This is a genomic window from Mesorhizobium sp. M2E.F.Ca.ET.219.01.1.1 (assembly GCF_004016445.2).
Classification (GTDB): domain Bacteria; phylum Pseudomonadota; class Alphaproteobacteria; order Rhizobiales; family Rhizobiaceae; genus Mesorhizobium.
This window is the reverse complement of sequence record NZ_SADT02000007.1, coordinates 339,099-394,463: the sequence shown is the minus strand read 5'-3', so window position 1 is coordinate 394,463 and position 55,365 is coordinate 339,099. Positions and strand designations below refer to the sequence as shown.

Annotated in this window: 57 protein-coding genes and 1 tRNA gene (1 of these 58 cut by a window edge); 42 read left to right on the top strand and 16 right to left on the bottom strand. The window is 63.9% G+C overall.

Annotation, left to right across the window (positions count from 1 at the left end):
- The 13 genes from infA to EN862_RS30320 form a co-directional block, all read left to right on the top strand.
- On the top strand, positions 1–120 hold the 3' portion of the coding sequence (gene infA, locus EN862_RS30380) for a translation initiation factor IF-1 (RefSeq protein WP_006200926.1). Its footprint begins 99 nt before the window's first position; the window shows 120 of its 219 coding nt (coding positions 100–219); the start codon falls outside the window, past its left edge; it ends in the stop codon at positions 118–120.
- Positions 121–139: 19 nt separating this feature from the next.
- A complete protein-coding gene (locus tag EN862_RS30375) occupies positions 140–766 on the top strand; it encodes a Maf-like protein (protein ID WP_127867426.1) in 627 nt (208 codons plus the stop codon).
- Positions 763–978 carry a DNA gyrase inhibitor YacG gene (yacG, locus tag EN862_RS30370; RefSeq protein ID WP_127867427.1) on the top strand — a complete coding sequence of 72 codons (216 nt, stop codon included), beginning with the start codon at positions 763–765 and terminating at the stop codon, positions 976–978. Before EN862_RS30375 ends, yacG begins: the two co-directional genes overlap by 4 nt.
- A 231-nt stretch (positions 979–1,209) precedes the next feature.
- Positions 1,210–1,285: transfer RNA gene (locus EN862_RS30365), tRNA-Phe, on the top strand.
- A 196-nt stretch (positions 1,286–1,481) separates the two neighbouring features.
- Complete coding sequence (locus EN862_RS30360) at positions 1,482–1,751, top strand: acylphosphatase (protein WP_127867428.1); 270 nt, start codon at positions 1,482–1,484, stop codon at positions 1,749–1,751.
- A gap of 160 nt (positions 1,752–1,911) precedes the next feature.
- Positions 1,912–2,562, top strand: coding sequence for a Rieske 2Fe-2S domain-containing protein (locus tag EN862_RS30355; RefSeq protein ID WP_127867429.1), 651 nt, complete (start codon positions 1,912–1,914; stop codon positions 2,560–2,562).
- Complete coding sequence (locus EN862_RS30350; RefSeq protein WP_127867430.1) at positions 2,559–3,404, top strand: aromatic ring-hydroxylating dioxygenase subunit alpha; 846 nt, start codon at positions 2,559–2,561, stop codon at positions 3,402–3,404. The genes EN862_RS30355 and EN862_RS30350 overlap by 4 nt, the downstream gene beginning before the upstream one ends.
- Positions 3,401–4,060, top strand: a complete 660-nt coding sequence (locus tag EN862_RS30345; RefSeq protein WP_127867431.1) for a glutathione S-transferase family protein — start codon at positions 3,401–3,403, stop codon at positions 4,058–4,060. Before EN862_RS30350 ends, EN862_RS30345 begins: the two co-directional genes overlap by 4 nt.
- 1 nt (position 4,061) lies before the next feature.
- Positions 4,062–5,438, top strand: a complete 1,377-nt coding sequence (locus EN862_RS30340; protein ID WP_127867432.1) for an amidohydrolase — start codon at positions 4,062–4,064, stop codon at positions 5,436–5,438.
- Between the two features lie 33 nt (positions 5,439–5,471).
- On the top strand, positions 5,472–6,566 hold the full coding sequence (locus tag EN862_RS30335) for a BMP family ABC transporter substrate-binding protein (RefSeq protein ID WP_193771615.1): 1,095 nt from the start codon (positions 5,472–5,474) through the stop codon (positions 6,564–6,566).
- A 2-nt stretch (positions 6,567–6,568) separates the two neighbouring features.
- Positions 6,569–8,092, top strand: a complete 1,524-nt coding sequence (locus tag EN862_RS30330) for an ABC transporter ATP-binding protein (RefSeq protein ID WP_127867434.1) — start codon at positions 6,569–6,571, stop codon at positions 8,090–8,092.
- Complete coding sequence (locus tag EN862_RS30325) at positions 8,089–9,189, top strand: ABC transporter permease (RefSeq protein ID WP_127867435.1); 1,101 nt, start codon at positions 8,089–8,091, stop codon at positions 9,187–9,189. The genes EN862_RS30330 and EN862_RS30325 overlap by 4 nt, the downstream gene beginning before the upstream one ends.
- The gene (locus tag EN862_RS30320; protein WP_127867436.1) at positions 9,186–10,097 is read left to right on the top strand and encodes an ABC transporter permease; all 912 of its coding nucleotides are present in this window, start codon (positions 9,186–9,188) and stop codon (positions 10,095–10,097) included. Before EN862_RS30325 ends, EN862_RS30320 begins: the two co-directional genes overlap by 4 nt.
- Before the next feature lie 94 nt (positions 10,098–10,191).
- On the opposite strand, the gene EN862_RS30315 is transcribed toward EN862_RS30320, so the two are convergent.
- Positions 10,192–11,028, bottom strand: coding sequence for a universal stress protein (locus EN862_RS30315; protein WP_127867437.1), 837 nt, complete (start codon positions 11,026–11,028; stop codon positions 10,192–10,194).
- 165 nt (positions 11,029–11,193) lie between these two features.
- On the opposite strand from EN862_RS30315, the gene EN862_RS30310 reads away from it, so the two are divergent.
- Together EN862_RS30310 and EN862_RS30305 are read left to right on the top strand one after the other, a co-directional pair.
- Positions 11,194–11,592: a cytochrome c gene (locus EN862_RS30310; protein WP_127867438.1), complete on the top strand. Its 399-nt coding sequence runs from the start codon at positions 11,194–11,196 to the stop codon at positions 11,590–11,592.
- Positions 11,593–11,659: 67 nt separating this feature from the next.
- A complete protein-coding gene (locus EN862_RS30305; protein WP_127867439.1) occupies positions 11,660–13,219 on the top strand; it encodes a bifunctional aminoglycoside phosphotransferase/ATP-binding protein in 1,560 nt (519 codons plus the stop codon).
- Between the two features lie 115 nt (positions 13,220–13,334).
- Here the strand turns inward: EN862_RS30305 and EN862_RS30300 are convergent, their stop codons facing one another.
- Positions 13,335–16,016 (bottom strand): bifunctional acetate--CoA ligase family protein/GNAT family N-acetyltransferase, encoded by a 2,682-nt coding sequence (locus tag EN862_RS30300; RefSeq protein WP_127867440.1) that lies wholly within the window; start codon positions 16,014–16,016, stop codon positions 13,335–13,337.
- Between the two features lie 141 nt (positions 16,017–16,157).
- On the opposite strand from EN862_RS30300, the gene EN862_RS30295 reads away from it, so the two are divergent.
- The 4 genes from EN862_RS30295 to EN862_RS30280 all read left to right on the top strand — a co-directional run bounded on the left by EN862_RS30295 (position 16,158) and on the right by EN862_RS30280 (position 19,338).
- Positions 16,158–16,544 (top strand): DUF302 domain-containing protein, encoded by a 387-nt coding sequence (locus EN862_RS30295; protein ID WP_127867441.1) that lies wholly within the window; start codon positions 16,158–16,160, stop codon positions 16,542–16,544.
- A gap of 8 nt (positions 16,545–16,552) precedes the next feature.
- Positions 16,553–18,424 (top strand): heavy metal translocating P-type ATPase, encoded by a 1,872-nt coding sequence (locus EN862_RS30290; protein WP_127867442.1) that lies wholly within the window; start codon positions 16,553–16,555, stop codon positions 18,422–18,424.
- Positions 18,421–18,870: a thioredoxin TrxC gene (gene trxC / locus EN862_RS30285; RefSeq protein WP_127867443.1), complete on the top strand. Its 450-nt coding sequence runs from the start codon at positions 18,421–18,423 to the stop codon at positions 18,868–18,870. Before EN862_RS30290 ends, trxC begins: the two co-directional genes overlap by 4 nt.
- Positions 18,871–18,951: 81 nt before the next feature.
- The gene (locus EN862_RS30280; RefSeq protein ID WP_127867444.1) at positions 18,952–19,338 is read left to right on the top strand and encodes a hypothetical protein; all 387 of its coding nucleotides are present in this window, start codon (positions 18,952–18,954) and stop codon (positions 19,336–19,338) included.
- Between the two features lie 150 nt (positions 19,339–19,488).
- On the opposite strand, the gene EN862_RS30275 is transcribed toward EN862_RS30280, so the two are convergent.
- On the bottom strand, positions 19,489–20,472 hold the full coding sequence (locus tag EN862_RS30275) for a zinc-dependent alcohol dehydrogenase family protein (RefSeq protein WP_127867445.1): 984 nt from the start codon (positions 20,470–20,472) through the stop codon (positions 19,489–19,491).
- A gap of 441 nt (positions 20,473–20,913) precedes the next feature.
- Here EN862_RS30275 and EN862_RS30270 point away from each other — a divergent pair, with 441 nt between their 5' ends.
- Positions 20,914–21,558: a helix-turn-helix domain-containing protein gene (locus EN862_RS30270; protein WP_127250438.1), complete on the top strand. Its 645-nt coding sequence runs from the start codon at positions 20,914–20,916 to the stop codon at positions 21,556–21,558.
- Between the two features lie 45 nt (positions 21,559–21,603).
- Entirely contained in the window at positions 21,604–22,119 is a 516-nt protein-coding gene (locus tag EN862_RS30265; RefSeq protein WP_127867446.1) for a GNAT family N-acetyltransferase, read from the top strand.
- A gap of 166 nt (positions 22,120–22,285) precedes the next feature.
- Here the strand turns inward: EN862_RS30265 and EN862_RS30260 are convergent, their stop codons facing one another.
- Together EN862_RS30260 and EN862_RS30255 are read right to left on the bottom strand one after the other, a co-directional pair.
- Positions 22,286–23,464: an acetate/propionate family kinase gene (locus EN862_RS30260; RefSeq protein WP_127867447.1), complete on the bottom strand. Its 1,179-nt coding sequence runs from the start codon at positions 23,462–23,464 to the stop codon at positions 22,286–22,288.
- Between the two features lie 62 nt (positions 23,465–23,526).
- Positions 23,527–25,908, bottom strand: a complete 2,382-nt coding sequence (locus EN862_RS30255) for a phosphoketolase family protein (RefSeq protein ID WP_127867448.1) — start codon at positions 25,906–25,908, stop codon at positions 23,527–23,529.
- Positions 25,909–26,390: 482 nt separating this feature from the next.
- Here EN862_RS30255 and EN862_RS30250 point away from each other — a divergent pair, with 482 nt between their 5' ends.
- Both EN862_RS30250 and EN862_RS30245 read left to right on the top strand, forming a co-directional pair.
- Positions 26,391–26,837, top strand: coding sequence for a pseudoazurin (locus EN862_RS30250; protein ID WP_127867449.1), 447 nt, complete (start codon positions 26,391–26,393; stop codon positions 26,835–26,837).
- Between the two features lie 215 nt (positions 26,838–27,052).
- Positions 27,053–27,484, top strand: a complete 432-nt coding sequence (locus tag EN862_RS30245; RefSeq protein ID WP_127867450.1) for an ion channel — start codon at positions 27,053–27,055, stop codon at positions 27,482–27,484.
- Positions 27,485–27,503: 19 nt separating this feature from the next.
- Here the strand turns inward: EN862_RS30245 and hemN are convergent, their stop codons facing one another.
- Entirely contained in the window at positions 27,504–28,883 is a 1,380-nt protein-coding gene (hemN, locus tag EN862_RS30240; protein ID WP_127867451.1) for an oxygen-independent coproporphyrinogen III oxidase, read from the bottom strand.
- A gap of 107 nt (positions 28,884–28,990) precedes the next feature.
- Here hemN and EN862_RS30235 point away from each other — a divergent pair, with 107 nt between their 5' ends.
- From EN862_RS30235 to EN862_RS30190, 10 genes are all read left to right on the top strand, one after another.
- Complete coding sequence (locus EN862_RS30235; RefSeq protein ID WP_127867632.1) at positions 28,991–29,704, top strand: Crp/Fnr family transcriptional regulator; 714 nt, start codon at positions 28,991–28,993, stop codon at positions 29,702–29,704.
- Between the two features lie 235 nt (positions 29,705–29,939).
- Positions 29,940–31,550, top strand: coding sequence for a cytochrome-c oxidase, cbb3-type subunit I (gene ccoN / locus EN862_RS30230; RefSeq protein WP_127867452.1), 1,611 nt, complete (start codon positions 29,940–29,942; stop codon positions 31,548–31,550).
- Positions 31,551–31,560: 10 nt separating this feature from the next.
- Complete coding sequence (gene ccoO, locus EN862_RS30225; protein ID WP_127867453.1) at positions 31,561–32,292, top strand: cytochrome-c oxidase, cbb3-type subunit II; 732 nt, start codon at positions 31,561–31,563, stop codon at positions 32,290–32,292.
- A 12-nt stretch (positions 32,293–32,304) separates the two neighbouring features.
- Entirely contained in the window at positions 32,305–32,454 is a 150-nt protein-coding gene (locus EN862_RS30220; protein WP_042647191.1) for a CcoQ/FixQ family Cbb3-type cytochrome c oxidase assembly chaperone, read from the top strand.
- A 2-nt stretch (positions 32,455–32,456) separates the two neighbouring features.
- A complete protein-coding gene (ccoP, locus tag EN862_RS30215) occupies positions 32,457–33,320 on the top strand; it encodes a cytochrome-c oxidase, cbb3-type subunit III (protein ID WP_127867454.1) in 864 nt (287 codons plus the stop codon).
- 171 nt (positions 33,321–33,491) lie between these two features.
- On the top strand, positions 33,492–35,051 hold the full coding sequence (gene ccoG / locus EN862_RS30210; RefSeq protein WP_127867455.1) for a cytochrome c oxidase accessory protein CcoG: 1,560 nt from the start codon (positions 33,492–33,494) through the stop codon (positions 35,049–35,051).
- Positions 35,048–35,563 (top strand): FixH family protein, encoded by a 516-nt coding sequence (locus tag EN862_RS30205; protein WP_127867456.1) that lies wholly within the window; start codon positions 35,048–35,050, stop codon positions 35,561–35,563. The genes ccoG and EN862_RS30205 overlap by 4 nt, the downstream gene beginning before the upstream one ends.
- Positions 35,560–37,845, top strand: a complete 2,286-nt coding sequence (locus tag EN862_RS30200; protein ID WP_127867457.1) for a cation-translocating P-type ATPase — start codon at positions 35,560–35,562, stop codon at positions 37,843–37,845. The genes EN862_RS30205 and EN862_RS30200 overlap by 4 nt, the downstream gene beginning before the upstream one ends.
- A complete protein-coding gene (gene ccoS / locus EN862_RS30195) occupies positions 37,842–38,012 on the top strand; it encodes a cbb3-type cytochrome oxidase assembly protein CcoS (RefSeq protein WP_127867458.1) in 171 nt (56 codons plus the stop codon). Before EN862_RS30200 ends, ccoS begins: the two co-directional genes overlap by 4 nt.
- Before the next feature lie 64 nt (positions 38,013–38,076).
- The gene (locus tag EN862_RS30190) at positions 38,077–38,775 is read left to right on the top strand and encodes a CBS domain-containing protein (RefSeq protein ID WP_127867459.1); all 699 of its coding nucleotides are present in this window, start codon (positions 38,077–38,079) and stop codon (positions 38,773–38,775) included.
- Positions 38,776–38,802: 27 nt separating this feature from the next.
- On the opposite strand, the gene EN862_RS30185 is transcribed toward EN862_RS30190, so the two are convergent.
- From EN862_RS30185 to EN862_RS30175, 3 genes are all read right to left on the bottom strand, one after another.
- Positions 38,803–39,348, bottom strand: a complete 546-nt coding sequence (locus EN862_RS30185; RefSeq protein WP_127867633.1) for a hypothetical protein — start codon at positions 39,346–39,348, stop codon at positions 38,803–38,805.
- A gap of 166 nt (positions 39,349–39,514) precedes the next feature.
- On the bottom strand, positions 39,515–39,775 hold the full coding sequence (locus EN862_RS30180; RefSeq protein ID WP_127867460.1) for a DUF6455 family protein: 261 nt from the start codon (positions 39,773–39,775) through the stop codon (positions 39,515–39,517).
- 87 nt (positions 39,776–39,862) lie between these two features.
- On the bottom strand, positions 39,863–40,558 hold the full coding sequence (locus tag EN862_RS30175; RefSeq protein ID WP_127867634.1) for a VIT family protein: 696 nt from the start codon (positions 40,556–40,558) through the stop codon (positions 39,863–39,865).
- 254 nt (positions 40,559–40,812) lie between these two features.
- On the opposite strand from EN862_RS30175, the gene EN862_RS30170 reads away from it, so the two are divergent.
- From EN862_RS30170 to EN862_RS30160, 3 genes are read left to right on the top strand one after another with little or no spacing between them, the layout of a single operon-like run.
- The gene (locus tag EN862_RS30170) at positions 40,813–41,601 is read left to right on the top strand and encodes an FMN-binding protein (protein ID WP_127867461.1); all 789 of its coding nucleotides are present in this window, start codon (positions 40,813–40,815) and stop codon (positions 41,599–41,601) included.
- A 22-nt stretch (positions 41,602–41,623) separates the two neighbouring features.
- Positions 41,624–42,349 carry an FAD:protein FMN transferase gene (locus EN862_RS30165; RefSeq protein WP_245519740.1) on the top strand — a complete coding sequence of 242 codons (726 nt, stop codon included), beginning with the start codon at positions 41,624–41,626 and terminating at the stop codon, positions 42,347–42,349.
- The gene (locus tag EN862_RS30160; RefSeq protein ID WP_127867463.1) at positions 42,343–43,854 is read left to right on the top strand and encodes an RnfABCDGE type electron transport complex subunit D; all 1,512 of its coding nucleotides are present in this window, start codon (positions 42,343–42,345) and stop codon (positions 43,852–43,854) included. The genes EN862_RS30165 and EN862_RS30160 overlap by 7 nt, the downstream gene beginning before the upstream one ends.
- A gap of 6 nt (positions 43,855–43,860) precedes the next feature.
- On the opposite strand, the gene EN862_RS30155 is transcribed toward EN862_RS30160, so the two are convergent.
- The 3 genes from EN862_RS30155 to EN862_RS30145 are packed head-to-tail and all read right to left on the bottom strand — an operon-like array spanning position 43,861 to position 46,153.
- Positions 43,861–45,201, bottom strand: a complete 1,341-nt coding sequence (locus EN862_RS30155) for a HAMP domain-containing sensor histidine kinase (protein WP_127867464.1) — start codon at positions 45,199–45,201, stop codon at positions 43,861–43,863.
- Positions 45,201–45,866, bottom strand: coding sequence for a response regulator transcription factor (locus tag EN862_RS30150; protein ID WP_042647167.1), 666 nt, complete (start codon positions 45,864–45,866; stop codon positions 45,201–45,203). The genes EN862_RS30155 and EN862_RS30150 overlap by 1 nt, the downstream gene beginning before the upstream one ends.
- Positions 45,863–46,153 carry a PepSY domain-containing protein gene (locus EN862_RS30145; RefSeq protein ID WP_245519739.1) on the bottom strand — a complete coding sequence of 97 codons (291 nt, stop codon included), beginning with the start codon at positions 46,151–46,153 and terminating at the stop codon, positions 45,863–45,865. Before EN862_RS30145 ends, EN862_RS30150 begins: the two co-directional genes overlap by 4 nt.
- A 163-nt stretch (positions 46,154–46,316) precedes the next feature.
- Between EN862_RS30145 and EN862_RS30140 the strand changes: the two genes are divergently transcribed.
- On the top strand, positions 46,317–46,583 hold the full coding sequence (locus EN862_RS30140; RefSeq protein ID WP_127867466.1) for a hypothetical protein: 267 nt from the start codon (positions 46,317–46,319) through the stop codon (positions 46,581–46,583).
- Between the two features lie 50 nt (positions 46,584–46,633).
- Positions 46,634–47,101 (top strand): DUF2231 domain-containing protein, encoded by a 468-nt coding sequence (locus tag EN862_RS30135; protein ID WP_127867467.1) that lies wholly within the window; start codon positions 46,634–46,636, stop codon positions 47,099–47,101.
- Positions 47,102–47,209: 108 nt separating this feature from the next.
- Here the strand turns inward: EN862_RS30135 and mgtA are convergent, their stop codons facing one another.
- Both mgtA and EN862_RS30125 read right to left on the bottom strand, forming a co-directional pair.
- On the bottom strand, positions 47,210–49,888 hold the full coding sequence (gene mgtA / locus EN862_RS30130) for a magnesium-translocating P-type ATPase (protein ID WP_127867468.1): 2,679 nt from the start codon (positions 49,886–49,888) through the stop codon (positions 47,210–47,212).
- A 10-nt stretch (positions 49,889–49,898) separates the two neighbouring features.
- Positions 49,899–50,708, bottom strand: a complete 810-nt coding sequence (locus EN862_RS30125) for a universal stress protein (RefSeq protein WP_127867469.1) — start codon at positions 50,706–50,708, stop codon at positions 49,899–49,901.
- Positions 50,709–50,964: 256 nt separating this feature from the next.
- On the opposite strand from EN862_RS30125, the gene EN862_RS30120 reads away from it, so the two are divergent.
- Both EN862_RS30120 and fixJ read left to right on the top strand, forming a co-directional pair.
- On the top strand, positions 50,965–52,452 hold the full coding sequence (locus tag EN862_RS30120) for a PAS domain-containing sensor histidine kinase (protein ID WP_127867635.1): 1,488 nt from the start codon (positions 50,965–50,967) through the stop codon (positions 52,450–52,452).
- Positions 52,442–53,053, top strand: coding sequence for a response regulator FixJ (gene fixJ / locus EN862_RS30115; RefSeq protein ID WP_127867470.1), 612 nt, complete (start codon positions 52,442–52,444; stop codon positions 53,051–53,053). The genes EN862_RS30120 and fixJ overlap by 11 nt, the downstream gene beginning before the upstream one ends.
- 59 nt (positions 53,054–53,112) lie before the next feature.
- Here the strand turns inward: fixJ and EN862_RS30110 are convergent, their stop codons facing one another.
- Positions 53,113–53,328: a hypothetical protein gene (locus EN862_RS30110; protein ID WP_127867471.1), complete on the bottom strand. Its 216-nt coding sequence runs from the start codon at positions 53,326–53,328 to the stop codon at positions 53,113–53,115.
- A gap of 393 nt (positions 53,329–53,721) precedes the next feature.
- Here EN862_RS30110 and EN862_RS30105 point away from each other — a divergent pair, with 393 nt between their 5' ends.
- Positions 53,722–54,258 (top strand): Hsp20/alpha crystallin family protein, encoded by a 537-nt coding sequence (locus tag EN862_RS30105; protein WP_127867472.1) that lies wholly within the window; start codon positions 53,722–53,724, stop codon positions 54,256–54,258.
- Between the two features lie 51 nt (positions 54,259–54,309).
- On the opposite strand, the gene EN862_RS36340 is transcribed toward EN862_RS30105, so the two are convergent.
- Entirely contained in the window at positions 54,310–54,486 is a 177-nt protein-coding gene (locus tag EN862_RS36340) for a hypothetical protein (protein WP_189475880.1), read from the bottom strand.
- A 235-nt stretch (positions 54,487–54,721) separates the two neighbouring features.
- Here EN862_RS36340 and EN862_RS30100 point away from each other — a divergent pair.
- Positions 54,722–55,365, top strand: a 644-nt coding sequence (locus EN862_RS30100; protein ID WP_135913274.1) for an aminotransferase class I/II-fold pyridoxal phosphate-dependent enzyme, incomplete at its 3' end; no start/stop codon positions are given.

Below are 55,365 nucleotides of genomic sequence, written 5' to 3'. Positions count from 1 at the left end.
GCCCACACGGCCGGCCGCATGCGCAAGAACCGCATTCGCGTGCTGACCGGTGACAAGGTCCTGGTCGAGATGACGCCTTACGACCTGACCAAGGGCCGCATCACCTACCGTTTCAAGTAGCAAATCGGCGTCAAGCGCGATGAGCATCCTGCAGAAGCTCGTGCTTGCCTCGGGTTCGCCGCGCCGCATCGAACTCTTGCAACAGGCCGGCATCGAGCCGGACCGGGTGCTGCCCGCCGATGTCGACGAGACGCCGCAGCGCGCCGAGCATCCGCGTTCGCTGGCCAAGCGCCTGTCCAAGGACAAGGCCGAGAAGGCGCTGGTCTCGCTGAAAAGCGAGGAAGATTACGCGCCCGCCTTCATCCTCGCCGCCGACACGGTGGTGGCGGTGGGGCGGCGCATCCTGCCCAAGGCCGAGACGATCGACGACGCCATCAATTGCCTCGGCCTGCTCTCCGGCCGTTCGCACCGCGTCTATTCCGGCGTCTGCCTGATCACGCCGGGCGGCAAGCTGCGCCAGCGACTGGTGGAAACCAGGGTGCGCTTCAAGCGGCTGCCGCGCGAGGAGATCGACGCCTATGTCGCCTCCGGCGAATGGCGCGGCAAGGCCGGCGGCTATGCCGTGCAAGGCCTGGCCGGCTCCTTCGTCGTCAAGCTGGTCGGCTCTTACACCAATGTGGTCGGCCTTCCGCTTTATGAAAGTGTCGCGCTGCTTTCGGGCGAAGGGTTCAAGGCGCACCAGAACTGGCACGCCGCACGCTCATGAGCATGGACGACAAGGTGACACCGCTTCGGCCGAAGCGGCCCTGCCCCGAATGCGGAAAACCTTCCTCGCGCGAGCACTATCCGTTCTGCTCCGCGCGCTGCAAGGACATCGACCTCAATCGCTGGCTGAAGGGCGCCTATGTCATTCCCGGCCGTGACGGCGAAGAGGAAGATGAGGACAGCCCGAAGCCGGGACCCAAGGACGAGGGCTGAGTGCTGGCCGCAAGCCGCCGCTCCACGGCGGTTTCGGACAATCAGATCCCGGCTTTGCCGGCAAGCGCGATTGCTTCGTTCGAGCCTCATCACGCGCCTGCGACAATTGCCCCGGAAAATCGCCCCTTAGGCGCTGGACAGCCAAGATTCCCGTGCTATAACCCACGCGCTTTCAGGGGCGCCGCGGCGCTTCCTTGAAATCCGGCGGGCGGTTCCCGTTAGCCGGCGCAGGCCCAGATAGCTCAGTTGGTAGAGCAGCGGACTGAAAATCCGCGTGTCGGTGGTTCGAATCCGCCTCTGGGCACCATCCCCCCTCTCCCGTCATTGCCTTCCGTCCAAGCCTCAACGCTTCGGTCTCGCAAATATGTGAATTTACTTACCTTTTCGGCACGCAACCCGTGGCCGGGCCACGCACCACAGCCTGCTCATAGCGCTTTGTCAGGTGCTTCAGCGGTTGAGCATAAGGCAGACAGATGGTTATCTGTTTCATTGCCGAGGTTTCGATGAGCGAGCAAAATCACCATTCCCGGCGGGAGCGCATGACGATCCTCGGCGATGTCAAGGCGGCATCCTTCCTTCCGTGGATCGAGCGTCATGCCGCCAAGCTCGGGCTCGCGCAGGAAATATGCGTTGCCGGTCCCGACCGCATCGAACTCGACATTGCCGGTCCCGCCGAGCTCATCGACATGATGGAGATGGGGTGCTCTCTTGGACCAATCGATGTCTGGGTCGAAGCCATCCGGCGGGCGCCGATAGAGGCCGAATCGGGCTAGGTTTTCCAGTCGCTGGTCTCCCTACCAGGGTGCCATGCACCTTTTTTGGGCCATTGTTGCCAGTGAGGAAATGTTGTGCAAACGTGACCGGGTCTTTTAGCATGTCCTTGACCGCTAAGCCGCGCCCGGGAACATGCTGGTGTCGTTTGAAAGTTGATGTATGCCACCCTATCCGACCGGCTCTTGGATGCCTGTTGCCCTCTCCGCGGACTTGCCGGCGGGAACCGTGATGCCAGCGCAATCCCCAGCGGGGCCGATTGCCCTTTGGCGAAGCCGCTCCGGCCGCGTGGCGGCCTTTGCCGACAGATGCCCTCATCGCGGCATGCGCCTCTCCCACGGCTTCGTGCGCGGTGAGACCCTGTCCTGCATCTATCACGGCTGGAGCTATGTCCAGGCGGGAAACTGCCTGCGCATTCCGGCCCATCCGGCGCTGACGCCGCCTGACACGATCCGTGTCGCGACGCAGCCCGTCGAGGATGGCGGCGGCATCATCTGGATTCCGGTTGGCGAACCCGCCGCCGGGCCGCCACGGTTTGACGGCGTTATCCCCCTGCGCTCAATGGTGGTGGAGGCCGACATCGCCGCGCTGGAGTCGGCCGCAGGGACGAAGGCCGGCGAAGGCCTGCTTGACTACACGCATGATGGTCGGACCGTACGGCTGCTGCTTGCTTCCGAAGGGAAAGCGCGGACGCTGATGCATGTTCTGGTGGACGAGGACAGCAATCCGAGCGAGCGTATCGCCGCGTCGAGGGCCGCCGAGGGGCTGCGGCGGGCGGCTGAGCATGTTGCAGCCAGCGGGACCGCCCGATGACCCGTAACGCGATGATCGACGAATGGTATCCGGTCGGCCTTGCCAGCCAGCGCGATGCGGATGGACGCAAGACCGCCCTCATGGGCGAGCCGATCGAGGTGAGGCTCGGCGAGGACGGGAACGCCAAGGTCACCGGCGGCAATGGACGTGTTCTGCCGGCCTGTATCCGCTATGGCCATGTCTGGGCGTCGCTCGGCGATCCGCAAAAGCCGCTGTTTGCGATCCCCGAGGCCGATCAGCCCGGCCGCCGGCTCGTCGATGTCGGGGTGGTGCGCGTGCGCTGCTCGCCGCTGCGCGCGGTGGAGAACTTCCTGGACATCGCGCATTTTCCGTTCGTCCATACCGACATATTGGGAGCCGAGCCGCACACGGAGGTGCAGAACTACAAGGTCGAGATCCGCGAGGACGACGACGAGGTATGGGCGACCCAGGTGCAGTTCTACCAGCCGCAGGCCGCCAAGTCGGCGCAAGGCGGCATCACCACGCAATACATGTATCGCGTGCCCGCGCCGACCTGCTCGATCCTCTACAAGACCTGCCCGCCGCGCCCGGGTGAATGGGACGTCATCACCCTTTTCGTGCAGCCGCTTGCCGAAGACCTGTGCGACGTCTGGCCATGGATGGCGCTGTTCGACGACGAAACGCCGATGACCGACCTGATCCATTTCCAGCAGACGATCTTCGTCCAGGACCGGTCGATCCTTGAAAACCAGATCCCGGGGCTGCTGCCGCTCGATCCCGGCATGGAGATTCCCACGCGGGCCGACCTGACCTCGGTTGCCTACAGGCGCTGGCTGAAACGCCACGGCTACACCTACGGCGCGCAACTGGTGGCGCAATGAAGCTCTACGACTACGTGCTGTCACCGAGCTGCTACAAGGTGCGCCTGATGGCGGCGCTGACCGGTGTGGCGCTCGACATCCGCCCCGTCGACTTCCATCCCGGCGCCGAGCATCGCGGCCCCGAACTCCTGGCGCTCAACCCGGCGGGCTCGATCCCGATCCTGGAGGATGGCGACCTCGTGCTGACCGAATCCTCGGCCATGCTGGTCTACCTGGCCGCGACGGCGGCGCCGCAATGGCTGGGCAACGATGCGGCCGGGCAGGCGGCGAGCGTCCAGCAATGGCTTTCCTTCTCGCATCGGCTGACCGCCAGCCTGGGAGCGGCGCGCCTGCACGAGATGCTGCTGCGTCCGGGCGATATCGATGCGCTTCGCCGGCAAGGCACGGCGGCCCTACGGGAACTGGAAGCCGGCCTCGTCGAACAGCGCATCCGCGGTCAGCGCTTCCTTGCATCGGACCGGCCGACGGTCGCCGATATCGCCTGCTTTCCCTATGTGGCGCTTGCGCCGGACGGCGGCGTTTCGCTCGATCCCTATCCCGCGATCCGGCTGTGGTCGCGGGCGATCCGCGCCATCGACGGCTTCATCGAGATGCCCGGCATCCACCGGCTGCACGAGCTCAAACCCGAGCCCGTCCCTGAAGGCGGCGAAGCCTGACATGGCGGGTTATCTGTTGAAGAATTGCGCTGCGGTCATCGTCGACGATGGCCACGGTCCGCGCGTCCGTCGCAGTGTCGATGTCTTGACCGACGGCCCGGCGATACGGGCCATCGGCGAAGGCCTCGACAAGGGGGAACTGCCTGTTGGCACCGTCGCGCAGGACGCCACCGGCTGGTTCGTCTATCCCGGCCTCGTCAACACCCATCATCACTTCTTTCAATGCTTCGTGCGCAACCGCGCCGACCTGGACTGGACGAAGCTGTCGGTCATCGAATGGCTCGACCGCATCTACCCCATTTTCTCGCGGCTGACCGAGGAATGCTTCTACCACGCGTCGGTCACGGCGATGGCGGAGTTGATAAAGCACGGCTGCACGACGGCTTTCGACCACCAATACTGTTTTCCGCGGCACGCCGGCAAACGGCTGATCGACCGGCAGTTCGAAGCGGCCGAACTGCTCGGCATGCGCTTCCATGCCGGACGGGGCGGCAACACGCTGCCGAAATCGGAAGGCTCGACCATCCCCGACGCCATGCTGGAAACGACGGACGAGTTCATCGCCGACTGCGCCCGGCTGATCGACGCCTATCATGATGCCGGTCGCTTCGGCATGCGCCAGGTCGTCGTCGCGCCCTGCCAGCCGGTCAACTGCTATCGCGACACATTCGTGGAATCGGTGGCGTTGGCGCGCGACCGCAACGTGCGCATGCACACTCATGTCGGCGAGGGCGAAAGCCCGGTCATGCAGGCCCGTCACGGCCTGCGCACGGTCGACTATTGCGCCGAGATCGGCTTCTGCGGGCCGGATGCCTTCTATGCCCATTGCTGGGAGCTGACCCACGACGAGCTGCGCAAGATGGCGAGCGGCACCGGCGTCTCGCATTGCCCCGAGCCGGTCTACCTCGTCGGCGCCGAGATCACCGACATACCGGCGATGTCGGCCCTTGGGCTCAGTGTCGGACTGGGCTGCGACGGTGCCGCCTCGAACGACAATTCCAACCTGATGCACTGCATCCATTCCGCCTACATGCTGCAATGCCTGGCGGCGTCGACGCGCGACCATCCGGTGCCGCCGCCGGCCGACTTCCTCGGCTATGCGACGACCGGGGGCGCGGCGCTGCTCGGGCGCGGCGACATCGGCAGGCTGGCGCCCGGCATGGCCGCCGACCTCTTCGCCATCGACACCCGGCGCATGGACTATGTCGGCACGCGGCATGATCCGCTGAGCCTGCTGGCCAAGGTGGGCATCGGCGCGCCGACCGACATGACCATGATCAACGGCCGGGTCGTTTGGGCCAAGGGAGAATTCCCGGGGCTCGACGAGGCCAGGCTGTTCGCGCAAGCCGAGGCTGCGCTCGCGACCGTGCAATTCTAGCAACCAAAACCAAAAGCAAGGGGAACCGACATGCTGATAAATCTTAGCCGCAGAACATTGATGAAGGGCGCCGCCGCTTCCGGCCTCGTTGCCGCGGTGGGCAGCCGCGCGCTTGCCGCCGACGAGCCGCTGGGCATCGCGTTGGTGGTCCCGTCGCCGGTCGGCGATGTCGGCTGGGGCCGCGCGCTCGCCGACGGGCTCGAGCCGGTGAAGGCAGCTTATGGCGACAAGGTGAAGGTCACCATCATCGAGAACATACAGGAGGGACCCGACGCCGACCGCATCATGAACAAGGCGGTCGCCGACGGGAACAAGTTCCTCATCGCCGGCTCCTTCGGATACCAGAATGGCGCCCTGCAGATCGCGAGGCGCAATCCCGACGTCACCGTGCTGCATGCTTCCGGTTTCCAGGTGGCGCCGAACTTCTCGCCCTTCGCGGCCCAATATTCGCAGGGCACCTATCTGATGGGCATGGCGGCAGCCGCGCTTTCGAAGACCGGCAAGCTCGGTTCCGTCTCCGCCTTCGCCATTCCCGAGCTGATCACCTCCATCAATGCCTTCACCTTGGGCGCGCAGGCGGTGAAGCCCGATGTCGAGGTTTCGGTCGTATGGGTCAACTCCTGGTTCGACCCGGCCAAGGAGCAGGAAGCCGCCAAGGCGCTGCTGGCGCAGAAATGCGACGTCATCTTCTCCAACGCGCAGGACACGCCGTCCGTCGTTTCGGCCTGCGAGGAGGCCGGCATCCCCGCCTTCAACCTCAACTCGTCGATGAAGAAATATGCGCCCAAGACCTATCTCGGCTGCGTGGCGACCGACTGGTCGCCCTTCTTCAAGGCCTCGGTCGACGCCCACCTCGCCGGCACCTTCAAGGGCGGCAACGCTTTCCTGGGCGTCGGCGACAAGGTTGTCGAGGTCGTTGACTGGAACCCGGGCATCCCTGCCGACACGATGGCCAAGATCAAGGCGGTTGAAGCCAAGATCGCCGACGGCAGCTTCTCGCCCTTTACCGGTCCGATCGCCAAGGCCGACGGCAGCGAGGGCGTCCCTGCCGGCAAGACGATGACCGAGGCCGAGATCGTCGCCATGGACTGGCACGTCAAGGGTGTCACCACGCCGCTGCCCAAGTAACCATGACCGCCCCGCTTCTGTCGCTACGCGGCATCTCCAAGAGCTACGGCCAGATCCATGCCAATCGAGACATCGATCTGGACGTGGCTCCGCGCTCGATCCATGCGATCCTCGGAGAGAACGGGGCGGGCAAGTCGACGCTGATGAAGCTGATCTACGGCGTCGAGCAGCCCGACGCGGGATCGGCGAGCTGGAAAGGAGAACCCTTGGCCCTCGCGTCTCCGGCGGATGCGAGGCGCAAGGGGATCGGCATGGTCTTCCAGCATTTCTCCTTGTTCGAGACGCTGACGGTCGTCGAGAACATCCGGCTGGTCGTGCCAGGGGCCAAATCGGATCTTGCGCAAGGCATCCACAAGCTCGGCCGCGACTTCGGCCTGGAGGTGGATCCGCTCGCCCATGTGCATGCGCTTTCGGTTGGAGAGCGGCAGCGGGTGGAAATCATCCGCTGCCTGATGACCCGACCGGAGCTCCTGATCCTCGACGAGCCGACTTCCGTCCTGCCGCCGCAATCCGTGGACAAGCTGTTCGAGACGTTGCGGCGGCTGCGCGACGGCGGCGTCTCCATCCTGTTCATCTCGCACAAGCTAGAGGAGATCCGCGCGGTCTGCGACCGTGCGACCATCCTGCGCGGCGGGCGCATCACCGGCCACGTGGATCCGCGCGACCACGACGCGCACGACCTCGCCCGCATGATGATCGGCCGCGACATGCCGCAGCCCATGCCGGCGGTTGCCCATTCCGGCGGAGAGAAGCGCCTTGAAATCATCGGCCTCGACCATCGGCCCGACGATCCCTTCGCCGTGACGCTTTCCGACGTCAGCCTGACGGTCCGGGCAGGCGAGATCCTCGGTATCGCCGGCATATCGGGCAACGGCCAGAGCGAACTCGCGGCGCTGATCTCGGGCGAGACAGTGCTGCCGCGGGAAAAGTCCCAGCGTATCTTCATGATGGGCAAGGACGTCGGCGTGCTCGATGCGGCCGCCCGCCGCCGGCTGGGTTTCGCCTTCGTTCCCGAGGAACGGCTGGGCCGCGGCGCGGTGCCGGAAATGTCGCTCGTCCTCAACAGCCTTCTGACCGCCCATCCCTCCGGCCTCCTGAAACGCGGGCTGGTCGACACGCCCCGGGCGAAAGCTTTCACCGAAGACTGCATCCGGCAGTATGACGTACGCACGCCGGGCTCCGAAACGGAGGCTGGGGCGCTTTCGGGCGGCAATCTGCAAAAGTTCATTGTCGGCCGCGAGATCATGCTGTCGCCGAAATTGCTGTTCGTGGCGCAGCCCACATGGGGCGTGGACATCGGCGCCGCGGCCGCCATCCGCCGGCGCCTCGTCGCCCTGCGCAACGAAGGCATGGGCATTCTCGTCATCTCGGAGGAACTGGAGGAGCTTTTCGAGCTCTGCGATTCCATCCAGGTGATCCATCAGGGCCGGCTCAGTCCGCCGCTGGTGACGCGCGACACCAGACCCGAGGAGATCGGCCGCTATATGATCGGTGCGCATACGACCGCCGAAAAGGTCCCCGCATGAGCGCTCTGTCCCTGCGGTTCCTTCCCGTTCTGGTTCGCCGCGAACATGCCTCGCTTGCAATCAAGCTGCTTGCCCCGCCCGTGGCGCTGGGCCTTGCGACACTGCTCAATCTCGGGCTCTACCTGCTGATGGGCCGCGATCCGGCAGCCGTTTTCCGCGCGATGCTGCTCGAACCTTTCCTGTCCTGGGCTTCGTTCTCGGAGGTCCTGCTGAAGATGGGGCCGCTGCTGCTCATCGCACAGGGGCTTGCGATCGGCTTTCGCGCCAAGGTCTTCAACATCGGCGCCGAGGGCCAATTCATCCTCGGCGCGATCTTCGCGTCGGCCATTCCCATCTGGCTCCCGCAGGCGACGGGGCAGTGGATCTGGCCTTCGATGCTCGTCCTCGGTGCGCTGGGCGGCGCGTTTTGGGCTTCGCTCACGGCGTTCTGGCGCGTGCGGCTCAATGCGAACGAGATTCTCGTATCGCTGATGCTGGCGCTCGTTGCCGCGCAACTGCTCAACTACCTGCTTCTCGGCCCGTGGAAGGATCCCGCCGGCTTCAACTTCCCGCAGTCGGTCATGTTCCAGTACGACGCGATGGTGCCGATCCTGATCCCCGGCACCCGCGTCAATGTCTCGCTGCTTATCGCCTGCGCGCTGTCCCTCGCGGCCTGGCTGTTCATGCAGAAGAGTTTCGCGGGCTACAAACTGCAGGTCGGCGGCCTCGCGCCACGGGCGGCCGGATACGCCGGCTTCAACGAAGGCCGCGCAATCTGGATCTCCCTTCTCATCGGCGGCTTCGCGGCCGGCCTCGCCGGGGCGGCCGAGGTGGCCGGGCCGCTCGGCCAGTTGCAGCGCTCCATTTCAACCGGTTACGGCTATGCGGCCATCATCGTCGCTTATCTCGGTGGACTTCATCCGATAGGCATCGTTTTTTCCGCGCTGCTCATGGCGGCCCTCTATATCGGCGGCGACAACGCCATGGTGTCGGCAAATCTGCCGGTCGCCGCGGTCCGGGTCTTCCAGGGCAGCCTGCTGCTCGCCTATCTCGTCGCCATCGCCTTCGTCCGCTACCGGCTCGAATGGCGCCATGCCGCCCAAGGAAGCGCTCCATGAATGCCCTCGAGTTCATCATCGCCGGAATGCTGGCGGCGGCCACGCCGTTCCTTTTGGCGGCGCTCGGCGAAATGGTGGCCGAGCGGGCCGGCGTCCTCAATCTCGGCGTGGAGGGAATGATGGCCTTGGGAGCGGTCATCGCCTTCATCATCGTCTATCACGGCGGCGGCCACCTCCTGGGTTTCCTCGCCGCGGGCCTCGCAAGTGCTGCTCTTTCCCTTGTCTTTGCCGTCATCGCGCTGGGGTTCCGCGCGAACCAGGTCGCGGTGGGACTCGCCATCGGCATACTCGGCCAGGGCCTCTCGGCACTGTTCGGCAAGACCTATGAGAGCCTCACGGTCAAAGGCCTTCCGAAGCTTTCATTGCCCTGGCTTTCAGATCTCCCGGTCATCGGCGGCCTGTTCGCTCAGGACGTCGTCGTGTGGCTCTCGCTGGCTGCCACCGTCGCCATCTGGGCAATATTCGCCTTCACTAAGACCGGCCTCGTCGTTCGCGCCGTCGGCGAGAATCCCAAGGCGGCCCATGCGCTCGGCTATCCGGTGATCGCCGTGCGCTTCGCCGCTGTCGCCTTCGGCGGCGTGTTGGCGGGTTTCGCCGGCGCCTACGCGGCCGTGGTCTACACGCCGCTGTGGGCCGATGGCATGATTGCCGGGCGCGGCTGGATCGCGATCGCGCTTGTCGTTTTCGGCACCTGGCTCACCAGCCGTATCTTTCTCGGCGCCTGCCTCTTCGGCGCCGTCTCCCTGGCAAGCCTGGCGGCCCAGGCGACCGGATTGGACGTCAATTCGCAACTTCTATCGAGCCTGCCCTATATCGTGACAATCGTCGTGCTGGGCATCATTTCTTCGAACCGGCGTCTGCTCAAGCTCAACGGCGTGGCTTCGCTCGGAGAGCCTTTCGAACAATAGTGTCGCTCGCCGTCCAAGCGCGTCATAACCCGACAAGCAGCTCTGACAGGCGAGGCTTGCGGGTTCAATCTGGCCTTTCGGTCGAACTCGCCGTTCAACGAGCCATAAGAACCGCCAGCCCCGGATCCTCGATCATGGACTTGGTCACGCCGCCGAAAATCCGCTCGCGCAGCCGGGAATGACCGTAAGCCCCCATGACCACGAACTCGGCGCCGGTGTCGGTCGCATGCTGGCGAAGAACGTCGGCGACAGAATGGCCCGAGCTCGGCAGGCGATCCACCGCGACCTTCACGCCATGTCGAGAGAGATAGGCCGCCAGATCCGCTCCCGGCTCCGCGCCATGATGCCGTTCGTCTTCGATCGGATCGATCATGGCGATGCGGACCTCATCGGCGGATGACAGGATGTCGAGCGCCTCCCGCACGGCGCGCGAGGCTTCCAGGCTGGCGTCCCACGCGACAAGGACGCGTTTCGGTTTCAATGTCGCGCGCGCTCGCTCCGGGACCAGCAGGATAGGCTTCCCGGACGAGAACAGGCTGCCCGCAAGGACCTTATCCTTGAGCAAGCCGCTTGCGAGCATCTCCGGTCCGACGATGGTTAGGTCGGCATAGCGGGCTCGCCGACCAATGATCTCATCCGTCCAGGACTGCTCCGGATATTCGCTGCTGAGGTCGGCCGATACGGAGCTTTCCGACAGCATCTTGGATACAACCGAGCTGCGCTTCTCCAGGGTTTCCATTTCGGCTTCGCGCTCTGCGAGCCAGGCCGGCGAGACCACCGCTGCGTATTCTCCGCCTGACGGAGGCGCCGCGATGAGCACGACAAGCACGGAGAGATGCGCGTCGATTTCCTCGCACAGGCCGGCCGCGAGCCTCAGATCCCCGTCTCCGTGATCGGGCCCTGTAACCGTGAGCAACGTCTTGAATGGCATGGCGGCCGCTCCTTGGTTCGGAAGGTTCACACGGAATGCAGCCTTAGCGAGCCGGTTGGAATCCTTCCTTGCGCTAAATCAAATCGCCCCTCGCAGGATTGATCCCGGTCAACGTGCGCGCGCATCGCATGGCTTAACCTGAAATCGATGGCTGGAGGCTGATCAATGAGATTCCGGACGACGATTGGTCTTTTCGCGCTGACGCTGAGCGTCGCGGCGGCGCAGGAGATGAGCAATGGACAGCAGGAATATCTGAATTCCTGCGCGGTCTGCCACGGCGTGGACGGCAAGGGCGACGGGCCCTTGGCTGATGAACTGCGCAAGCGCCCCGCCGATCTGACGACGCTGACGAAACGCAATGGCGGGGAATTTCCCTACTGGCGGGTCTACGCCACGATCGACGGTCGCGGTCTCGTCCCGGCGCATGGCGAGCGCGACATGCCGGTGTGGGGCAACCAGTTCCTGCCTGACGACGTGAAGAAGTACGGTCCCTATGGCGGGGAGGCCGTGACCACGGAACGCATTCAAAACCTCACAGGTTATGTCCAGACGCTTCAGCGTTAGCGGATCCCGCGAGACTTCGGTCGGCGGGGCCGAGTGAGGATGCAACCAAAGGCCAAGGACATACCCAATGATCACCGATAACCAGGATGTCGTGGTCGAGATGTTGAAGAACCCTGCCAGCTATGGCGAGGTTGGTCCGGTCGAGACGATCGAAACGCACATTTCCCGGATCTTCCTCGTCGGGCAGCGCGCGTTCAAGATGAAGCGGGCGGTCAAGCTGCCCTATGTCGATTTTTCGACGCCGGCGTTGCGGCTCGCCGCGTGCGAGAGGGAAGTGGAGCTGAACTCCAGAACAGCGCCCGGCCTCTATCTCGATGTCCACCGCATCACGCGCACGGGAACCCGGCTTGCCCTGGATGAGGCGGGGGAACTGGTCGACGCCGTCATCGAGATGGTCCGCTTCGACCAGTCGAAGCTCCTCGATCGCATGGCCGCGGCGGGGGAGCTGACATCCGCGCTGATGACAGGCGTGGCCCGCATGATCGCGCACTATCACCGCGGCGCCGAAGCGATCCATGCCGGCAGCGGGTCGGCGAATATCGGCGGCGTTCTCGAAATCAATGCGGCCGGATTTGCGACAAGCCATGTGTTCGACGGAAATGAGATCGAAACGCTCAACGCGGCGCTTCGCGACGCCCTCGCCCGCCATGCCGGCCTGCTCGACCGGCGCGAGGCGGCAGGCCGCGTCCGCCGCTGCCATGGCGACCTGCATCTGCGCAACATCTGCGTCTTCGATGGCGAGCCTCGCCTGTTCGACTGCATCGAGTTCAACGATCAGATCGCCACCGTCGATGTCCTCTACGATCTCGCATTCCTGCTGATGGATCTGTGGCATCGCGGGTTTCCGCAATTCGCCAATCTGGTGATGAACCGCTATCTCGACGACGCCGATGACGAGGACGGCTTCATGCTCCTGCCTTTCTTCATGGCGGTGCGGGCGGCGGTGCGCGCGCACGTCACCGCGACGCAGGTCGAGGAGGGCAGCCAGGATTCGACAAAGCTGATTGCCGAAGCGCGGTCTTATTTCCAACTCGCGCAAGCCCTGCTTGCCGAAACGCCGCCTCGGCTCGTGGCAATCGGCGGCTTGAGCGGCTCGGGCAAGACGACGGTCGCCGAGGCGCTCGCCGCTCGGGTCGGCGCGCCGCCCGGCGCCCGGATCGTCGAGAGCGACCGCATCCGCAAGGCCATGCATGGCGTGGCGGCCGAAACGAGGCTGCCGGACAAGGCCTACCGGCCCGGCGTATCGGAACGCGTCTACCGCCAGATAGCCTGGCTCGCGGAGCTTATCCTTGTCGAAGGCGGCTGCGTCGTCGCCGACGCGGTCTTCGACAGGCCGGAGGATCGCGACAGGGTTGAGCGCACAGCGAAAGGGACAAAGGTCCCGTTCGCCGGATTTTGGCTGGCGGCAGATCCGTCGGTGCTTTGGCGCCGGGTCAGCGAGCGCAAGGGCAGCCCCTCCGATGCCACGGTCGACATCCTTTCGCGGCAATTGCAGCGCGATGCCGGTCCGATGACCTGGCGCAAGATCGAGGCCAACCGCGAGGTGGCCGAAATCACGGCCGAGATGGCGGCGTCGATCGAGGGCGCTGCTTCATCCGCGTTCGGCTTCAGGAAGACCGGATCATAAAGCTGTCACCCGCTTAAGAGCAATTCCAGGAAAAGTGTGCGCGGTTTTCCGTCAGAAATTGCGTCAAAACAAGGAGATAGAGCGTTTCGCCGTTTCCGTGAAACGGTGAAGTGCTCTAGCTGACTTCCAGCGTCGCCAGGGACAGGCCGGGCTCGCTCGGGTGGTGCGCGACCGAGAATCCGAACTCCCGGCACATCGTGAGCATCTTGCTGTTTTCGTTGAGGATCGTGCCCTCGATGCGGCTTATGCGTTCGGCCCTCGCATAGTCGATGACCTGTTTCAGCAGATCCCATCCCAGGCCATGGCCTTGCAGGTCCGATCGCACGAGCAGCGCATATTCACCGCTCCTGTGATCGGGGTCGCAGGAAAGCCGGCCGATACCCGCCAGCGCTCCCGTGTCCTTTTCAAGCGCGACAAAGGCGATGTCGCGGTCGTAGTCGAGCTGCGTAAGCCGCTTGAGCATCTGGTCGGGGAAGTTCTTCCGCAGCGACAGGAAGCGCAGTCTGAGGTCGTCGGGGGAAATCCTCGCCAGGAACGCGGGATAAAGCGCCACGTCCGCCGGCATGATCGGCCGGATGTGAAAGGTCATGCCGTCCGACTGGAAATCGCGGCTCCATCCCGATGGATAAGGCCTTATGGCAAGTGCCGGGTTCGGCGCCGGCTCATCCACCCGTCGCGGGTCGATCTCGATACGGGCATCAAGCGCAACCACGCCTTCGGCATCAGCCAGCAGCGGGTTGATGTCGAGGGAGACAAGGCAGGGGAAGTCGACGATCATTTGCGACAGGCCGTTCAGCGCGGCGATGATCGCGCCCCGGTTGGCCGGCTTGCGATCGCGATAGCCGGCAAGCAGGCGGCCTATCCTGGTCGCGTCGATCGCGTCTGCGGCCAGCACGTCGTCAAGCGGCGGCAGGGCGATCGCGGTATCGTTCACAACCTCGACGGCCGTGCCGCCGGCGCCAAACAGAATGACCGGGCCGAACATCGGGTCCAGGTTCATGCCCAGGATGAGCTCCTGCGCGTGCTTGCGCGCGACCATGGCTTGCACCGTGTAGCCGTCCGCCTTCACCTGCGGCGACCGCGTGCGCAGGCGTGTCTCGATCGACCGGGCGGCCTCCGCGGCCTTGTCGGCGGTCGTGATATCGAGGACCACGCCGCCGACATCCGACTTGTGCGAGACCAACTTCGACAACAATTTGACCACCACTGCCTGCGAGCCTTCGAGAAGCTCGCCGGCCGCCTGCGCCACTTCCGCGACGGAGCCGGCGACGATGGTTCGCGGCACGGGGATGCCGTAGGCTTCTATCGCGGCTTTTGCTTCCGGTTCCGTCAGCATGCGCCGCCCTTCGGCGGCCACCTGCCTAAAGATGGCGTGCGCCGATGCCTTGCCATCGGCCTGGTCGCCACCCTGGCTCGAGGGAGTCCGCAGAAGCGCCCGCTGGGCTCGCGACCATTCGCCGAGATAGGACGCCGCGATCGCCGCGTCCTCCGGCGTCTCGAAGCTCGCGATGCCGGCTTCCGTCAGGACGCGCCGGCCTTCGCGCGCGGTATGCTCGCCGAGCCAGCACGCGAGAAGCGGTTTTCCGCCGATCTCGCCCTCGTCGCCAAGCTCGGCGACCTTCCTGGCCGCGTCCGGCGAGGAACCGAGCCCGGTGGGGCAATTCATGACCAGGATAACGTCCGTCCCCGGATCCGCCGCCAGGGCTTCGAGCGCCGCCCCGTAGCGCTCCGGCGCGGCGTCACCGACGATGTCGATCGGGTTCGCATGCGACCAGGTCGGCGGCAGCGCACGGTCGAGCCGCTCGATCGTCGAGGGCGCAAGTTCAGCCAGCTCGCCTCCACGGTCGACGATCTTGTCGACGGCAAGCACGCCGGCCCCGCCGCCGTTGGTGACGATGCCGACCCGTGCCCGCTCGAGGGGAGCGTGACGGGCGACCGTCTCGGCGGCATCGAGCAATTCGGCGAGATCATCCACACGCAGCACCCCTGCCCTGCGCAAGGCGGCGTCGACCACCCTGTCGGCGCCCGAAAGCGCGCCGGTATGAGTCGCGGCCGCCTTGGCCGCCTGCTCATGCCGGCCGGGCTTGATCGCGATGACCGGCTTGAGGCGCGCCGCCGCCCGCGCGGCCGACATGAACTTGCGCGGGTTGGGTATGGTTTCGAGATACATCACGATGGCGCGCGTATGGAAATCGCCCGCCAACATGTCGAGGCAGTCGCCGACATCGACGTCCGCCATGTCGCCGAGGGAGATGATCCGGGAAAAGCCGACATTGTTCTCGGCCGCCCAGTCGATCAGCGACGTGGCGATGGCGCCGGACTGCGAGATCAGCGCAATGTTCCCGGGCCGCGCAGCCATATGGGCGAAACCGGCGTTGAGCTTCGCCGGGGGAACCATCAGCCCGACAGTGTTCGGGCCGATGATGCGCATGAGCGAGGGCCTGGCCGCATCGAGCACCGCCTGGCGCAGACCATTGGCGTGATTGAGCCCCGCCGTGATGACGACGGCAGCTCGCGTCCCCTTTTCGCCCAGTTCCCGCACGATGCCGGGCACAGTCTCGGGAGGGGTCACGATCACAGCAAGATCGGGAACCCCTGGCAGATCGGCAACCCTGCCGTAGCAGCGGTGGCCGGCAACCTGCGCATATTTGGGATTGACCGGCCAGACCTCCCCCTCGAAGCCGCCGCCGACGATGTTGTCGAAGACAACGCGGCCGACCGAGCCAACGCGCTCGGTCGCGCCGACGACAACGACGGATTTCGGTGAGACCGCGTATTCAAGATTTCGGATAGTCATTCTGGAGAACTCCTTGCCGCCACATTCACCGAAGGCGCCTGGCATTCATTGCGCTGGATCAAAGCGTCATCCGACCCCCGCGGCTAGCTACTGCCCTCAACCTGTCCCTGCTGGCGAAGATCGCCATGGAAGGAGAATCCGATGAGCTATTATTTCAGCAAGAGCCTGGACATGCCGTTCGCCGCGGCGATCGAACACGTCACCAAAAAGCTTGCCGGCAAGGGCTTCGGCATCCTGACGAGGATCGATGTCCAGCACACGATGAAGGTCAAGCTGGGCGTCGACTTCAAGCCATACATGATCCTCGGCGCCTGCAATCCGCATTTCGCATGGCGCGCGCTGCAGGCCGAGGACAAGATCGGCGCGGTGCTGCCCTGCAACGTGATCGTGACCGAGGCCGCCCCCGGCAAGGCCGAGGTAGCGGCGGTCGATCCGACGGCCGCGATGGGAGCGATCGACAACCCGCAACTCGCCGAGACGGTAAAGGATGTCCGGCTGCTGCTGCGGGAAATGATCGAGGAACTTTGACGGCCGCCATGAATGAAACCGTGCTGCGGCGTGCGCTGCTGATCATCGCCGTTCTCGGCCTGGCGCTCGGGCTGGGCGTCTGGCGATATGGCATCGACATCGCCTCGCCCGATGCGATCTGGACAGCGGCGACGCTGCCCGTCGTGGCGGCGCTTGCCATCTCGATCTTGCGGGATTTCTGGATCGGCCGGATCGGCGTCGATGCCATCGCGCTGGTTTCGATGTCGGCGGCGCTGCTGCTTGGGCAGGCCTTGGCGGCGGTGGTCGTCGCCATCATGTATGCCGGCGGCACGGTGCTCGAAGATCTGGCGCGCGGCCGGGCGGAGCGGAATCTCAGGGCTCTGACCGACAGGGCGCCGCGTGTGGCGCACCGGAAATCCGCACATGGCACCGAGACCGTCGCGATCGACCAGGTGGCCGTCGGCGACGAGCTTCTGGTGCGCGCCGGCGAATTGCTGCCCGTGGACGGCATCCTGATCGACGCCTCGGCCCAACTCGATGAGTCGACCGTCACCGGAGAGCCCCTGCCGGAGCGGCGCGGCGCCGGCGACGCATTGCGCAGCGGCACCGTCAATGCCGGCGAGGCCTTTGTCATGCGAGCCTCCGCCGTCGCCGACAAAAGCACCTACGCCGCGATCGTGCGCATGGTCGCCGCCGCGCAGACCGCCAAGGCGCCGTTCATACGCATTGCCGACCGTTTTGCCCTGCTCTTGCTTCCCGCCACGCTGCTGATTGCCGGCATCGCCTGGTACCTTTCCGATGATCCGATCCGCGCCCTCGCCGTCCTGGTGGTCGCGACGCCCTGCCCGCTGATCCTCGCGGCGCCCGTTGCATTCATCGGCGGCGTGTCGCGCGCCGCCCGCGCCGGCATCCTCATGAAGGGCAGCGCGGCGCTGGAGGCGCTCGCCCAGATACGCACCGCGATCTTCGACAAGACGGGGACCCTGACGCTCGGCGGGGCCGAGCTGATCGAGATCGACGTCGCTCCGGGCCAGGGAACCGATGGACCGCTGCGGCTGCTCGCCTCGCTTGAACAGGCTTCGCATCACGTCCTTGCGGATTCGATTGTTCGCATTGCCCGCCATGGGAACCTTTTGCTTTCCCAACCCTGTGACGTCCGCGAGCATCGGGGAGAAGGCCTTGAAGGTCAGGTGGACGGGATATCTGTCGTGGCCGGGTCGAGGCCGCTTGTTCTTGGAAACGGGCCGTTGCCCAACTGGGCGGAGAGCGGAGAGAGCCGGTACCGCGACACGCAGGTGCTCAGGGTGTTTGTGACCATCGATGGCCGGCTTGCCGCTGTTTTCACATTCGGAGACGCCATACGCGAGGATGCTCTCGGCACTGTCGAGGCTTTGCGTTCGGCCGGCATCACCCGGATAGTCATGCTGACCGGCGATGACGGCGCGGCGGCCGAAAAGGTCTCCGCTTCGCTCCATCTCGATGCCGTCTTTGCCGACGCCACGCCGGCCGACAAGGTTGGAACAGTCGAGGCCGAGAAGGCGACGGCGCCGACGATGATGGTCGGCGACGGCATCAACGATGCCCCTGCCCTTGCCGCGGCGACCGTAGGCGTTGCCATGGGAGCCCGCGGCGGGACAGCCTCGTCGGAGGCAGCGGACGTGGTTGTGCTGACCGACAGGCTGCAACCTGTCGCCGAAGCATTGCGTATCGCCAGGCGCACGCGCGGGATCGCCCTGCAGAGCATCATCGTCGGGCTGGCGCTCTCGGGCGCGGCGATGATCGCGGCCGCCATGGGGCATATAACGCCGGTGGCGGGAGCACTGCTGCAAGAGGGCATAGATGTCGCCGTCATCGTCAATGCGCTGCGTGCCCTTGGCGACGGGCGTCTCGAGCACAGTCCAACCAGGAGGAGGTCATGACGCAGGAGAACCTGGTGGTTTGCACCAAATGCGGCGTGGTCAACCGCCTGCCGCCGAACCGAAACAGCGCCGAAGCGCAATGCGGAAAATGCGGCGCCCGGCTGTTTTCCGGAGTTCCGCAGGACATCGACGCTGCGAACTTCGACCGTCAGATCGGCCGCGGCAGCTTGCCCGTCCTCGTCGACGTCTGGGCTCCATGGTGCGGTCCCTGCAAGATGATGGCGCCAGCCTATGAGGCTGCCGCCAAGGCGCTGGAGCCGCACATCCGTCTGGTCAAGCTCAATTCCGACAAGGAGCAGGCCGTCGCGGCGAGGCTGGGCATTCGCGGCATTCCAACCATGATCCTGTTTCACCGCCAACGGGAAATCGCACGCGTATCGGGGGCAATGAGCACCGGCCAGATCGTCAATTGGGTTCGCGGCCATGTGCCGACGGGCACCAGTTGAGCCGCGAGCCGAAGCCCGTTTTGACTCTGATCAAGGTGACATCCGGCCGCCGCGATAGGAATGGCCTCGAAGGAGTTCGCCATGACCAGCTTGCACGACCTCACCCCCAGATTCAGGTGCATCCGCCTGCTTCTCGCACGCGAAAAAGGTCATCCCGAAGGGGACCGCGAAGAGGGCTACGATGTGCTGGCGCCGCTCACCGACGAAGGACGGCTGGATGCGGAGGAGTGGAAATCGCACAAGGGCTTCTGTCGCGTCCGCCGCTTCCGCACCGGCGAGGACGATCTTGTCGGCCGCTTGCGGCGCAAGCCAGGCGGCCAATGGTATTTCGACTACGCCGAGGGCGATCGTGACGACGAGGTCGGTTTTCATCTCGGCGAGGAGCGCTTCGTCACCGGCGAGTACGTCTCGATCAAGCGCAATGGGGCCATGCACACCTACCAGGTGGCCCGCGTCGAGCAGCCATAGCACGGCCCCCGCAGGTGACCGGAGGAAGCCATGTCGCGCCGCGTCCTCGTTCTCGTCGGTCACCCCGACCCACCCTGACCGACTCTGCCGGCCAGGAACGAACAGGCTGAAGCAGATAAGACGGCCGTACGAACGCGCGCTCCAAGACCGTCACGGCTTAAGGACGGCGGCGCCACTCAGCCTACCCATGCGCAAATCATCCAGCGCCTGGTTTGCCCGTTCCAGCGGATAGACTTTGGTATGCGTGCGCACCCGGGCCTGCCTCGCTATCGGGAAGAATTCCTCGGCGTCACGACGGGTCAGGTTGGCGACCGACACCAATTCTCTTTCTTCCCACAGAAGCTTGTAGGGCATCGATGGAATGTCGCTCATGTGGATGCCGCCGCAGACCACCCGGCCGCCCTTGCGGACAGCCCGTAACGCCGCCGGCACAAGGTCGCCGACCGGAGCGAAAATGATCGCGGCGTCAAGCTCGGCCGGAGGCAATTCATCGGACGCGCCTGCCCAGGCGACGCCCAAGGAGCGCGCGAATTCCTGTGCCTGGATGTCGCCAGGCCGGGTGAAGGCAAAGAGCTCACGTCCCTGCCAGATCGCCACCTGGGTGATGATATGCGCGGCGGCGCCGAAGCCGTAGATGCCCAGTCGGCGGCCATCGCCGGCCTTTTTGAGGCAGCGCCAGCCGATCAGACCAGCGCACAGGAGCGGTGCCAGCGACACCGGATCGGCGGCGGCATCGAGCTCGAAGGCGAAATGCTCATCGGCAACGACATGACTGGCGAAGCCGCCGTCGCGCGTGTAGCCGGTGAAGAGCGGCTGGTCGCAGAGGTTCTCGGCGCCGGCGTTGCAATAGGGGCAATGTCCGCACGTGTGCCCCAGCCATGGAACGCCTACCCTCTGCCCGAGCCGGGATCGCGACACGCCTTCACCGACAAGATCGACGATGCCGACGATTTCGTGGCCCGGCACGAGCGGCAGCTTCGGCCATGGCAAGTCACCGTCCACGACGTGCAGGTCGGTGCGGCATACCGCGCATGCCTCCACCTTGAGCCTGATCTCGCCCGCCGCCGGCAAGGGATCCGGGCGGTCGACGAGGTTCAAAAGCGTGCCGGGCTTTTCCAGCACCATTGCCTTCATCACGCTTCCCCAGGTTTCTCAAAGATAGAAGGAGAACAGACAGGCTTCCGTTCCGCACCAAGAATGGAAACGCACCGGATTGGCCCTCTGATCCTTACCGGGTACGCCGGGCACGACCATGCCTTGCCGGGACGCGCTTCCTGGCACGGAGCATTTCGAAATAAAGGCCTGCGGCGGCAAGATAGGCTAGGCCGAGTATTCCGGTCCAGATTTCAATCATATCGGAGGTCATGGTCGGTTTCCCTTGGCTGGCTCCGACCAAACAATGCCGGGTCAAATCATGCCAGCCTTGATCGTGGTCAATCGCGGACCCAGTTGACGCAGGGACCAGGCGGCCTGTCCCGGGTCGCACTAAGTAGTTTCCCGTAGGGACATAACCGAATTTCGGCATGGCGGGATTTGGGCGATTGCTGTTGTCACAAATTCACTGGGACCACAGCCATGTACGCTCAAGCCTCCGCCAAGATCGAACTGCCGTCCTACCTTCCCCATCAGAGCCCCGCGCCCGTCTTCGAAGGGCCGGCGACGCCGGTAAGCTTCTTCACGGCCGGCGCCGAAATCTATGCCCAGGGCGAGAAGGCCGGCGCCCTCTATCAGGTCGAATTCGGCGCGGTCCGCATCTACCGCCTGCTCGCCGATGGTCGCAGGCAGATCAGCGCGTTCCACCTGGCGGGAGAAACCTTCGGTTTCGAGGCCGACGCCACCCACCACTTCTTCGCTGAGGCGATCAACGCGACTGGTGTCCGGGTCTTCCGCGCTCCGTCGGGCACCGACATGTCGCGCCAGCTCCTGCCTCTGGCGCTCAAAGGCCTGACCCGGGCACAGGAGCATCTCCTGGTGCTCGGCCGCCAGAACGCGATCGAGCGCGTCGCGGCGTTCCTCGTCGAAATGTCGGAGCGTCAGGGCGGGTTGCGGCAGGTGGAGTTGCCAATGTCGCGCAACGACATCGGCGACTATCTGGGCCTCACCATCGAAACCGTGTCGCGGGTCTTCACCCGCCTGAAAGAGAAGGGCGTGATCCGCCTGCTCAGCCTGCGCAGCATTGAAATCCTGAAACGCGACACGCTGCTGGCAATGGGTGAATGAGGCCATTGCGCCAATCCGCGCATCAATCCTGAAAAGGAGTTGAAAATGAAAACCATGCTTACGACCCACACCGGATTTCGCTTCGAAGTGCGTCGGGCGCGTCCCGACGATGAGCCGATCCTCGCTGAGTTCTTCACCCATGTGACACCGGAGGATCTGCGTTTCCGCTTCCTCGGAGCGGTGAAGGAAGTTTCGCACGAGCGGCTGGTGGCGATGACCCGCTCCGACGATCCGCATGTCCATAATTTTCTCGCCTTCTCCACCGACGGAATGCTGATCGCGGTGGCGACCCTCGCCGCGGATCCGGCCGATCGGCGTGGCGAAGTCGCCATCTGCATCCGCGAGGATCGCAAGCATCTCGGCGTCAGCTGGGAATTTCTCGGCTATGTCGCGCGTTATGCCGACGATCATGGCGTAGAGACGATCGAGTCGATCGAGAGCCGCGAAAACCGCGCTGCGATCGAACTCGAGCGCGAGATGGGCTTCATCGTCACGACGGATCCCGACGACCCGACGCTCGTCCTGGTTCAGCGGAAGCTCGGCGCCGCGCTGCCGGGCTAGGGCAATTCCAGGAAAAGTGCGCAGCGGTTTTCCGTCCGGAATTGCGTAAAAACAAGAGGCTGGAGCCAGTTCAGCGGCCCTATCAAACGCTGAACTGTTCTAAGGCGCCTCGCCTTTGTTTTGATGATATCGCCCGGAAACGCCGCCCGCTTCCGGGCGAAATCATTTAGTCTTTGCCTTCGAAGCCGAGCAACTCAGCGGCCACCGCACGCTCCTCGTCGGCGGGAATGACAAGCACGTCGACCAGGGAATCCGGGGCGCTGACCAGTTCCTCGCCCTGCGCGTTCAACTCCTTGTCGAGCGAGACGCCGAGCCATCCCGCGGCTTCGCAGATGCCCTGCCGGATCGCGGGCGCATGCTCGCCGATGCCCGCCGTGAACACCAGGGTGTCGAGCCCGCCTATCGCCGCGGCAAGCGATCCAATCTCGCGCCCGACACGATAGACGAAAAGATCGACGGCGCGCATCGCCGCAGGGTCTTTCGATGCAAGCAGCGTCTGCATGTTTCCCGAGATGCCGGATACGCCCAGCAGACCGGATCGCTGATAGAGCAGCTCGGCAAGTTCGTCCGACGACAGCTTCCGGTCCTGCAGAAGGTGCAGGAGGATACCGGGATCGATCGCGCCGCAACGCGTGCTCATGACAAGGCCGTCAAGCGTCGAGAAGCCCATCGTGGTGGCGTGGCTTACGCCTGCCTTCATCGCGCACAGGCTTGCGCCGCTGCCGAGATGGGCAACGATCGTCCGGCCGCCGGCGGCGGTGCCGTAACGGTTGTGCAGCTCGCTGGCGATATGGCTGTAGGAGAGCCCATGGAAACCGTAGGAGACGATGCCTTGCTCCGCCATCTCGTGCGGCAGGCCATAAAGCCTTGCGTGCTCGGGCCGCGCCGCGTGGAAGGCAGTATCGAAGCAGCCGACCTGCATGGTGCCAGGCAGGAAGCGGCTGGCCAGATCGACGAGCTCCAGGTTGATCGCCTGATGAATCGGGGCGAGCGGCTCGAGCCGGCGCAAGGCACCCAGCGTGCGCTCGTCGAGCGGCGTCGCGCGGGCAAACTCCCGGCCGCCATGCACGATGCGATGCCCGACCCGGCGCACCCGGCGAAGGAGGCCGCGGTCCGCAAGATAGGACGCAACGGCTTCGAACGCCGTGCCGATGGAGATCGGCTGTTCGCCAAGGCTCCTGTCGAATGGCGGCGTCATTGCCGTGGGCGCGACATGGAGCCGGGGCCGCTCGCCGATCGACGAGACGCTGCCCCGCACCAGCAGATGGAGGTCGTCGCGCCATTGGAAGACGGCGAACTTCAGGCTTGATGAGCCGCCATTGAGGATGAGAATTGCATCGGTCATGACCGGCCGGTCCCAGCCGCTTGTGCAAGCCCGATCCTCTCAACCCGGCGCCTCGTCATCGACTACCGCTCCCACTTCCAGCCGAGTATCTCGGGCATGTCCTGCCCGTGCTTGCGGATATAGGCTCCGTGCTCGATCAGCTTGCCTTCCATGGCCTGCCTCAGCTGGATGTGCGCGCCGGCCGGCTCGGGAATGCGGTCGAGCACGCTCAGCACAAGATGATAGCGGTCGAGCCCGTTCAGCACGGTCATATCGAACGGCGTCGTCGTCGTCCCTTCCTCATTGTAGCCGCGCACATGGATGTTGTCGTGATTGGTCCGCCGGTAGGTGAGGCGGTGGATGGTCCACGGATAGCCGTGATAGGCGAAGATGACAGGCTTATCCCTGGTGAACAACGCGTCGAACTCGCGGTCCGACAGCCCGTGCGGGTGATGTTCCTTCGGCTGCAGCGTCATCAGATCGACAATGTTCACCACACGGACCTTGAGGTTGGGAATGTGGCGCCTCAAGATCTGAACGGCGGCCAGCGTTTCGAGCGTCGGCACGTCGCCGGCGCAGGCCATCACCACATCCGGCTCGGCCCCGCCGTCGGTCGATGCCCATTGCCATATGCCGATGCCGGCGCCGCAGTGGACTTTCGCCTCGTCAATGGACAGCCACTGCCAGGAATTTGCCTTGCCGGCGACGATGACATTGATGCGGTTCCATGTCTTAAGCACATGGTTGGTCACGCAAAGCAGGCTGTTGGCGTCCGCCGGCAGGTAGACGCGCACGACATCCGCCTTCTTGTTCAGCGCCACGTCGATGAAGCCTGGATCCTGATGGCTGAAGCCATTGTGCTCCTGCTGCCAGACATGGCTGGACAACAGATAGTTCAGCGAAGCGATCGGCCGCCGCCAGGCGAGCTTGCGGCAGGCGTCCAGCCATTTCGCATGCTGGTTGAACATGGAATCGACTATGTGCGTGAAGGCCTCGTAGCAGGAGAAGAAGCCGTGGCGCCCGGTCAGCAGGTAACCTTCCAGCCAACCCTGGCACGTATGCTCGGATAGAATCTCCATAACCCTGCCCTCCCGCGCCAGATGGACATCCTCGGGAAGGATCTTTTCCATCCAGGCGCGCTCCGTGACCTCGAAGACATCCTGCCACCGGTTCGAGGCCGTCTCGTCGGGCCCGACGATGCGGAAGTTCCTGGCAGCCCTGTTCAACGTCATGACGTCGCGCAGGAAGCGGCCCATGACACGGGTCGACTCTGCCTTGACGCCGCCGGGCCGATCGACCTGGACGGCATGCTCATCCAGGCCTGGGAGCTCGAGAGACCGCCGTAACAGACCGCCATTGGCATGCGGATTGGCGCTCATGCGCCTGTCGCCTTGCGGCGCGGTGGCGCGGATCGCGGCCACGGGCGCGCCGGCGGCATCGAAAAGCTCTTCGGGCCGGTAGCTTCTCATCCACTCCTCGAGCATCCTCAGATGCTCGGGGTTTTCGGCGAGGCCGGAGAGCGGGACCTGGTGGGCGCGCCAGAATCCCTCGGTCTTGAGCCCGTCGACCTCCTTGGGACCGGTCCAGCCCTTCGGGCTTCGCAGCACGATCATCGGCCATTTCGGCCGCGGCTGCGCGGTCTTCGCGCCGCTGCGGGCCGCATCCTGGATCGCCTTGATGCGGTCCAGGGCATCGTCGAGCACGACCGCCATCCGCTCATGCATCAACGCTGGATCGTCACCTTCGACGAACAGCGGCTCGTAACCGTAGCCGATGAACAGCGCACGCAGCTCTTCCTCGGGGATGCGAGCCAGAATGGTAGGATTGGCGATCTTGTAGCCGTTGAGGTGGAGGATCGGCAGCACCGCGCCGTCAAGCGCCGGGTTGAGGAACTTGTTGGAATGCCAGGAGGTGGCGAGCGGCCCGGTTTCCGCCTCACCGTCGCCAACGACGCAGGCGACGACAAGGTCCGGGTTGTCGAAGGCCGCGCCATAAGCGTGCGAGAGCGCGTAGCCAAGCTCCCCGCCTTCATGGATCGAGCCGGGCACATCAGGCGCCGCATGGCTCGGGATGCCGCCAGGAAACGAGAACTGGCGGAAGAGCTTCTTCATTCCGGCCTCGCCCAGCGCGATGTCCGGATTGGTCTCGCTGTAGGTGCCCTCGAGATAGGTGTTCGCCACCATCGCCGGCCCGCCATGGCCGGGACCGCAGACATAGATGACATTGGCATCGCGCTGCCTGATGGCGCGGTTGAGATGCGCATAGATGAAGCTGAGACCCGGCGAGGTCCCCCAGTGGCCGAGCAGCCTTGGCTTGACATGCTCCAGCCGAAGGGGTTCGCGAAGCAGCGGATTGTCGAGCAGGTAGATCTGCCCGATGGTCAGGTAGTTGGCGGCACGCCAGTAGGCATCGATGTCTTGCAGTTCCTGCGCGGACAAGCGATTGGTGCTGGGATGCTCGGTCATTTCCGACTCCTTCGCTGGGTTGAACCGATCCGGATGAAGCACAACGCGTCAAGGCTGCCACCGGTTCATGACCGGTCCATGTCACGACCGGGCGCGCTATCCATCTATCCGGCAAGGAGCCGGCGGGCTTTGATCCATCGCAAAATGGCGAGGCAGGATGAGGGAAACACCGGAACGCGAGGTGGAGCTGCGGCTTCAGCGATCCCCTCGGAAATGGACAGGCCGGCAATCGACGGTCGATCAAGACCTGCCAACGGCCTTCCCGACTTCAAAAGCGCAACGCGCCCATGCCCCAACAGGACTTGGTCCCGGAGGACCTGCCACCGGCAGCTGAACCGATCCGCATCATCCCCTGCGGTTCGCCGTCCATCGGTCGATCTTTTCCTCCTGCAATTTGCGCCAGCGCAAATCGCCGAGGCGTCCGACGAACTAGAAGGGCGCAACGGTCGATGCCGTGGTGAACCAAAGAAAGGACTATTCCGATGAAACTGCCCCTCATTGCCGCGGCGATCGCGTTGCTTTCAATTGCAGGCGCTGCAAATGCCGAAGAACATGTCGTCCAGATGCTGAACAAGGGTGACAAGGGCGCGATGGTCTTCCAGCCCAACTTCGTGCGGGCTGCGCCCGGCGACACGATCAAGTTCGTGCCGACCGACAAGACCCACAATGCCGAGATCATCAATGGAATGCTCCCGGACGGCGCCGAGCCCTTCAAGGGCAAGCCGAGCGAGGAGATCACGGTCACCCTCACCAAGGAAGGTGTCTATGGCGTGAGATGCGCTCCCCACTACGGCATGGGCATGGTGGCGCTGATCGTCGTCGGCAAGCCGGTCAACCTGGCGGCGGCGGAAGCCGTCAAGCAGGTCGGCAAGGCAAAGCCCGTCTTTGCCGAACTATTCGCCGAGGCGACCAAAACCGCTTCGAACTGATCCGACAGAATGGGGGGCTGCTTCCGGCAATGGCGGGCCGGAAGCACAGGCCGGGCGGACCTTGGGAGAGGTCTGACCCGGCCATTTTCGTCTTGAAACTGGGCACGTCGCTGCAAGCGCCCACGAGCGGCCAGTAAGCGCGTCTCACGGACAGCCTGACCGGGAGGTTTGATCTGGCGCAAGGAACAGGGTGCTTCGGGCCGTAGTGTCTTCGAATGATCCTCAATCTTTTCGTCGGCACGATCGTCATCAGCCTGACGGTCCTGATCCACACTTTCGGCCTTATCGCGATCACTTACGTGATGTCCCGACTCGTTGCGCTGTTCCGGATGCACGGGAGGCGCAGCCGGATCATCGCCATGATCACGGTCGTGATGGGACTTTTTGCGGTTATGACGGCGGAAGTCTGGCTATGGGCCGGGATCTACCGGCTGCTCGGAATCTTCAGCGATTTCGAGACCGCGCTCTACTTCTCGACCATCACCTTCTCGACGGTCGGATATGGCGATGTCGTGCCGGCTCATGGCTGGCGCGTGCTGGCGGCCCTGGAAGGGATCAACGGCTTTCTGCTGATCGGCTGGTCGACCGCCTATCTGATCGCGGCCGGCACCCGTGTCGGGCCGTTCAGGGTGGGCGAGCATTTCTGACCCGCGGCCTCAAGCCCATTCAAACTGCTACCGAATGCCTGCCGGTTCCATTGCTGAGGTATTTGTCGAATTTCGCCGCCACCGTGCGGACGAGCGGACGGCTCGCAGGCGGCACGACGAAGTTGTCGCCTTCCAGCCGAAGAAGCTGGCCCGCGCCGCTGATGGCCAGTCGGCTCGCTTCGCAAAGCAGCCTTTGGCCGACATGTCCAAAGCGTTCGACAAGCTCTACCGCCGAGAAGGCGAAGCTGCACATCAGGCGCTCGATGACCCAGCCGCGCGCCTCATCTTCGACGCTGAATTCTATGCCGCGGGCTATCGCCAGCTCTCCCGAATCCACGGCTTTCTGGTATTCGCCAGTCGCAACGATGTTTTGTGCATGACCCTGGCGATACCGGCTGATCGACGAAGGGCCGAGACCGATCAGGGTTTCGCACTGGTCCTCGGTGTAGCCCTGGAAATTGCGCCGGATCTTGCCAGCGCGGGCGGCAACCGCCAGCGTGTCGCCCGGCTTTGCGAAATGGTCCAATCCCAATGCCTCGTAGCCGGCATCGACAATCAGCTGCGCGGCAAGCCGCGACTGCGCCAGGCGCGCGACGGAGTCGGGCAGCCAGGCTTCGTCGATCATCGTCTGATGCTTCTTGAACCACGGCACATGCGCGTAGCCGAACAGCGCAAGCCTGTCCGGCGCCAATGTCAGCGCCTGGGCAACGGTCGCCGCGACGCTCTTGCCGGTCTGATGCGGCAGGCCGTAGAGCAGGTCCAGGTTGACGGATGTGACGCCCCGCGCCCGCACCGCATCGACGATGCTCTTGGTCAGCGCGAAACTCTGCTCGCGATTGATCGCCTTCTGCACCTTGGGATCGAAATCCTGGACACCGAGACTCGCCCTTGTCATGCCGATCGCGGCAAACGCATCCAGCCGACCCTCATCCATATCGTTGGGGTCGATCTCGATACTGAGGCTGGCATCGTCGAGGAAGTCGAATTGATCCCGCAACGCCTTTCCGAGCGTGAGGATGTCGTCGGGCTTCAGCATTGTCGGGGAGCCGCCACCGAAATGAACGGCGCGGACCCTGCCACGGCCGCTCACAAGGCCGCCGACCGTTTCAATCTCCTGGTGGAGCGAGCGCAGGAAGGTGGCCACGGGTGCATAGTGGCGTGTCTGCTTGGTGTGGCAGGCGCAGAACCAGCACAGCCGGTCGCAATAGGGAATATGGAGATACAGCGATATCTCGTCATCGCCTTCGAGCGCGTCCATCCACCCGCGAACCGTGACCGCGTCAACGCCCGGATGAAAATGCGGCGCCGTGGGATAGCTCGTGTAACGCGGCACGTTGTCGCCAGGGCTCACGGTCTGAGCTGGGCGCGGCGGATCGATGGAGGCGGCGGGCGGGGTCATGACGATCAAACTGCCCGAACGACGCCGGCAAAACCTTGATCTCGATCAAGGCGACTCAGGTCAAAACCCGGGCAGATTGCCGCTCCTATTTGACCACGGGCGTCGCAATGACCGCCAGACAGGATGTTCAACAGGCCGACGTCCCCGCAATTTGCAAATCCTGCGAAGCGCGGCAGGATGGATTATGCGGCGCCTTCAACGCCCGCCAACTCGCCGAGTTGGCCAAAGCCTCGTCCAGGCATGAGGTTCCGGCAGGCACGGAACTGCCCGACGACGGAACCTACTCCAACCTTCTGTCCGGCGTGGTCAAGCTCACGAGAAATCTCTCGGATGGTCGTCAGCAGATTGTCGGGTTCCATTTCGCGCCCGATTTCCTGGGCCGACCGTTCGAGGCAAAAAAGCCGATCAGGGCAGAAGCCTTGACGAATGTGGCACTGTGCTCGTTTCCCAAGGTGATCATCGACCGGATGGCAAACGAGATGCCGGAGCTTGGACGTCTGCTGCTGAAACATACGCTGAACGAGCTTGATGAAGCACGCGACTGGATGGCGGCGCTGGGGCGCAAGACCGCGTCGGAGAAGCTCGCAAGCTTCCTCCTCATGGTCGCCAGAAACACCGATCCCGCACACCATCCGGCAAGCCCGATAAGCTTCGACCTGCCGCTGACACGCACCGATATCGCCGATTTTCTTGGGCTGACCATCGAGACGGTCAGCCGGGAATTGTCCAGATTGCGGTCCGACGGCACGATCCGGATCGTAAACAAGCGGCAGATCAGCCTCGCAAGCATGGCTCAGATCGAGGAACGCTGCGGGGACTGAGCAGCGAAGATGCTGCAAACCTCGCTTGGCTGGACCTCAGCAAGGTCAAGGTTCGGTCTTGCAGGTCGTCCCTTGCCTGGAGCGGGATCAGATCCCAGCGCTCGGCGCCGACACCCTCCAAATAAAAGCAGTCCGCGTTTGACCTGGATCAAGGCCACCGGGCCGGGAAATCTCGAAAAGGTGCCTCGGGCGGGTTTTTCCGCTGGAATTTTCGAGACGAGATCGGGGACTTGCGATGAGATTTGGCACGGAGATCGTCCTTCTAAGCCTGTTTGCCTTTGGCGCCCTCGTAGCCGCCGGCTTCGGGGTGGATGAACCTTTTCGCCAGCACATGTGGGTTTTGTTTTTCGCCGTGGCTTGCTTCACTGCGATCCTGCTGCGCAAGACGGATTTCAAGCTCGCGGCGCCTGTCGACCCATCCGCCTATATGGATGGTCCGATCCGCTACGGCGCCATTGCAACGGTGTTCTGGGGCGTCGTCGGCATGCTGGTCGGCTTGGTCATCGCGCTGGAGCTTGCGTACCCTCAGCTTAACATCGGGCCTTGGTTCAATTTCGGCCGGCTGCGGCCCCTTCATACCTCCGGTGTGATCTTCGCCTTTGGCGGCAACGCCCTTCTCTGCACATCCATGTATGTCGTGCAGCGCACGTCCCGCGCGAGGCTGTTTGGCGGCAATCTCGCCTGGTTCGTCTTCTGGGGCTACCAGCTGTTCATCGTCATGGCCGCGACCGGCTATCTGCTGGGCATCACCGAAGGCCGCGAATATGCCGAGCCGGAATGGTATGTCGACCTCTGGCTGACAGTCGTCTGGGTCGCGTACCTGATCCTTTTCCTCGGCACCATTCTGAAGCGCAAGGAACCGCATATCTACGTCGCCAACTGGTTCTACCTGTCCTTCATCATCACCATCGCGATGCTGCATGTCGTCAACAACCTGTCGATGCCGGTCTCGTTCCTCGGCTCGAAGAGCTACTCGGCATTCTCAGGTGTTCAGGACGCGCTGACGCAGTGGTGGTACGGCCATAACGCGGTCGGGTTCTTCCTGACGGCGGGCTTCCTCGGCATGATGTATTACTTCGTGCCCAAGCAGGTGAACCGCCCGGTCTATTCCTACCGGCTGTCGATCATCCACTTCTGGGCGCTGATCTTCCTCTATATCTGGGCCGGGCCGCACCACCTCCACTACACCGCCCTGCCCGACTGGGCGCAGACGCTCGGCATGGTGTTCTCGATCATGCTGTGGATGCCTTCCTGGGGCGGCATGATTAACGGCCTCATGACCCTCTCCGGCGCCTGGGACAAGATCCGCACCGACCCGATCGTCCGCATGATGGTGGCGGCCATCGCCTTCTACGGCATGTCGACCTTCGAAGGGCCGATGATGTCGATCAAGACGGTCAACTCGCTGTCGCACTATACGGATTGGACGATCGGCCACGTCCATTCGGGCGCGCTCGGCTGGGTCGGCCTGATCAGCTTCGGCGCGATCTACTACATGGTGCCCAAGCTCTGGAACCGCGAGCGGCTCTATTCGATGCGCCTCGTCACCTGGCACTTCTGGCTGGCGACGCTCGGCATCGTTGTCTACGCGGCGGTGATGTGGGTCTCGGGCATCATGCAAGGGCTCATGTGGCGCGAATACGACGAGCAGGGGTTCCTCGTCTATTCCTTCGCCGAGACGGTCGCCGCCATGCATCCCTACTATGTCATGCGCGCCGCGGGCGGCGCCATGTACCTGGCCGGCATGCTGATCATGGCCTGGAACGTCACCATGACCATTCGTGGCTACCAGCGCAAAGAACAGCCTTTGCCGGGTTCCGCCCCCGCCCTCCAGCCTGCCGAATAAGGAGCCAGACATGGGCCTGATAGACAAACACGCGCTGATCGAGAAGAACGCGACGCTTCTTCTCGTCGGATCCCTGCTGGTCGTGACCGTTGGCGGCATCGTCGAGATCGCGCCGCTCTTCTATCTCGACAACACGATCGAGAAGGTCGAGGGCATGCGGCCCTACACCCCGCTGGAGCTCGCCGGACGCAACATCTATGTGCGGGAGGGATGCTACCTCTGCCACAGCCAGATGATCCGGCCGTTCCGCGACGAGGTGGAGCGCTACGGCCATTACAGCCTGGCGGCCGAGTCGATGTACGACCACCCGTTCCAGTGGGGATCCAAGCGAACCGGACCGGATCTTGCCCGCGTCGGCGATCGTTACTCCAACAGCTGGCAAGTTCAGCATCTTGCCGACCCGCGCTCCGTGGTGCCGGAATCGGTCATGCCGAACTACGCCTTCTTGAAAGACACGCCGATCGAGGTGAAGGATTTCTCGACGCATCTCACTGCGAACAGGCGCGTCGGGGTGCCCTACTCCGACGACATGGTCGCCAATGCCAACGCCGACCTGATGGCGCAGGCCGATCCCAATGCCGACACGGCCGGCCTGGAGAAACGCTACCCCAAGGCCAAGATCGGCGACTTCGACGGCAACCCGCAGCAGGTCACCGAGATGGATGCTCTCGTAGCCTATCTCCAGATGCTCGGCACGCTGGTCGATTTCAAGAACTACGACGAAGCAGCCGGCTACCGCTGAGGAGGGCAACCGATGGAATACAACTTGATGCGGGAGTTCGCCGACAGTTGGGGCCTGCTTGCCATGGCTTTGTTCTTTGTCGGCTGCATTGTCTTCGCGCTGCGTCCGGGTGGCAGAAAGCATGCCGACGACGCCGCTAAAATTCCTCTCCAGGACGATTGATCATGAGCAACGAGCATATCGATGAAATCTCGGGCATCACGACGACCGGCCATGAATGGGACGGTATCAAGGAGCTCAACAATCCTCTGCCGCGCTGGTGGGTGATCACCTTCTACATCACCGTGGCCTGGGCGCTCGCTTACACGATTGCCTATCCCGCCTGGCCGATGCTGAGTTCCGCCACCAGGGGCGTCCTGGGCTTCTCCAGCCGAAACGACGTCAAGAACGAGATGGCCGCGGCTGACGCCGCCAAGGCCAAATACGTCACGGCGATACAGTCCAAGACCGTTTCGGAAATCGCCGCTGACGACACGTTGCGCGAGTTCGCCGTCGCCGCCGGCGGCGCCGCATTCAAGGTCAATTGCGTGCAGTGCCACGGCTCGGGCGCGCAAGGATCGGCAGGTTTTCCGAACCTCAACGATGACGATTGGCTCTGGGGCGGCAAGGCGGAGCAGATCCAGCAGACGATCACGCATGGCATCCGCTTCGCGGCGGACGCCGATACACGTCAGTCGGAGATGACCGCTTTTGCCGACGTGCTCAAGCCGGAACAGATCGCTCAGGTCAGCGCCTATGTGGCGAGCCTTTCCGGACCGGTGCAGGACAAAAGCCTGATCGAGCCCGGCGCCAAGGTTTTCGCTGACAATTGCGCCGCCTGCCATGGCGAGAACGCGAAGGGCAACCGCGACCTCGGAGCACCCAATCTGACGGATGCCATCTGGCTCCACGGCTCCGGCGAGGCCGCGATTGCTGCCCAGGTGCGAGCCCCGAAGAACGGGGTGATGCCTGCCTGGGTCGGCCGCCTCGGCGAGACGACGGTCAAGGAACTGGCTGTCTATGTCCATTCGCTTGGCGGCGGAGAATAGGAACGGGGCCTATTCTCGGCCCTCAGCCGTTCAAGCGACGAGGCCCGGCCATGCCGGGCCTCGACTTGCTTTTTGATAACTCAATTTGACCTGCATCAACGCGACGCGCCCGCGCGATTGCGAGATTGCCGGAAAGAAGGGGGCGTCATTTCGCCGTGATTGGAGATCGTCGTGCTGGATCAGTCGCAGGTAGAACGGCTCGAGGCCGAAGCGGTCAACTCCGCGAAGACGCGACAGCCGCTCTACGCCGCGCGCAAGAAGATCTTTCCGAAGCGCGCCTCCGGCCGTTTCCGCCAGTTCAAATGGCTGGTGATGGCGATCACGCTCGGCATCTATTACCTGACCCCCTGGCTGCGCTGGGATCGCGGGCCCTTCGCTCCCGACCAGGCCGTTCTCATCGACCTGGCGAACCGCCGTTTCTACTTCTTCTTCATCGAGATCTGGCCGCAGGAATTCTACTATGTCGCCGGCCTTTTGATGATGGCGGGCGTCGGTCTTTTCCTGATCACATCGACGGTCGGGCGAGCCTGGTGCGGCTATACCTGCCCGCAGACCGTCTGGGTCGACCTGTTCCTTGTGGTGGAACGGGCGATCGAAGGCGATCGCAATGCCCGCATGAAGCTGGATGCCGCTCCCTGGAGCGCCCGGAAGCTCTTCCTGCGCGTATCCAAGCACGCCATCTGGCTTGTCATCGCAGTGGCCACGGGCGGCGCCTGGATTTTCTACTTCGCCGATGCGCCGAAGCTGCTCAGCGAAGTCGTCACCGGCACGGCGGCGCCCATCGCCTATGCCACGATCGCGGTGCTCACCGGCACCACCTATGTGTTAGGCGGGCTGATGCGCGAGCAGGTCTGCACCTATATGTGCCCGTGGCCGCGCATCCAAGCGGCCATGCTGGACGAAAACTCGCTGACAGTGACGTATAACGACTGGCGCGGCGAGCCGCGATCGCGCCACGCCAAGAAGGCCTCGGCGGCCGGGCAATCGGTCGGCGACTGCGTCGACTGCAACGCCTGTGTCGCCGTGTGCCCCATGGGAATCGACATCCGCGACGGCCAGCAGCTGGAATGCATCACCTGCGCGCTGTGCATCGACGCCTGCGACAGCATCATGGACAAGCTCGGCCGGGAACGCGGGCTGATCTCCTACGCAACGCTGGCGGACTACAACGCCAACATGGCGATGGCCACATCCGGGGGCACCGGCCCGGTCAACCCGGCGCTGGTGAGGACGCCGAGCGGCAGCTTCGCCGACGGCCTGGCACATTTCCATCTGGGCAAGATCTTCCGGTTGCGCACCTACATCTATCTCGGTGTGTGGTCGGCGATCGGCCTGGTGCTCGTCTATTCGCTGCTGACGCGCGAACGGCTGGAGCTGAATGTCCTGCATGATCGCAATCCGCAGTTCGTGACGCTCTCGGATGGCTCGATCCGGAACGGCTACACAGTCAAGCTGCTCAACATGATACCCGAGCCGAGGACGGTCGAGATCTCGCTGCACGATCTCGACGGCGGTGAGATGAGCATCGTCGGCATCGACCAGCCCGCAAGCCGCTCATTCTCCATCCCGGTCGAACCCGACCGGCTGAAGATGCTGAAGGTCTTCGTGCGGCAACCGGTCGAGCAGATCAGGAAGCCGGCACAGAGCTTCGAATTCCGCATCGACGACACGGCAAGTTCCGAAACCGCCGAATACACCGCCACCTTTAACGCCCCGGAGAACAGCAGATGAGCGCCGAAATGCGGAAGCCGCGCGAGTTCACCGGCAAGCACATGCTGGTCTCCATTCTGGCGTTCTTCGCGGTGGTGATCGGGGTCAACGTCACCATGGCCACGCTCGCCCAGAAGAGCTGGACCGGTCTTGTCGTCGAGAACACCTATGTCGCAAGCCAGCAGTTCAACGAAGAAGCGAGGAAAGGAAGGGCGCAGGCGGCGCTGGGCTGGACAGGCAGGCTGACCGTCGCTTCCGGCGAGGTCCGTTACAGCCTTGTCGACAGCCAGGGCAAACCGGTGCCGCTGCGCGGCGTCAAGGTGCTGTTCCGCCACCCGGCCTACGAGGCCGAGGACGAAGCCCTGACACTTGCCGCGGTGCCCGGCGGCACTCCCGGAAACGCGGACGCGTTTGCCGTGCGGCACACGCCCAGGAATGGCGTCTGGATCGTGGAGATCGATGCGGATGCCGGGCTGACGTCGCCGTTCCGCGATGTCCGCCGCGTCATGATCTCGAATGGAGCCCTGCAATGAGCTGCTGCGCGCCGGGGGCTGAAATGGCGTTGGAGGTCACCGGCGCGGCGTCCGCATCGCCGTCGAGCGAGGAGATCAAGCTGGCCAGCCGTTCCCTGGACGGCGACATCCACCAGACCGACCTGTCGGTGCCGACGGTTCACTGCGGGGCTTGCATCCAGGCGATCGAGTCGGCGCTCGGCACCGTCGAGAACGTCGAGTCTGCTCGCGTCAACCTGTCGACGAAGCGTGTGTCGGTCCGCTGGCGCGGGGACATCGTCCCGCCATTCTTTGCCGTGCTCGGCCGGCTCGGCTATCAGGCGCACCTGTTTGACCCGGAAATTCACGAGAAGGACAGGACGCTCTCGGAGCTGATCCGCGCCGTCGCCGTGGCGGGCTTCGCGGCCGGCAATATCATGCTGCTCTCGGTGTCGGTCTGGTCCGGCGCGGAAGGCCCGACACGCGATCTGTTTCATTGGCTGTCCGCGCTGATCGCCATCCCGGCGCTCGCCTTCGCCGGCGGTATCTACTTCCGCTCCGCTGCGAACGCGCTGCGCCATGGCCGCATGAACATGGACGTGCCGATCGCGGTGGGCGTTTCGCTCGCCTACGCGATGAGCCTCTACGAGACCATCAATCACGGCGAGCACGCCTATTTCGACGCCTCGGTGTCGCTGCTTTTCTTCCTGCTGATCGGGCGCACGCTGGATCACGTGATGCGCGAGCGGGCGCGAACCGCGGTCAATGGCCTGTCGCGGCTTGCCGCGCGAGGGGCCGTGGTCCTGCGCAACGACGGAATACGCGAATACGTGCCCGTCGCCGAACTCGCGCCGGGAATGCGCCTCCTCATTGCCGCCGGAGAGCGGATACCGGTCGACGGCGATATCGTCAGCGGGAATTCCGACCTCGATTGCTCGATCGTCTCCGGCGAGAGCGCGCCGAAAGCCGTGAGTGCCGGCACGCACGTCCAGGCCGGCACGCTGAACCTGACAGGTCCGCTGACGATGCAGGCAACCGCCGCGGCGAAGGATTCCTTCCTGGCGGAAATGGTCCGGCTGATGGAAGCCGCCGAGGGTGGCCGCTCGCGCTACAGGCGGATCGCCGACCGCGTATCGGCGCTCTACGCGCCCGTGGTCCATCTAGCGGCCTTTGCCACCTTCCTCGGCTGGATGGTTGCGTCCGGCGATTGGCACCGCGCCATGACCATCGCCATCGCCGTGCTGATCATCACCTGCCCGTGCGCGCTCGGCCTCGCGGTTCCGATCGTCCAGGTGGTGGCGGCCCGGCACCTGTTCGAGGCCGGCGTCATGGTCAAGGATGGTTCGGCGATGGAGCGTCTCGCGGCGATCGACGCGGCTGTGTTCGACAAAACCGGGACGCTCACGCTGGGGCTGCCCATGCTCGTCAACGCGGCATCGATCGATCCGGCCATGCTGGCGGTCGCGGCCGACCTGGCGGCGCATTCCCGGCACCCGTTCTCAAAGGCGCTGGCGCCCTATGGCAGCGTTCGCGGTCGAACCCCATTCGACCGCGTGCAGGAGGAGCCCGGCTTCGGCATCGAAGCGTCCGCCGGCGGGGACATCTGGCGCCTAGGCCGGCGCGGCTGGGCCGGATGGAAGGCTCGTACCGGCGGCGAGGGGCGATATGGCGGCCTTGGTGGCACGGTCCTCGCGAAGAATGGCAGGATCGTCGCGTGCTTCGCCTTCGAGGATGCCGCGCGCGCCGATGCCAAGGCGGCGGTGGAACGGCTGAAGGACGCCGGCATCTCGGTCGAGATGCTTTCCGGCGACACCGCGCGCGCCTGCGGCGAGGCGGCGGGAACCTTGGGCATCGCGAATTTCGTGCCGGCCCTGCTGCCCTCGGGCAAGGTCGAGAGGATCGAGGCGTTGGCCCGCGCCGGCCACAAGGTGCTGATGGTGGGCGACGGCCTCAACGACACGCCGGCGCTCGGCGCCGCGCATGTCTCGATGGCTCCGGCGACCGCGGCCGATATCGGTCGCCAGGCCGCGGATTTCGTCTTCCTGCGCGAGAGCCTGCTGGCCGTGCCGCTCGCCCTGGATGTCTCACGCAAGGCCGGCCGGCTCATCCGCCAGAACATCGCAATCGCGATCGTCTACAATGCATTCGCCGTGCCGATCGCCATCCTCGGACATGTGACGCCGCTGATCGCGGCGATCGCGATGAGCGCTTCCTCGCTTATCGTGATCGCAAATGCGATGCGGCTTCAGACGACGACGAAAGCAGGCCCTGAAGCCGCTCCCGCCAGGCGCCGCACCGACGTCATCGAAGCGGCGCACCCATGACCACGCTCGTCTATCTCATTCCCGTTGCCCTGTTCCTCGGCGCGCTCGGTCTGTCCGGCTTCCTGTGGGCTTTGCGCAGCGGCCAGTATGAGGATCTCGATGGAGCCGCCGAGCGGATATTGATCGAACCTGATCAGCGAGAGGGCGACGGCCGGCGATCAAACTGACGTAGATCAAGGCGGCGTTGCTCCCGACGTCCGAGAATGCGGTTAACGAAAGCGGGAGATTTCGATGCAGGCTCGGGACATCATGACGACGCCGGTGGTCACAATCGCCACCTCTGCCTCGGTCGCCGAAGCGGCCGATCTGATGCTGACCAGGAACATTCGCTGCCTGCCGGTCGTGGGAGACGATGGATCGCTGGCTGGCGTCATCAGCGAAGGCGATTTCCTGCGCCGAGGCGAACTTGGCACCAGGCGGGCGCGGCCTCGCTGGCTGGAGCTTCTTGTCGGTCCAGGCAAGCTCGCCGACGAATATGTCCGTTCGAGCGGCCGCCGCGTGGCCGACGTTATGACCGCCGGCGTCGTTTCGGCAGCGCCCGGCGCTTCGCTTGCCGAGATCGTCGAACTCATGGCGACCCACGACATCAAGAACGTGCCCATCCTCGACGCGGGCAAGATCGTCGGCATCGTCAGCCGCTCCGATCTGATGCGCATCCTGCTTCGCACTCTGCCCAAGTCAGGCTCCGCGACTGTCGACGACGAGGTCATCCGCAGGAGCATTCTTGCCGAGCTGCAGGGGCAGTCCTGGAGCGGCGGCGACCTTATCGGCGTCACCGTCGACAAGGGAAACGTTGAGCTGAGCGGCGCCATCTTCGACGAACGTCAGCGAAAGGCTGCCGTCGTTGCGGCCGAGAACGTTGCCGGGGTCAAGAAGGTCACGGATAAGCTCTTTTGCGCCGGGCCGTTCTCGGTGGTGCTTGTCTCTTGAAGCGCGTCGCGCTCCCGGCGCACGCACTCATATCACGGACAAGGGTATCAGGGGGCGAACCAACAGCAGCGCAAAGGCAATGAGCGCCGCGCCAGCGATCGTGTCGGCTATCCTCTTGCCGCCGCTCAGCCGCGCGCCGAGCAGCAGCCACATCGATCCGGTCACTGCCGTGGTCACGAGCAGCGCGATCCAGGCGATGCCCAGCGCGGCCGCCTCGATGTCCATCGGCACGATGGCCACGCAATAGATGAACGCCTTCGGATTGAGGGCGGTGGTCGCCAGGATGGAAATGCCACCGCCGTTTTCGGTTGCCTCGGCGCGCCTGGCCATCAGGCGAAAGCCAAGGATCACCAGCCACGCGGCGGCAACCAGTTGAACCAACTGGACAGTGGCGGGCGGCACCAGGGAACGCAACGAAAGCCAGAAGGTCGCCGCGATCCCGTATCCGCATGCTTGCGCGGCAAGGCGCGTGGTGGCGTTCTGCCGCTTGACGGCGCATGCCGCCAGAAGAGCGTTGGTCGGCCCTGGCGCGGCAAAGAGCAGAAATGCTTCCAGAAGATGCAGATTGTCCAAACTGCCTGCCTCGTGCACGAACCTGTCGACTGCAGACGTCTCACCGGCGCCGACTGCCGTCAACGCATCCTGTGTTCGTCACACGGGCGAAGCCGCCTGTTGTCGGCTGGGGTAGCCCGGGCGGCTCACAGCGGCAACCTATCAAGGCTGCGGCGTCGTTGCTCGATCAACGGATAGATTGCAGACGCGCGATCAAGTCGCCATTGCGGCAATAGGCCGGCGGGTGATCCGCATGCTCGGTCTCGTCGAGCCAAGCCGCGCATTCATCCTGGTGGCCGCAGGAGCGGCACCGGTCCACGGCGCGACTGGTAACGGCGACGTGGTCCGCCACGACTCGCAGTTGCCTGTCGACGCCCATTTTCTGCATCATGCGTCCCATCAAGGCGGTTCGGGCGTCAGCGCCCATCAGATATTCGAGAAAGCTCATGCCAGCACACTCCTCAGACGGCCAAACAATTGCCATGCCAGGCAGCGCGCGGCATTGATCTCGATCAACCCGGGTGAACCCGCCGGACTAGCCCGTGGTACCAAACATCGCGCCAATGCCGGCCGTCAGGGCCATCGCCAGCGCTCCCCAAAAGGTGACGCGAGCCGTCGCATTCCACACATTGGCGCCACCGGCCCTCGCACCGATTGCGCCCAGCACCGCCAGGAACAGCAACGATGCAATCGAGACAACGGCAACAAGTCTCGAGGGCGGCGAAATCAGCACCATCGCCAGAGGCATGACCGCACCGATTGAAAACGCCGCGGCGGAAGCCAACGCCGCCAGTATGGGTCGCGCGGCGGTTGCCTCGGAGATACCAAGCTCGTCACGGGCATGGGCGCTGAGCGCGTCCTTGGCCATCAACTGGTCAGCCACCTGCAACGCCAGGCGAGGTTCCACGCCGCGATCGATATAGATCTGCGCAAGCTCCTGTCTCTCGAATTCCGGCTGGGTCGCCAGTTCCTCCCGCTCACGGGACAGATCCGCCTTCTCGGTGTCGGCCTGAGAACTGACGGATACATATTCGCCGGCGGCCATCGACATGGCGCCAGCCACAAGGCCGGCGACACCCGCCACGAGGACACTGGTCGTGGTGGCGTTGGCGGCCGCAACCCCGATGATCAGGCTGGCCGTCGAAACGATGCCGTCATTGGCTCCGAGCACGGCGGCCCGCAGCCAGCCAATGCGCGACACAAGGTGATTTTCGGCGTGAAGGCGGCTCATGATCGCAGTGATGAACCGTTGAACATCGCCATTGTATTGCTCCACCTCGACAGCGCAGGAATGCAACTTCATTGCTTCGCGATCGGAGCAAATGCCCTGATCCAAGTCAAACGGCTGCATGGATTTGCCGGTGCGGCACTTTTCGCGGACCAGCCGCGCTGACAGCCAGCTGTCAGCTAACTCGTGAGATATTGCGGTGAGAAGGCATGTGACGGTCCGGCCGTTGCGCGCCCTGAAGCCAGGATGCAATGCTTATGAAACAGATCGCCTTGTCGCTCTTCGTGATCGCCTCGTCGGGCGCCTATGTCTGGGATCAGGCAGGCACACCACCGGCCAACGACCTGGTCGACATGGATGGCGCCGCCAATGCCCCAACGCAGGACACCTCGCAGCCATTCGTCCCATCGGCGTCGGCCGATCCGGTGATGGCGCCAGCGAAGTCCCAGCGCAAAATTCCCCAAGAGGCGCAGCGCGAGCCGACCCCACAGAGGCCGGTCGAAGTCAAAGCGGACAACACGGCGTCGATCGCAACCGCTCCAAGGCCGGCGCCGGCCATCGTCAGTCCGCCGCAAGCCGCGAAGCTGGCGCCTCCGCCGCCGAAACAAAATCCCGCGCCGCCGGCCGCGAGTGCACCCAAGCCTAATGCGCCGACATTCGCGGTGACGCCTGCGGTGTATATCCCGATCCCGCAGCCGCGACCCGTATACCCGCAAGCCACCGCGCGCGTCATTCATACCGGCATGAAGCTCGCGGCCCACGGCTATGCCGACGGAGTCTATACCGGCCCCGCCGCCGACGCCTATTACGGCATCATCCAGATCCAGGCGCTCGTCCAAGGCGGCCGCCTGACGGCGCTCAAGGTCCTGAAATATCCCAATGACCGCCGCACTTCAGTCAGCATCAACCGGCAGGCGTTGCCCATGCTGCGCGACGAGGCGATCAGCGCGCAAAGCGCCGATGTCGACATCATCTCGGGCGCCACGCTGACGAGCAAGGCCTTTATCCAATCGCTGGGCGGCGCCCTGAAAAAGGCGTCATCGTAGTTCCATGCGCGAGACGCGGATCATGATGGGCATGCCCATCACCGTCGACCTCGGCGGCGCGGCCGGCGATCTTGTCGGGAAGGTCTTCGACTATTTCGACGATGTCGACCGGCGTTTCAGCACCTACCGCCCAGACAGCGAGATCTCCGCCATAAACCGGGGCGACATTCCCGTCTGCGACTGGAGCGGCCAGATGATCGACGTGATGCGGATCGCCGAGCAAACCAGAAGGGAAACCGCCGGCTATTTCGATATCCACAGGCCCGACGGCGCGCTCGACCCTTCCGGCATCGTCAAGGGCTGGGCTATCCGCAACGCGGCCGAAATCGTCCGTCGGGCGGACGTCGGCGACTTCTTCATCGAAGCGGGCGGCGACGTCCAATCCTGCGGCAGGAATGCTTGCGGCCGAGACTGGAGCGTCGGCATCCGTAATCCCTTCCACACGGACGAGATCGTCAAGGTGGTCTATCCGGATGGGCATGGCGTGGCCACTTCCGGCACCTATGCGCGCGGGCAACATATCTACAATCCCCGCGCGGTTCATGACCCGATCAGCGATATCGTCAGCCTGACGGTCATCGGCTCGGATGTGCTGGAGGCCGACCGCTTCGCCACCGCCGCCTTTGCGATGGGTCGGGACGGCATCCTCTTTATCGAGCAGACGCCGGGGCTCGAAGGATATCTCATCGACAGCAACCGCCGTGCCACGCCGACAAGCGGATTCGGAGCCTTCTGCCAATCATGTTAAAGACCCTCGACCGGCTTCTCGACCACCTCACAATGTACCGGCTGGTGCTCTACTACCTCGCGGTCTTGCTGATCGTCGCCTTCGTCTTCGGCTTCCTGAAGCTTGTGCCGCATGATCCAACGGCGCTCGCCTTCACGACCGCCCTGGTGCTGGCCACGTGCTGGATCACCAACAAGGTTTTTGCGCGCATCTTCGGGGTTCCGGCCAACGGCGAGTCCGTCTACATCACCGCGCTGATCCTGGCGCTCATCCTCGATCCGATTGCCCCCACCGATACCAAGGCCATCGGCGCCGTGGCGTTCGCCTCGGTCTGGGCGATGTCGTCGAAATACGTCCTGGCCGTCGGCGGGAAGCACCTGTTCAATCCGGCCGCGCTTGGCGTCGCGCTGACAGCGCTCCTGCTCGATCATCCCGCCACATGGTGGGTGGGGGGCAACATCTGGCTCTTCCCCCTGGTGCTTGCGGGCGGCGCTCTTGTGGTGCGCAAGCTGCGCCGGCTCGATCTCGTGGCCACGTTCCTGGGAGCGGCGCTGGCAACGATACTGGCGACCACCGATCCATCCCAATATGGCACCGCGCTTGCGGAGACCTTCAGCTCGTCGCCGTTGCTGTTCTTCGCCTTCGTCATGCTGACCGAGCCGCTGACGGCCCCGACGACACGCTGGCCGCGTATCGCCTTTGCCGCCATCGTCGGCTTTCTGTTCGCGCCCAACATCCATATCGGCTCGTTCTATTTCACACCCGAGCTTGCTCTCCTGGCGGGTAACCTCTTCGCCTACGCCGTGAGCCCGAAGGGCCGGTTCGTGCTGACTTTGGAACGCATCGAGCAAACCGCCATCGACAGCTACGACTTCATCTTCAAGTCGCAACGGAAACTCGCCTTCCAGGCGGGCCAGTACCTTGAATGGACACTTGGCCTCGAGCGCTCCGACAATCGCGGCAACCGCCGCTACTTCACGGTCGCCTCATCGCCTACCGAGCAATCGGTGCGGCTGGGCGTCAAGTTCTATCGGCAGTCGAGCGCCTTCAAGCGGACGCTGGGCGGCATGAAACCCGGCGCCACGATCCACGCGTCGCAACTGGCCGGCGATTTCACGCTTCCATCCGATCCGAACACCAAGATCGCTTTCCTGGCCGGCGGCATCGGCATCACGCCGTTCCGTTCGATGCTGCAATATCTCATCGATCGCAAGGAGATGCGGCCCATCGTCGTTCTCTATGGCACGGAGGGACAAGACGACATCGCCTATCGAGACGTGCTCGGCCGGGCGAGATGCGAACTGGGAATAAAGACGTTCCTTGCGGTAGCCAAGGGTGCTGAGCGCGGCCAGTATCCCGGTTATATCGACGCTCGTCTGGTGCGCCTCACCATGCCCGACTACCTTGAACGCACCTTCTACATCTCCGGCCCGCAGGTCATGGTCAAGGCGCTGCGCGGGAAGCTGCTGGCCATGGGCGTTCGGCGTTCCCGGATCAAGGTCGATTACTTCCCCGGATTTGCGTAGAGCAGCTCAAGCATGCCGCGGCAGGTGGATGGTCACCGCCAGACCGGAATTGGCATTGGCCATTTCGAGACGGCCGCCATAGGCTTCGACGATATCCGAAACGATCGCCAGGCCGAGGCCGTTGCCGCCGCCCTTGCTGTCGAGCTGAACGCCCCGCACCAGAGCGGCGTTCAGGGCGGCCTCGGGAATGCCCGGCCCATCATCGACGACCTCGATGATCACCTCGCCGGCGCTTGCCGATGCGCTCACCTGAACCACGGAGCTCGCGAAACGCGTCGCGTTCTCCACCAGATTGCCGAGAATCTCGGATAGATCGCCCTCGTCGACCGGCGCCATGAGATCCTCGGCGGCATCGATGATGAATGAGAGCTGCTTGCCCCTCGGCGTGCGCTTGACGACCGCAACCACGCCGCTCGCCACCTCGCGGACAAGGCAGGCGGCATCGCCGGAAACGCCGGGCGCCAGACGAGCGCGTGCCAACTCCCGCTCGACGTGACGGCGAATCGCGCTCGCGCTCTTCTCGATTTCGTCGGCAAGCTCGCTTTCGCCTTTCTTGCGCAGGGTCCGGATGTCGGCGGATAGGACCTGCAGCGGCGTCTTGAGGCCGTGCGCAAGATCGGTGGCACGCGAGCGCGCCCGAGAGAGGGCCTTTTCCTGGGCGTCGAGCAGACGGTTGATCTCGTCGGCGAGCGGCTGCACTTCGCTCGGCGCGGCCACGTCCAGCCGCGCCGTCCGCTGCGCGATCACGTTCTTGACGGCGATCCTCAGGCTTTCCAGCGGCGCCAGGCCGACGGTGATCTGGATGAAGAAAGCTCCCATCAGGGCGGAGGCCAGCACAATGAGGGCCGGCGCAAGGTCACGGACATACTCGCCAACGGAAACCTCCACATTGCGATGGTCTTCCGCCACCACGGCGCGAAAGGCCCGCCCGTCCGCATCGGTGATCGTGCGAAAGACGGCGACAGTGAGTTCGCCGCCCGGCCCCTTGAGTTCTTCCTTCCGCAACTCGCCATTGCCGGCTTGTTTGGGCAGGGCCAGCGTTGCATCCCACAGGGAACGCGACCGGACGAGGCTGTGGGTGGCCATATCCTCCACTTGCCAATAGTGCCCGGATAGCGGACTGGAAAAGCGTTGGTCGGCCAGCGTGGACGCCACCAACAGACGGCCATCGGCCGTGAAGCTCGTCGCGGCGATCAGTTCATTGAGATCGTCCGTCAGCTCACTGACAACACGCCTCTCGAGGTTCAGTTCAAACAGATAGCGAAGACCGACACCGGCGATGGCAAGGGCGATGACAATCGATATCGCCGCAGCCGACCAGAGCCTGAAACGGATCGAATTGCGCATCAATCCGGCCCGTCGGGGACAAAGTAACCGAAACCGCGACGCGTCTCGATGATCTTGCTGCCAAGCTTGCGCCGCAGACGCGCGACGATGACCTCGATCGTGTTGGGATCGCGTTCATTGTCGGAACTGTACAGATGCTCGGCGAGCTCGGTTGACGCAACCACACGGCCGGCATGATGCATCAGGAACGCGAGAAGCCGATATTCCAGCGGCGAGAGCGCCACCGGAACGCCACGAAGCGAGATGCGCATCTGGCGCGTGTCGAGCAGCAAGGGGCCGGATTTCAGCACTGGTGCCGCCTGCCCGCTCGAACGGCGCAGGATGGCTCGCAGCCGCGCCAGCAGTTCCTCCATTTCAAAAGGCTTCGGAAGATAGTCGTCGGCGCCGGCGTTGATGCCTTCCACGCGCTCGGTCCACAGCCCCCTCGCCGTCAGGATGAGGACGGGAAAGCGGCGGCCATTGGCGCGCCAGCGCTTCAGCACCGTGAGGCCGTCGAGCTTCGGCAGGCCGAGGTCGAGAATCGCCGCGTCGTAGTTCTCGACATCGCCTGCGAACCAGGCCGCTTCACCATTGTCGACGATGTCGACGGCCATGCCTGAGGCCTTCAGGACCGCCGCGATGTCGGCGGCGATGCGCGGTTCGTCTTCAGCCACGAGGATCTTCATCTGTGGCCGCCTTCATCGCCCAAGACACCGCCCGCGCCGGCATCGACGTCAACGATCCGGCGCCGGCCGTCGGCGGCGACCACCTGGAACCGATAGATCCACTTGTCTCCGGCGCGAATGAGATCGACCGAAACAATCTCGCCGGGAGCCTTGGTGCGCACGATGGCCATGATATCGGCAAGGCCCTCGATTTCGCCGCGCTCATGGAGATCGCGCGCCCGATCATGATCATCGTCGTCATCCTGCGCTCTGACGGCAGACGGCAAGGCCATCACAAGCGCGGCCACGCCCAGAGCTGCCAGGCTCATCGATACGGCTTTCATGGAAGGGAGCTGTCGCATGCGGAAGCTGTCAAACCGCTGTCAATCATCGTCAGCCGGCGGCAAGGGCCACATCTCTATCAAGGGCCATCGCGCCCGATGACGGGCGCGCGGAGAAGGATACGAAACCATGCGCAATCTTCCTGTCTTGCTTGTCGCCCTTGGCGGCCTGGCCGCCCTTGTCATACCCGCCGCCGCGGAATCCGACCACGGATCATGCGCGGCCGCACCCGCCGCTTCTTCCGCAACAATCGACCTCGAGTCCATCCCCATGATGAGCGTCACCGGGCCCAAGTCGGTCAAAGGTGTCGGAGACGACGAATGCGGCGACGGCAAGACTGTATCCGGCGCGCGCAGTGATCGGGAAGACGAGGAAATCGGCGACAGCGACGACTGAGGGCCGATCGAGCGGCCAACGACCATCAACCTCCCTGGAGAATATCCGCGATGCCCGAAATTCAGCACATCCATCCCATGCTCGTGCATTTTCCGATCGTGCTCATGTACGTGCTCGTCATCGTCGACCTTGCTGCTCTCGCCAATCGCAACGCCGTGACGACGCGCTCGGGCATAGGGACGATTTCCACCTTTGCCGCCGTCGGCGCAGGGCTGTTTGCCGTCTGCACCTGGTACTTCGGCGGCATGGCCCTCAACCACGCGGAGGCCGCCGGCTTCAGCAGCGAGATAGCGGAAATCCATGAGGGCCTGGGCGGGATCAGCGCCCTGACCTTTCTGGGCTGGGGCCTGCTGCGGCTTGTCCTGTGGGTGCGAAATCGAGAGCTGAGCACGCTGGCCCCGGCCATTCCCGCAATCGAAATTGCCGGCGCGGCGCTGGTCACCGTGACGGGTTATTATGGCGGGCAGCTGGTCTACGACCTTGGCGTGAACGTCACCAAAGCCGCGGTTGGGGGGTGACTTTTCAATGTTCGGCCTCGGTCCGCCGTCATCCGGGAAGCGAGCCCTTCTACTTCTAGACCGGTGCGAGTGGCGCCCAGGGGCGGTCATCGAGCTGCCTCCCCCAGCTTAACCCGCGGCGCGGCCCGGTCTGGTCGTGGCTCGATCCAGATGCGGGCCGGTCGCTTTTCGTCTGCGCTTGCCGCGGCTGCCATGGGCGAAGAGCCAGCTCTTGGTGACCTCCGAAACAAGCACGTACAGCGCGGTGATCGCGAGCAACCCGGCCAGCACCGGTCCCGCCAGGGGCACAAATCCGAACCAGCTGGCGAACGGGGCAAAGGGGACGGCGATGGAGATGATGCCGACGCCGAGGGTCAGGCCCGCGAGCAAATGGCTGGGGCGGCTGTGCCACAGCCTTTTGTGGGTTCGCACGACGAGCACGATGGCAAGTTCGGTGAGCACGGATTCCACGAACCACGCGGTCTGAAACGTGGCTGCCGTGGCATGAACGGCCAGTAGAAGGAACGCGAAGGTCGCGAAGTCGAACAGGGAACTCACCAGCCCGAAGCTGACCATGAAACGCCTGACGAAACGGATGTCCCAGTGACGCGGCCCGCGGACCTGCTCGGCATCGACGTTGTCACCCGCGATCGCCAGAGCCGGGATGTCGGAGAGGAAATTGTTCAGCAGGATCTGCTTGGCCAGCAGCGGCAGGAACGGCAGATAGAGCGAGGCCGCGGCCATGCTGATCATGTTGCCGAAATTGGCGCTGGTCGTGATGGAGATGTATTTCATCGTGTTGGCGAAGGTCTTTCGGCCGTCATCGACGCCCCGCACCAAAACACCCAGGTCGCGCTTCAGCAAGATGATGTCCGCGGCCTCGCGCGCGACATCCACGGCGGTGTCGACCGAAATGCCGATGTCGGCTTCATGAAGCGCCGGCGCGTCGTTGATGCCGTCGCCAAGATAGCCGACGACGTGGCCGCTCCGGCGCAGCGCCTCGACAATTCGCTCCTTCTGGTTGGGATCGATCTCCACGAAGAGATCGGTGTGGCGCACACTGGCGAGAAGCCCATTCTTCGTCAGTTTCGACAGATCCTCGCCGGTCATGATCCTGTCGGACCGAAGGCCTACAGCCTCGGCCAGGTGCGCGGCGACATAGCGATTGTCGCCGGAGATGACCTTCACGCCAATGCCGCGCTCGGTAAGCGCCGACAGTGTTTTCCGCACCCCCTCCTTCGGGGGGTCGAGGAAGAGCAGAAAGCCCGCGAAGGCCATTCCGGTTTCGTCGTCACGGCTGAAGCCCGCCTTGTCCTGAAATCTCCGGATCGCCAGGCCGAGAACGCGATATCCTTGCGCGCTCCAGCGCCTGAACTTGTCGTCGATCGCCTGGCGCTCCGCCGCGCCAAGGGGTGCCAAGCCTTGCGGACCCTGAACGAAGCCACAAGCCTCGACGACGTTCTGGACGGCTCCCTTGGTGATGAGGATCTGTTCGCGCGAGCTTTCCCGCGCGGCGACGGACAGCCGCTTGCGGACAAAATCGTAAGGGATCTCGTCGATCTTGGTAAAACCGGACAGATCCTCCTGGTCATGCGGAGCACTTGCAATTGCCTCGTCCAGGGGATTCTTCAGCCCTGTCTGCAAGGTCGCGTTCAGCCGCGCCCAAAGCAGGACGTCCTTCGAAGCGGTGCCCTCGACATCGAACGATCCATCGAGGTGAATGACCCCCTCCGTCAGTGTTCCGGTCTTGTCGGTGCAGAGCAGGTCCATGCTGCCGAGGTTCTCGATCGCGTCGAGGCGACGCACGATGACGCCGCTGGCGGCCATCGTGCGCGCGCCTTTGGCCAGGGTGACGCTGATGATTGCGGGAAGCAGCTCAGGCGTCAGGCCGACAGCGAGGGCAAGCGAAAACAAAAGGGATTCGATCAGCGGCCGGTTGAGCATCACATTGGCGAAGAACACCATGATGACAATCGCGAGCATGATCTCGGTCATCAGAAAACCGAACATTCTGATGCCTCGGGCGAACTCGGTTTCCGGGATCCGCCGCTCCAGGGCTTCGGCGATCGACGCGAACTCGGTCCGCGCTCCCGTGGCGACGGCAAGCACCTTCGCCGTTCCGCTGCGAACCGAGGTGCCGGTGAACACGGCATTGGTCCGTTGCGCGATGCCGGCTTCGGGCGCGGAGCGGCCGGCGGATTTCACGACGGGAAAGGTTTCGCCGGTCAGAACGGATTCGCTGACGTTGAAATCCCGCGACTCCAGGACGACACCATCGACGGGGATGAGATTTCCCGCCGACAAGCAGATGACGTCGCCAGGAACGATGTTCTCGACATCAACAGTCCGTTCGAAGCTGTCCCGAAGCACGGTGGCCTTGCGGGAGATGCGCTGCTGCAGCGCCTCCATGGCACGAGAGGCGCCATATTCCTGGGTGAAGCTGAGAATACAGCTGGCAAGCACAATCGCGCCGATGATCGCTGCTTCATGACCTTCGCCGACGAACACCGACACGGTGGCGGCGAAGACCAGGATCAGGACCAGCGGGCTGCGAAACTGGCGCGCGAGCACAGCCAACGCCGATCGGTTCGACCGAGGCACCAAGGCGTTTCGTCCGAATTTGGCAAGGCGGGCCGCCGCATCCGCGCTCAGCAATCCGGAAGTGGAGGTCTCCAGTTGTCCGACCAGCCGATCTGCTTCAAGCGACCAGTAGGCCTGCTTGGCGATGTCGGGCGCGCGGCCGGTCGACTGCGGTTCGGTGGGCCGGACCGTCGCCCGTTCCGTCGGATCGGCTCCACCGGTCACCATGGCCGACCGATCAGTTCGACAACAGGCGATTGATATTGCTCTCGCCGATGAGCGTGCGTGTGACGCCGCCGAAGGCCCATTCTCGCAGCCGGCTGTGACCATAGGCGCCGGAGACGATCAGATCGGCGTGGATTGAGCGCGCGAACGCTACCAGCCTGTCGCCATCCGCTTCGCCGGCGATCACTTCGGTTCGCGCCATGACGCCATGCTGCTCCAGAAAAACCGCGACGTCGGCGAGGCTGTTTCGCACATCTTCCCCGGACTCGGTTTCCATCGTGGCGACGACCACTTCGTTGGCTTTCGCCAGAAACGGCAGGGAATCGGACAAGGCCCTTCGCGCTTCCCGGCTGTCCTTCCAGGCGACAAGGACGGTCTTGCCCAGGAGATGCTCGGCATTGCCCGCCGTGACCAGCACCGGGCGACCGGCGCCAAGCACGAGGCTACCGACATCGACGGCACGGAAGACATCCTCGCCGCCCTCGGCGGTCACGATGAGATCGGCCGAGCGGGCCGCAAGGCCGAGGGCGCGGGTCGGTCCGCAAATGTATTGCGTCCATTCGCTGCTGACCGAACCAGGGACGAGCTTCTCGAAGATATCGCGCAATTCGGCAAGGCGCTTCTCGATCTCGGTGCGCTGGACCTGCATGACCTCGCCTTCGTAGACCAGGCCCTCGCCCGTGGACACCAAAGGCGGGACGTCCGCGGCGGCAAGGCCGACGAGGTGGGCATCGAAGCGCTGCGCCAGTTCCGCAGCCAGCTTCACGACCGGCGCGGGGTCTGTATCAACGGCCAGATTGACGATTATCGTTTTATAGGACATGCAGGCACCTCGCTCGGAACGCGGAATGCTCTGTCACTTGCATTGTGCGAGCTTGGGGCGCCTTGATACAGATCAAATCGTCGCGGCGGCGCGGCTGTTTGGCGGGCGGAATGATGCGTGCTAAATCGGCGGCCGCTGCTGTTTCTCGATCCGGAGACCGCTCGTGAGCAAGACGGAACAAGGCCGGCCAGAAGCAGCCAAGCCGTCGCCGCTGGCCGCCCTCGATATCTTGCCGGAACACGATCTTCTCGCCCTGATGTTCGACCAGGCTCCGGGCTTCATAGCCTTGCTCAGCGAGCCGGACCACGTCTTTCAGCTGACCAATGCCGCGTTTCAGCACTTGATCGGCCAGCGGCAGGTTATCGGCAAGTCGGCTCGCGAGGCCTTGCCCGAGCTGGAGGGCCAGGGATTCTTCGAATTGCTCGATCGCGTCTGCGAAACCGGCGAGCCTTATGTCGGCCGCAGCGCCAAAATCGTCCTGCGCAACGATGAAACCGGCCTTGCGGAGGAGCGTATCCTCGATTTCGTCTACCAGCCCGTCAGGGCAAAGGATGGCCGGATCACCGCAATCTTCATTCAGGGCACCGACGTCAGCGATCTGTCATTCGCCAACGCCGCGCTGCAGCTGCGCGAGGATCACCTGCGTTCGATCCTGGCGACAGTACCCGATGCGATGATCGTCATCGACGAAGGCGCCAACATCCAATCCTTCAGCACGGCGGCCGAGATATTGTTCGGCTACAAGGCCGGCGAGGTCATCGGACGAAACGTCAAGATGCTGATGCCCTCGCCGTATCGGGAGGAGCACGACACATACCTGCAGCGTTACCTGACAACGGGAGAACGCCGCATTATCGGGCTCGGCCGAACGGTAACCGGGATGCGCAAGGACGGATCGACCTTTCCAATGGAGCTCTCCGTCGGCGAAATGCATCCGGGAACGGGCCGTTTCTTCACCGGCTTCTGCCGCGACCTGACGGAGCGCCACACCACTGAAGCCAGGATGCAGGAGCAGCAGCAGGAATTGCTGCACATGGCCCGTTTCACCGCGCTCGGCGAAATGGCCTCCACATTGGCGCATGAGATAAACCAGCCCCTGACGGCGATCACGAACTATCTCAAAGGCAGCCGCCGGCTGCTCGAGAAGAGCAAGGACGAGAATGCCGCAATGTTGCGGGAAGCCGTGGAGAGGGCCGCCGAACAGGCGTTGCGCGCCGGCGACGTCATCCGCCGTCTCAGGGATTTTGTCGCCAGGGGCGAAAGCGAGCGCCAGGTGGAACGCCTGTCGGGGCTCATCGACGATGCTTCATCACTGGCCCTTGTCGGCGCCAGGGAAGCGGATGTACGCGTCAGTTACGATCTCGATCCGACGGCCGAACTGGTCTTGACCGACCGGATTCAGATCGAGCAGGTATTGCTGAACCTGATGAGAAACGCCGTGGAGGCCATGCAAGGCGCACCCCGCCGCGAATTGCACGTGGTCACCAAGGCGCGACATGACGCGATGGTGGAGATCGGCGTGATCGACACCGGCCCGGGGCTGGCGCCCGAGGTTTCTGCCCAGCTTTTCCAGCCTTTCGTCACCACCAAGAAGCAGGGAATGGGGGTGGGTCTGTCCATTTGTCGCACTATCGTCGAGTCGCATGGTGGTCATATTTGGGCCGAGTCGATGCCCGGCGGAGGAACGGCATTTCGGTTCACCTTGCGTGCCGTAGAAAAGGACGAGGTTGCCCGTGGCCAATGATGTCGTTCATGTCGTCGATGATGACGTCGATGTTCGCAAGTCGCTGGGTTTTCTTCTTGCGACAGCCGACTTTGCTGTGCGCCTGCATGACTCGGCGACCGCATTCCTGGCACCGGAACCGAAGGAGATCGACGGCTGCATCGTCACCGATGTGCGTATGCCCGGCATTGACGGCATCGAGTTCCTGCGGCAGCTGAAGGCACGCGGCCTGAATGCGCCGGTGATCGTGATGACAGGTCATGCCGACGTTGCGCTCGCCGTGCAGGCGATGAAGGAGGGCGCTGCCGATTTCATCGAGAAGCCATTCGACGACCAAGTGCTCATCGATGCCATTCGCTCCGCCCTGGATCACCGAAGTCAGCCCGTTGCGGCGCACCCGCAATCAGCCGAGATTCGAAAGAACCTTGCGACGCTGTCGGAGCGGGAGCGCCAGGTGCTCGACGGGCTTGTTTCGGGACTGCCGAACAAGACGATTGCCTATGATCTAGGGATCAGTCCGCGGACCGTTGAAATCCATCGCGCCAATGTCATGAGCAAGATGGGCGCCAGCAGCCTCTCGCATCTGGTGCGCATGGCCTTGATCGCCGATCCGAAGAGCTAAAGCGCGTCGCGCTGAAAATGCGCGCCGCCCAGACGCCACGCGCCAGCGGGCGGCGCGCATCAATGCGGCTTCTGCAGGGAGCCAAGCTGATGTTCCTCCGGATTCCAGACGCGCCAGTGGGTCGGACGAATGTCGACCCGCGCTCCGGTTGCGACATCCTTCCAGCCCACCGGCGCCTTTTCGCAGGGGAACACAAGCGCGTGCACGCCATCGTCGTCGATGACGGCCAGTTCGAGGTTGCGGCCGGATGGCGCGCTTGCGATCGGATTCCACATTCGGCCAGTGTGATCGAAGATTCGCCTCGCGCTTTGATTTGAGTCACATTTTTCCGGCCAGGAGGCCCTTGGCGCGAACCGGCGTCCCTTGAACGAGCGTGGTTCGGGCTCTTTGATACCAATCGTTCCTTCTTGCGGCTTGTTTGACGCGGATCAACGATGGCCGCCCATGCCGGTGCTTTGATGCCGGCCTCGACAGGTCGCGCATGAATTGCAATGCGGTCGCGATCGACTCGTATCAAACGCGGACGTCGCGAAGCGGATGGGTCAGTTCAGCGAGGATGCCTGTCGAGCAGGTCCGCCGACCTCTCTCTGGCGCGTGCTGGAAGACCTGCGGTGAAAGAGCGGAGGCGGCGGCACTTGTTGCCCAATCCATCTTTAAGGAGAAAAGCCATGGCTGAGGCCGCTACCAAACTGCCCGTGAGAACCGAGAAGAACGTTCCCGCCCGATCGGATAACTGGGCGGGACCTTTCGAGAGCCTGCGACGCGAAATCGACCGGCTTTTCGATGACTTTCATCCCTTCGATTTCCATCTGCCCGCCACCCGTTCGCTCTTCGGCAGGGACTTCCCCGCGAAGTTGCGCGGTGAATGGCCCGTGGCGCCGGCGATGGACCTGGTGGAAAAGACGAACGAGTACGAGATCACTGCGGAACTGCCGGGCATCGACGAAAAGAACGTCGACATCAAGCTCGCCAACAACGTGCTGACGATCAAGGGCGAGAAGAAGGAAGAAAAAGAGGAAAAGGAGAAGGACTACTATCTCTCGGAGCGCCGCTACGGCTCCTTCCAGCGCTCGTTCCGGCTGCCCGAAGGTGTAAACGCCGACAAGATCGACGCCAGTTTCACCAAGGGCATTCTGACTGTGAAGCTGCCCAAGACGGCCGAAGCGCAGAAGGCCGAGAAGAAGATCACCGTCAAGGCTGCCTGAAGCCACAGATCGTCATTTCCTCAGTGCATCGGGCCGGTGCACTGAGGAGCCTCATTTCTTTGGATCCGAAGGTTTCCCTGCGGCCTCGGCTTGATGCTCCGCGATTTCGAGCTTCTGTCTCTCACGCGCAAGCAGGTTCTCGATCACCCGGCGCTTCTGCGGGTCAGTTTCCGCGGCAAGCAAGTCTTCGAAATGGGCAATATTAGCCCGTGCAATGAACCGGTCCACGACTACCCTCAATGCAGGCTGTTGATCATTCCTACTCCAAATATCGCGGTCATCCACTTTTTTTGTGAAACACAAGCCCGCTGGCTGAAGCCGCCTCCAGTCGCATTGTCTCGACCGCGGGAGGCATCCCGGAATTGACATAGCTCAAAGTGAGATCTTCGCATGCCTCGTATGGTGTCGGCCAGGTAGATCAACGCGCTACCCAAAACGAATTTCGGCTGCACAGGAGCTCGACATGAATTACCAGCGGTTCTTCGAGGATGCGATCGACCAGCTCCACGAGGAGCGGCGCTACCGCGTCTTCGCCGACCTCGAGCGGATCGTGGGCAAGTTCCCGCGCGCCATCTGGCGGTCCAACGGCCGTGCCCAGGAAATCACCGTATGGTGCTCCAACGACTATCTCGGCATGGGCCAGAACGAGGATGTGATTGCCGCCTTCCAGAGAGCGGCCGGCAAGATGGGCTCGGGTGCCGGCGGCACCCGCAACATCTCCGGCACCTCCAACCCGCTGGTCGAGCTCGAGCAGGAGCTCGCCGACCTGCATGACAAGGAGGCCGGGCTCGTCTTCACCTCCGGCTTCGTCTCCAACGAGGCCTCGATCTCGACCATCGCTAGGTTTTTGCCCAACTGCCTAGTGCTCTCCGATGAGCTCAACCATGCCTCGATGATCGAGGGCGTGCGGCGCTCCGGCGCGGAGAAGAAGATTTTTCGCCACAACGACGTCGCGCATCTGGAAAGCCTGCTGCAGGCTGCGGGCCGCGAGCGCGCCAAGCTGATCGTGTTCGAGAGCGTCTATTCGATGGACGGCGACATCGCGCCGATCAGAGAGATCGTCGAGCTGGCCGAGCGCTACAACGCCATGACCTATATCGACGAGGT

Excerpts from the sequence above, each read along its gene's own strand:
- EN862_RS30325 (WP_127867435.1), top strand. The coding sequence starts at position 8,089 with ATGAGCGCTCTGTCCCTGCGGTTCCTTCCCGTTCTGGTTCGCCGCGAA.
- EN862_RS30120 (WP_127867635.1), top strand. The coding sequence starts at position 50,965 with ATGTTCGACCAGGCTCCGGGCTTCATAGCCTTGCTCAGCGAGCCGGAC.
- EN862_RS30305 (WP_127867439.1), top strand. The coding sequence starts at position 11,660 with ATGATCACCGATAACCAGGATGTCGTGGTCGAGATGTTGAAGAACCCT.
- EN862_RS30190 (WP_127867459.1), top strand. The coding sequence starts at position 38,077 with ATGCAGGCTCGGGACATCATGACGACGCCGGTGGTCACAATCGCCACC.
- EN862_RS30355 (WP_127867429.1), top strand. The coding sequence starts at position 1,912 with ATGCCACCCTATCCGACCGGCTCTTGGATGCCTGTTGCCCTCTCCGCG.
- ccoO (WP_127867453.1), top strand. The coding sequence starts at position 31,561 with ATGGGCCTGATAGACAAACACGCGCTGATCGAGAAGAACGCGACGCTT.
- EN862_RS30310 (WP_127867438.1), top strand. The coding sequence starts at position 11,194 with ATGAGATTCCGGACGACGATTGGTCTTTTCGCGCTGACGCTGAGCGTC.
- EN862_RS30175 (WP_127867634.1), bottom strand. The coding sequence starts at position 40,558 with ATGAGCCGCCTTCACGCCGAAAATCACCTTGTGTCGCGCATTGGCTGG.
- EN862_RS30320 (WP_127867436.1), top strand. The coding sequence starts at position 9,186 with ATGAATGCCCTCGAGTTCATCATCGCCGGAATGCTGGCGGCGGCCACG.
- EN862_RS30330 (WP_127867434.1), top strand. The coding sequence starts at position 6,569 with ATGACCGCCCCGCTTCTGTCGCTACGCGGCATCTCCAAGAGCTACGGC.
- EN862_RS30165 (WP_245519740.1), top strand. The coding sequence starts at position 41,624 with ATGATGGGCATGCCCATCACCGTCGACCTCGGCGGCGCGGCCGGCGAT.
- EN862_RS30280 (WP_127867444.1), top strand. The coding sequence starts at position 18,952 with ATGACCAGCTTGCACGACCTCACCCCCAGATTCAGGTGCATCCGCCTG.
- EN862_RS30135 (WP_127867467.1), top strand. The coding sequence starts at position 46,634 with ATGCCCGAAATTCAGCACATCCATCCCATGCTCGTGCATTTTCCGATC.
- EN862_RS30155 (WP_127867464.1), bottom strand. The coding sequence starts at position 45,201 with ATGCGCAATTCGATCCGTTTCAGGCTCTGGTCGGCTGCGGCGATATCG.
- EN862_RS30125 (WP_127867469.1), bottom strand. The coding sequence starts at position 50,708 with ATGTCCTATAAAACGATAATCGTCAATCTGGCCGTTGATACAGACCCC.
- EN862_RS30375 (WP_127867426.1), top strand. The coding sequence starts at position 140 with ATGAGCATCCTGCAGAAGCTCGTGCTTGCCTCGGGTTCGCCGCGCCGC.
- EN862_RS30270 (WP_127250438.1), top strand. The coding sequence starts at position 20,914 with ATGTACGCTCAAGCCTCCGCCAAGATCGAACTGCCGTCCTACCTTCCC.
- EN862_RS30350 (WP_127867430.1), top strand. The coding sequence starts at position 2,559 with ATGACCCGTAACGCGATGATCGACGAATGGTATCCGGTCGGCCTTGCC.
- trxC (WP_127867443.1), top strand. The coding sequence starts at position 18,421 with ATGACGCAGGAGAACCTGGTGGTTTGCACCAAATGCGGCGTGGTCAAC.
- EN862_RS30295 (WP_127867441.1), top strand. The coding sequence starts at position 16,158 with ATGAGCTATTATTTCAGCAAGAGCCTGGACATGCCGTTCGCCGCGGCG.
- EN862_RS30150 (WP_042647167.1), bottom strand. The coding sequence starts at position 45,866 with ATGAAGATCCTCGTGGCTGAAGACGAACCGCGCATCGCCGCCGACATC.
- EN862_RS30235 (WP_127867632.1), top strand. The coding sequence starts at position 28,991 with ATGACCGCCAGACAGGATGTTCAACAGGCCGACGTCCCCGCAATTTGC.
- ccoN (WP_127867452.1), top strand. The coding sequence starts at position 29,940 with ATGAGATTTGGCACGGAGATCGTCCTTCTAAGCCTGTTTGCCTTTGGC.
- EN862_RS30160 (WP_127867463.1), top strand. The coding sequence starts at position 42,343 with ATGTTAAAGACCCTCGACCGGCTTCTCGACCACCTCACAATGTACCGG.
- EN862_RS30290 (WP_127867442.1), top strand. The coding sequence starts at position 16,553 with ATGAATGAAACCGTGCTGCGGCGTGCGCTGCTGATCATCGCCGTTCTC.
- EN862_RS30110 (WP_127867471.1), bottom strand. The coding sequence starts at position 53,328 with ATGTGGAATCCGATCGCAAGCGCGCCATCCGGCCGCAACCTCGAACTG.
- EN862_RS30315 (WP_127867437.1), bottom strand. The coding sequence starts at position 11,028 with ATGCCATTCAAGACGTTGCTCACGGTTACAGGGCCCGATCACGGAGAC.
- EN862_RS30245 (WP_127867450.1), top strand. The coding sequence starts at position 27,053 with ATGATCCTCAATCTTTTCGTCGGCACGATCGTCATCAGCCTGACGGTC.
- EN862_RS30275 (WP_127867445.1), bottom strand. The coding sequence starts at position 20,472 with ATGAAGGCAATGGTGCTGGAAAAGCCCGGCACGCTTTTGAACCTCGTC.
- EN862_RS30255 (WP_127867448.1), bottom strand. The coding sequence starts at position 25,908 with ATGACCGAGCATCCCAGCACCAATCGCTTGTCCGCGCAGGAACTGCAA.
- EN862_RS30345 (WP_127867431.1), top strand. The coding sequence starts at position 3,401 with ATGAAGCTCTACGACTACGTGCTGTCACCGAGCTGCTACAAGGTGCGC.
- ccoP (WP_127867454.1), top strand. The coding sequence starts at position 32,457 with ATGAGCAACGAGCATATCGATGAAATCTCGGGCATCACGACGACCGGC.
- EN862_RS30360 (WP_127867428.1), top strand. The coding sequence starts at position 1,482 with ATGAGCGAGCAAAATCACCATTCCCGGCGGGAGCGCATGACGATCCTC.
- EN862_RS30200 (WP_127867457.1), top strand. The coding sequence starts at position 35,560 with ATGAGCTGCTGCGCGCCGGGGGCTGAAATGGCGTTGGAGGTCACCGGC.
- ccoS (WP_127867458.1), top strand. The coding sequence starts at position 37,842 with ATGACCACGCTCGTCTATCTCATTCCCGTTGCCCTGTTCCTCGGCGCG.
- hemN (WP_127867451.1), bottom strand. The coding sequence starts at position 28,883 with ATGACCCCGCCCGCCGCCTCCATCGATCCGCCGCGCCCAGCTCAGACC.
- EN862_RS30170 (WP_127867461.1), top strand. The coding sequence starts at position 40,813 with ATGAAACAGATCGCCTTGTCGCTCTTCGTGATCGCCTCGTCGGGCGCC.
- yacG (WP_127867427.1), top strand. The coding sequence starts at position 763 with ATGAGCATGGACGACAAGGTGACACCGCTTCGGCCGAAGCGGCCCTGC.
- EN862_RS30260 (WP_127867447.1), bottom strand. The coding sequence starts at position 23,464 with ATGACCGATGCAATTCTCATCCTCAATGGCGGCTCATCAAGCCTGAAG.
- EN862_RS30105 (WP_127867472.1), top strand. The coding sequence starts at position 53,722 with ATGGCTGAGGCCGCTACCAAACTGCCCGTGAGAACCGAGAAGAACGTT.
- EN862_RS30300 (WP_127867440.1), bottom strand. The coding sequence starts at position 16,016 with ATGACTATCCGAAATCTTGAATACGCGGTCTCACCGAAATCCGTCGTT.
- EN862_RS30205 (WP_127867456.1), top strand. The coding sequence starts at position 35,048 with ATGAGCGCCGAAATGCGGAAGCCGCGCGAGTTCACCGGCAAGCACATG.
- mgtA (WP_127867468.1), bottom strand. The coding sequence starts at position 49,888 with ATGGTGACCGGTGGAGCCGATCCGACGGAACGGGCGACGGTCCGGCCC.
- EN862_RS30340 (WP_127867432.1), top strand. The coding sequence starts at position 4,062 with ATGGCGGGTTATCTGTTGAAGAATTGCGCTGCGGTCATCGTCGACGAT.
- EN862_RS30140 (WP_127867466.1), top strand. The coding sequence starts at position 46,317 with ATGCGCAATCTTCCTGTCTTGCTTGTCGCCCTTGGCGGCCTGGCCGCC.
- EN862_RS30180 (WP_127867460.1), bottom strand. The coding sequence starts at position 39,775 with ATGAGCTTTCTCGAATATCTGATGGGCGCTGACGCCCGAACCGCCTTG.
- EN862_RS30220 (WP_042647191.1), top strand. The coding sequence starts at position 32,305 with ATGGAATACAACTTGATGCGGGAGTTCGCCGACAGTTGGGGCCTGCTT.
- EN862_RS30265 (WP_127867446.1), top strand. The coding sequence starts at position 21,604 with ATGAAAACCATGCTTACGACCCACACCGGATTTCGCTTCGAAGTGCGT.
- EN862_RS30250 (WP_127867449.1), top strand. The coding sequence starts at position 26,391 with ATGAAACTGCCCCTCATTGCCGCGGCGATCGCGTTGCTTTCAATTGCA.